Here is a 57,671-nt window from a genome sequence, read left to right on the forward strand (position 1 = left end):
ACCCCATGCCGAACTCAGAAGTGAAACGCCGTAGCGCCGATGGTAGTGTGGGGTCTCCCCATGCGAGAGTAGGGAACTGCCAGGCATCAAATAAAGCGAAGAGCCCAGTCGGAAGACTGGGCTTTTTTGCGTCTGTGCAGTGTGAAAATGGATGCAGGACGTAAGTAGGTTGTTAGATAAGGTGTTAATTTCAACCTGGTTGGCATGCGCCAGACAGCTAGATCGCCGTCTGGATTTGTTCAATCTACCATTTGCGTCCGTCAGTTATCCCGATGAGACAACCAACCCACAATAAACTCCACGATTTGATGCAGATCGTTCAGGTTCAGCACCGGTATATCAATATTTAATGCGGTATCGCTGGCCACCGCGATCGTATGCTCATCAATAGTCAGTTCACACATGCTATGTCCCGCTGCCTCACGGAACAGTAAGATCTTGGCGACGGCATCGTGCTTGAATCCTTCAACCAACACCAAATCCAATTTTGAAGCATCCATTCGGCTGACCAACCAGGCGAGATCAAGCTCCTGTTCCTCAGGAGTTTCTGTCATCAATGCCCAGCGCTGCTTGCTGGCAACCAGCGTTTGCGCAGCTCCCGCTTTACGCAGTTCGTAGCTATCTTTGCCTGGTTTATCAACATCCATATTGTGATGGGTATGCTTAATCAATCCCGGGCGAATCCCTCGCGCGCAGAGTTCAGGTATCAACTTCTTCAGCAGCGTGGTTTTTCCGGTACCGCTCCATGCCGCAATCGCTAAGAGCGGAATCATTTCGCCACCTGATTTTGCTGCAAATCTTCCAGAGTGTTCATGTTGTGAAATGCCGCCTTCATGCCGCTAAAATCTACCGAATGGCCTCCAACCTCACGCATAAAGACCATAACGCGACGTTCGCCACGAGCCAGATAGGCTTTTATTTCTGCAGCCAGACTTCGGTGTATTAGGACGATGGCGGGGTGATCGCGTTCTCCGTCATGAACCCAAACGACGGGTGCCTGAAGGCGTTTATCCTCTAAACGCTTAGCCAAATATTCGGGAATAAAAGGAGTGTCACAAGGACAAAACAGAAACCATTCGTCAGGGGTCTGCTGCATTACCGATAAAATACCGGCCAGCGGTCCTGGATAATCAGAGAGCGTATCGGCAATGACCGGTAAACCGCTTGCCTGATAAATTGGTAGGTTACGATTCGCGCTAATCACAATCCTGCTGACCTGGGGAAGCAGACGGTCGGCCACGTGTTGCCATAAAGGTTTACCGTTTAGCAGCATTAACCCCTTATCCTGACCACCCATTCTGGAGGCTTTGCCGCCCGCTAGCACCACGCCGGTTATCTGGCTCTTCGCTTTCACTACTATCGCCTCTTTTATTGTGGGGTTTACCCTGCTACCGTATCTTTATCAAGCGTAAGGAGCACGACCATGAAATGTAAACGTCTGAATGAAGTTATTGAACTCCTCCAGCCAGCCTGGCAGAAAGAGCCTGAGCTGAATCTTATGCAATTTTTGCAGAAACTGGCGAAAGAGTCAGGCTATGACGGTGAATTGGCCGATTTAACGGACGATATTCTGATCTACCATCTGAAAATGCGTGACTCGGCAAAAGACGCGGTGATCCCGGGTATTCAGAAAGATTATGAAGAAGATTTCAAAACCGCGCTGCTACGCGCTCGTGGTGTGATTAAAGAGTAAAAGGTTGTAAGCAGAGCCGATCAACCCGCCGTGAAATGATATCCTGACTCATTCGTATCGTTAGTCGGATGTCAGGATGAACGACAAGGCTTTCAGTTTCCAGACTCTCCACCCGGATACAATTATTGATGCTCTGTTTGAACAGGGCATCCGGGTGGATTCTGGTCTCACCCCTCTTAACAGCTATGAGAATCGGGTTTACCAGTTTCAGGATGAAGACCGCCGTCGCATGGTGGTGAAATTCTATCGTCCGGAGCGCTGGTCTGCCGCGCAGATTCTCGAAGAGCATCAGTATGCGCTGGAACTGGTACAGGATGATGTACCGGTTGTGGCCCCGCTCGCCTTTAATGATAAAACCCTGCTGACCCATGACGGCTTCTACTTTACCGTATTCCCAAGCGTGGGTGGCCGGCAGTTCGAGTCAGATAATCTGGACCAGATGGAGTGGGTTGGACGTTATCTTGGTCGCCTACACCAGACGGGACGCAAATCGCGTTTCACGGCTCGCCCGGATATCGGCGTCAAAGAATATCTTATTGAACCGCGTGCCGTATTTGAACACTCGGCGCTTATCCCCGCAGGGTTAAAAGACCGTTTTCTGAAAACAACCGATGACCTTATTGATGCTGTCATGGGGCTGTGGCACGGACGTTTTGATGCGCTGCGTTTACACGGCGACTGTCATGCGGGGAATATTCTCTGGCGTGATGGTCCAATGTTTGTCGATCTCGATGACGCGCGCAATGGTCCCGCGGTTCAGGATCTTTGGATGTTGCTTAACGGCTCTGTTGCTGAGAGGCGTATGCAGCTTGAAATGATCGTAGAGGCTTACGAAGAGTTCAGCAGCTTTAATTCAGATGAATTGGCGCTGATTGAGCCTTTACGCGCAATGCGGTTGGTTTATTATCTTGCCTGGATTATCCGGCGCTGGGATGACCCTGCATTTCCGAAAAATTTTCCCTGGTTAACCGGGGAAGATTTCTGGCATCGGCAGATTGCTACTTTCGTTGAGCAGGTGAAGGTTCTGCAAGAACCCCCTCTACAGCTAACGCCAATGTATTAATTCGACACAGTCAGGAGAGAGTGAGTTATGAAAAAGGTTTGGCTTGCGCTGGCAGGTATGATTCTGGCATTCAGCGCATCTGCTGCTCAGATTACCGAAGGCAAACAATATATTACCATCGATAAACCGGTTGCAGGTGAGCCGCAGGTGCTGGAGTTCTTCTCCTTCTACTGCCCGCATTGCTATCAGTTCGAGGAAGTTCTGCACGTTTCTGATAACGTGAAGAAAAAGCTTCCTGAAGGCGTCAAAATGACCAAGTACCACGTTGAGTTCCTGGGCCCACTGGGCAAAGATCTGACTCAGGCGTGGGCAGTTGCGATGGCGCTGGGTGTTGAAGACAAGGTGACTGTACCGATGTTTGAAGCCGTTCAGAAAACACAAACGGTTCAGACCGTTGCCGATATTCGTAATGTCTTTATCAACGCTGGCGTGAAAGGCGATGATTATGATGCGGCATGGAATAGCTTCGTGGTGAAATCGATGGTTGCTCAGCAAGAAAAAGCAGCCGCCGACCTTCAGCTGCAGGGTGTTCCGGCGATGTTTGTTAACGGTAAATACCAGCTGAACCCACAGGGTATGGACACCAGTAATATGGATGTCTTTGTGGCTCAGTATGCGGATGCCGTGAAACAGCTCGTTGAGATGAAATAAAATGAAAACGCCGGTCATTGACCGGCGTTTTTGTATTCTGCTTTTGTGGCAGCAATTTGCTGGTCTTTCTCTTCCCATAACGCATTCAGCCACAGCTGGAAGCGCCGCTTGAAGTTCTTATCCGCTACATAATCGCCGTGCAATTCTGGGTCGATGGAACGTAAATTAACGCGGACCACAATACGCGTCAGCTTCCCACTCAGCATATCGTAAAACGGTGTCTTATCGTTTTCCGGGTAGCACAGAGTCACGTCGAGCAGCTTATCAAACTGAGATCCCAACACATTTAATGCCATGGCGATGCCGGCTGCTTTAGGAGGCAGCAAGTTCTTATACGGCGAGCGGGTCTGTAGGCGTTTTTCTGGTGTGAAACGAGAGCCTTCCACAAAGTTAACGATAGTCGTTGGATGCGCGCGGAATTTTTCACACGAACGGCGGGTTGTTTCAACATCCTTGCCACGACGTTCAGGATGGCGAATCAGATAGCTGCGGGAATAGCGGCGCATAAAAGGCATATCCAACGCCCAGCACGCCAGCCCCATAAAGGGTACCCAGGCCAACTGCTGCTTGAGGAAATACTTATTCATCGGGATATGGTTACGGAAAATAACGCACAGCACCACGATGTCTGCCCAGCTATGGTGGTTACAGATAAGCAGATACCAGTTCTTCTTATTTAAGGTATCCAGCCCCTCAATATCCCATTTAAGCCAGGGATTAAAATGCAGCAGCGCGGCAAGCCCCGCGCACCAGCAGAACATCATAAAATTACAAAATACCGAGACTGAACGCCAGATCACCGGAACAGGAAAGATAAGCTTTATGATCCCTGCGAGGATGATAGGAATGGAGCACAATATAGTCAGTAAAATGGTGAGCGCGATACTAATAGGTAGCGTTATCGCTGCGAGCAATCTCGACATAGTTTTTTTATTCAGATAGTTAGTTATTTAACGTGTGCAGATAAAAGAACACAAGGCGCTGATTTTACCAGAAAACGCGCTAAATGATGGGTCTTAGCAGAATAGAAAAGAGGCCATCATGTCTATCCACATTGTGTGAATTATGTTCAGATCACAATTTATCGTAACGATCCACAATCAACCAATTGAAAATTAATGATTATTTTTAATTTAACTCTGGGTTACATATTGTTTGTTATAAGTAAAATAAAACTATTCACAAACTTATCCACAATTTGTTTTACGCGCGATCGCGAAGATCTCTAAATCTTTTCGCGTTATTTTGGCGAAAAATTCATGTTTTCATGCTGTCTGTGGCATCCTTTACCCATAATCTGATAAACAGGCACGGAAATTATGGTTCAGATCCCAGAAAACCCTCTTATCCTCGTTGATGGCTCCTCTTATCTCTACCGGGCATATCACGCATTCCCACCGCTAACTAACCGTGCAGGCGAGCCAACCGGCGCTATGTATGGCGTGTTGAATATGCTGCGCAGTCTGATTCTGCAATATCAGCCAACTCATGCGGTTGTGGTTTTTGATGCGAAGGGAAAAACCTTCCGTGACGAACTGTTTGAGGACTACAAATCTCACCGTCCACCGATGCCGGACGATCTGCGTGCGCAGATTGAACCGCTGCACACCATGGTGAAGGCAATGGGCTTGCCGCTGTTGGCGGTCTCCGGAGTGGAAGCCGATGATGTTATCGGTACGCTGGCACGCGAAGCCGAAAAAATCGGCCGCCCGGTGCTGATCAGCACCGGTGATAAAGATATGGCACAGCTGGTGACGCCGGGCATTACGCTTATCAACACCATGACCAATACTATTCTTGGCCCCGAGGAAGTGGTCGCGAAATACGGCGTACCTCCAGAGTTGATTATCGATTTCCTCGCGCTAATGGGTGACTCCTCAGATAACATCCCAGGTGTTCCTGGTGTGGGTGAAAAAACGGCGCAGGCGTTGCTGCAGGGCCTGGGTGGCCTTGATGCGCTGTATGGCGAACCGGAAAAAATTGCTGGCTTGACCTTCCGAGGCGCGAAGACCATGGCGGCTAAGCTGGAGCAGAATAAAGATCTGGCCTATCTCTCCTACAAACTGGCAACGATTAAAACCGATGTTGAGCTGGAGCTGGGCTGTGAACAGCTGACCGTGGTGCCACCGGCGGCAGATGAATTGCTGGAACTGTTTAAAAAATATGAATTTAAACGCTGGATAACCGACGTCGAGTCCGGTACCTGGATGCAGGCCAAAGGTGCTAAACCAGCCGCAAAACCTGCGCAAGCAGCAGCGACAGTCACTGAGCCGGAAGAAGAAGAGACGGCGACCACTCTGTCATCAGAAAATTACGTTACCATCCTTGATGAAGAAACGCTGCTGACGTGGATTGAGAAACTGAAAAAAGCGCCGCTGTTCGCCTTCGATACCGAAACGGATAGCCTGGATAATATCTCCGCCAATATGGTTGGCCTGTCATTCGCTATCGAACCCGGCGTGGCCGCGTATGTCCCAGTTGCCCATGACTATCTTGATGCGCCGGATCAAATCTCCCGCGACCGCGTGATTGAGTTACTCAAGCCCCTGCTGGAAGATGACAGCCTGCTGAAGGTTGGCCAGAATCTGAAGTTCGATCGCGGTATTCTGGCTAATTATGGCGTTGAGCTGCGCGGAATTGCCTTCGATACCATGCTGGAATCCTACACGCTGGATAGCGTTGCTGGGCGCCACGATATGGACAGCCTCTCCGACCGTTGGTTGAAGCATAAAACCATCACCTTTGAAGAGATTGCCGGTAAGGGTAAAAATCAGCTTACTTTCAACCAGATTGCGCTGGAAGAAGCGGGTCGCTATGCCGCAGAAGACGCTGATGTCACCCTGCAATTGCATCTGAAAATGTGGCCAAAACTCCAGAAGATAGAAGGGCCGCTGCGCATCTTCAATGAAATTGAAATGCCGCTGGTGCCGGTACTGTCGCGTATTGAACGCAACGGTGTAAAAATTAATCCTACGGTCTTGCATGCGCACTCGCAGGAAATTGCCAAGCGTCTGGTTGAGCTGGAGCAGAAAGCCTATGAGATAGCGGGCGAAGAATTTAACCTCTCCTCGCCAAAACAGCTGCAGACCATCCTGTTTGAAAAACAGGGCATCAAGCCGCTGAAGAAAACGCCGGGTGGAGCGCCATCTACCTCAGAAGAAGTGCTGGAAGAACTGGCTCTGGACTACCCGCTGCCAAAAGTGATTCTGGAGTACCGCGGGCTGGCGAAACTGAAGTCGACCTACACCGACAAACTGCCGCTGATGATTAACCCGAAAACCGGGCGCGTACATACCTCCTATCATCAGGCGGTGACGGCGACCGGGCGTCTCTCATCCACCGATCCAAACCTGCAAAACATTCCGGTGCGCAGCGAAGAAGGCCGCCGTATTCGTCAGGCGTTTATTGCCCCAGAAGATTACGTCATTGTGTCTGCGGACTACTCGCAAATCGAATTGCGTATTATGGCGCACCTGTCACGTGATGAAGGGCTGCTGAAGGCGTTTGCCGAAGGTAAGGATATCCACCGCGCCACGGCTGCCGAAGTGTTTGGGATGCCGCTGGAGAGTGTTACCGGTGAGCAGCGTCGCAGCGCGAAGGCGATCAACTTCGGTCTGATCTATGGCATGAGTGCCTTCGGTCTGGCGCGTCAGCTGAACATTCCGCGTAAAGAAGCGCAGAAGTATATGGATCTCTACTTCGAACGTTATCCAGGCGTCCTGGAGTATATGGAACGCACCCGTGCGCAGGCGAAAGAGCAAGGATACGTCGAAACCCTGGATGGTCGTCGCCTGTATCTGCCTGATATTGCTTCGAGCAATGGTGCGAGACGTGCTGGTGCCGAGCGTGCGGCGATTAACGCCCCAATGCAAGGGACCGCCGCTGACGTGATTAAGCGGGCGATGATTGCCGTTGATAGCTGGTTAGAAGGTGAGAAACCGCGCGTACGCATGATCATGCAGGTGCACGATGAATTGGTCTTTGAGGTCCATAAAGATGACGTGGATGCGGTGTCGAAGAAGGTTCATGAGTTAATGGAAAACAGTACTCAGCTAGATGTCCCGCTGCTGGTGGAAGTCGGCGCTGGCGAAAACTGGGATCAAGCGCATTAAGTGTTCGATGATTAACGTCGTTTTATGTAAGTAAGCAACATAACTTATCTATTTTTGTGATGAACATTAGAATTCGTTATGTAACAAGTGAAAAAAAACTACAAAAAATGCTTTCTGTGAAACGTAAAAAAGAGTAGAGTTAATCTCGTAGGGTACAGAGGTAAGATGTTCTATCTTTCAGACCTTTTACTTCACGTAATCGGATTTGGCTGAATATTTTAGCCGCCCCAGTCAGTAATGACTGGGGCGTTTTTTATTGGGCGAAAGAAAACTTTTTCGCATCAGTCATTGTGATAAGCGATGAGTTTAAACGAAGGAATAGGACGGGCCCGGAACAGGGCGCGAGGCGCCGCTATCCGGGATTATGGCGGGGATTACTCTTCTGCTGCTTCTGGTTCTTCCTGCGGTGGAATCTCGTTATACCAGCTATCCAGCTTCTGACGCAGTTTGTCGACGCCCAGTTTTTTCAGCGAAGAGAATGCTTCAACCTGCACGTCGCCGTTAAAGGCAACAACGGCTTCACGAACCTGATTGAGCTGCGCTTTACGGGCGCCACTAGCCAGTTTATCTGCCTTGGTCAGCAGTACCAGAACCTGAATTTCGCTGGCGACGGCCCACTCGATCATCTGCTGGTCGAGATCCTTCAGCGGATGGCGGATATCCATCAGAATGACTAATCCTTTCAGGCACAGGCGTTTTTCCAGGTATTCACCCAGCGCTTTCTGCCATTTGATCTTCATCTCTTCCGGAACCTGCGCATAGCCATAACCTGGCAGGTCGACAAGACGTTTACCCTCAACGACTTCAAACAAGTTAATCAGCTGCGTACGCCCTGGTGTTTTTGAGGTACGGGCCAGGCTTTTTTGATTGGTCAGCGTATTCAGGGCGCTGGATTTGCCCGCGTTGGAGCGGCCAGCAAAGGCCACTTCGATTCCGGTATCGGAAGGTAAGTGACGGATATCAGGCGCGCTTGTCACAAAGTGCGTCTGTTGATAGTTCAAGTTAGTCAAAACGGTTATCTCCGTTAAATAAGGCAATGGGGGCGATTATACCCGATCGGTAGAAAAAGGCTGGTTTTCCTCAGGCATCAACGGATGTAAGCCCATGTCCTTCCGTTTGTAAGACATTTGCCATCTGGACTATGCGAAATCTAAGAGAAAATGCAGGCTATAGAATATTCAAAGCCTTTAAAATCATATAATTAATATTGGGTAATAATCTGGATTGTTTATTTTTCGCCGTTTCGTCGCTTGTTAGTTTAACTCAACGCTGTAAAGTAGCACCCATCGGCAAGGGCGCCAGAAGGATTTAGACTCAGGATGAGGGGTCAGGAACGCCAGGAGGCGAAGACCGAAGGAATCTGTCAGGATGACAAGCGTCTGGAGACGCTACGCAGGGATAGGGAACAATAACACGGACTGTTATAAAGCTAATGGATAAACAGGGCGTGTTGTAAGCCAACATGGAATGTAGAACCCGTAATGGGTTGTGAGTCAGGAAAAAAGGCGACAGATTACTCTGTCGCCTTTTTTCTTTGTTTGCTTTCTGCTAGATTCCGGCTCAATTCTATACTGAATAAAACGGCTTAAAGACTGACATCATGAAAAAACCAACCTCTGCACCGCGCAGTAAAGCTCCGGGCAAACAGCGTCGTAAAACGCGTGAAGAATTGAACCTGGAAGCTCGCGATCGTAAAAACGACAAAAAGCACCGTGGCAACGCGGCAGGCAGCCGTGCGTCAGGCACTGACGGTGCATCCGGCTCCAATAAACAAAAGCAGCAAAAAGATCCTCGTATTGGTAGTAAAAAACCGATAGCGCTGGGCGTGACCGACGCGCCTGTCGCTAAACAGCCCAAACCGAAGAGCGAGAAACCTATGCTTTCACCGCAGGCCGAGCTGGATATGCTGGAGAGTGATGAGCGCCTGGATGCGCTGCTGGAACGTCTGGAAAATGATGAGACCCTGTCAGCTGAAGATCAGAAATGGGTTGATGCCAAACTGGACAGAATTGATGAGCTGATGCAGCAACTCGGCCTCTCTTACGACGATGATGAAGAAGAAGAGGAAGAAGAGGGCAAGGAAGACATGATGCGCCTGCTGCGAGGTGGAAACTAACGTTTGCACCCGATTGGCCTGCCAGTCCTGCTTATAACCCTTTTGGTTGTATGTTATCTGGGGTGGTTATTCGTTAAACTACGACGGTTGTCGCGGCGTCAAAGTTGGCTGCGCAACCGGCTGGGGCGCAGCAATGCGGCCACGCCGGCAAGCCGTCGTCGTTCTCGACACCATCGCAAGGAGTAAGCATGTCTGTGCAGTTAATCGACTGGGATCTGGCCCTGATCCAGAAATATAACTATTCCGGGCCGCGCTATACCTCATATCCCACCGCGCTGGAATTCTCTGATGCCTTTGGCGAAAGTGAGTTTCTTAACGCCGTTGCGCGTTATCCAGAGCGGCCGCTGTCGCTGTACGTGCACATACCGTTCTGCCATAAACTCTGCTACTTCTGCGGCTGCAATAAAATTGTTACCCGCCAGCAGCACAAAGCCGATCAATACCTCGACGTCCTGGAGCAGGAAATTCGCCAGCGCGCGCCGCTATTTTCCGGCCGACATGTCAGCCAGCTACATTGGGGTGGCGGCACACCAACCTATCTCAATAAAGCGCAAATCAGTCGCCTGATGACGTTGCTGCGTGAGAGTTTCCATTTCGATGCCGACGCCGAGATTTCGATTGAAGTCGATCCGCGTGAAATCGAACTGGATGTGATTGACCATCTGCGTAGTGAAGGCTTCAATCGCCTGAGCATGGGCGTACAGGACTTCAACAAAGAAGTGCAGCGACTGGTTAACCGCGAACAGGATGAAGATTTTATCTTCGCACTGCTTAACCGCGCTCGCGAAATCGGCTTCACTTCGACCAATATCGACCTGATTTACGGTCTGCCAAAGCAGACGCCGGAAAGCTTTGCTTTTACGCTCAAGCGCGTTGCCGAACTGAACCCCGACCGTCTGAGCGTGTTTAACTACGCGCACCTGCCGACGCTGTTCGCCGCACAGCGGAAAATCAAAGATGCCGATCTGCCGTCGGCGCAGCAGAAGCTGGATATTCTGCAGGAGACTATCGGTTCGCTGACCGAAGCGGGCTACCAGTTCATCGGGATGGATCACTTTGCTCGCCCGGATAATGAACTGGCGGTGGCGCAGCGTGAAGGCGTGCTGCATCGCAATTTCCAGGGTTATACCACCCAGGGCGATACCGATTTACTGGGCATGGGCGTCTCCGCCATCAGCATGATTGGCGACAGCTACGCGCAGAACCAGAAAGAGCTGAAGCTTTACTATCAGCAGGTCGCTGAGCAGGGGAATGCCCTGTGGCGCGGTATTGCGTTAACCCGGGATGATTGTATTCGTCGTGATGTGATTAAGGCGTTGATTTGTAATTTCAGCCTCGATTTCACGGCGGTAGAAAAACAGTGGGAGCTGAACTTCAGTGAATATTTTGCTGAGGACCTGGCGCTGTTGGCACCGCTAGCGAAAGATGGGCTGGTGGATGTGGGTGAGCAGGGGATTCAGGTGACTGCCAAAGGCCGTCTGTTAATTCGTAATATCTGCATGTGCTTTGACGCTTATCTGCGTCAAAAGGCGCGGATGCAGCAGTTCTCGCGGGTTATCTAAGGAACAGCCCGGCGGCATTGTGCCTACCGGGCCTGCACTACATTTGGCGGGATGGGCGTTAGCGCCGTCCCGCACAAAATCAGCTAAACAGCCCGACCAGCGCTGCGCAAAGTACCGCAGCCATTGCCGTTTGCGGCGAATGGCTGGCAGCGCCGCTCGACGCCAGGTTAATCAATGATTCAAGCATTTTCGTCCCCCCGTGGATTGCCGGGCAGCATGATACTTAACTCATCGGAACAGTAAAGTATAAAATTGCAGCAGTTTGCGCGAATCGAGCAATATTTACACTTCACCCTGGCCTTACTCCATCCCTAATTCTTTCAACTTACGCGTCAGGGTATTGCGACCCCAGCCGAGCAGGCGAGCCGCTTCCTGTTTATGCCCCTGGGTATGGCGCAGCGCGGTGGTCAACAGCGTGCGCTCCATTTCAGGCTGCGCTTCGGAAAGCAGATTTTGATGACCGGAACGCAGCGCGCGGTCGGCCCATTGCGCCAGCAACGTTGCCCAGCTATCAGGGAGCGAGGACGATGCGGTGCTGTCCGGCATGCTGGCTTCAAACAGCTCGCCGGGTAAATCCTGAATCAGCACTTCTTGTCCGGCGGCCATCACCGTTAGCCAGCGGCAGGTGTTCTCCAGTTGGCGAACGTTACCCGGCCAGGCGAGACGCGTTAGCGCCGCTTCCGTTTCGGGATGCAGCAGTTTGGCTTCAACCCCCAGTTCACGTGCAGCAACCTGCAGGAAATGATGCGCCAGGCGCGGAATATCTTCCCTTCTCTCGCGCAGCGGCGGGAGATGAACACGGATGACGTTCAGGCGGTGGAACAAGTCTTCACGAAATTTGCCTTCCTGCACGCGCTGCTCAAGGTTCTGGTGGGTGGCGGCAATGATGCGCACATCCACCTTCACCGGCGCATAGCCGCCGACGCGGTAGAACTGGCCATCGGCCAGCACGCGCAGCAGACGAGTCTGCACGTCCATCGGCATATCACCGATCTCATCAAGGAATAGCGTGCCGCCATCGGCCTGTTCAAAACGCCCCTGACGCACGGTGTTGGCGCCGGTAAAGGCCCCTTTCTCGTGGCCAAATAGCTCGGATTCAATCAGGTCTTTCGGGATGGCCGCCATATTCAGCGCGATAAACGGTGCTTTAACGCGCGGGCTGTGGCGGTGCAGCGCATGGGCGACGAGTTCTTTACCGGTACCGGATTCGCCATTAATCAATACGCTGATTGAGGAACGAGAAAGGCGACCAATAATGCGGAACACGTCCTGCATCGCCGGCGCTTCACCAATAATATCGGTTGTCGGGTCGTTAACCTGAACATTGCGCGGCTGCTGCTGTTCCTGGTAGTGGCTAATGGCGCGTTCAACCAGCGCGACCGCTTCGTCAATATCGAACGGTTTTGGTAGGTAATCAAACGCCCCTTGCTGATAGGCGCTAACGGCGGCATCCAGATCGGAGTGCGCCGTCATTATGATGACCGGAAGCATTGGATGACGTTGTTTGATTTGCGTTAACAGTGCCAGCCCGTCCATTCCTGGCATACGAATATCGGACATCAACACGTCAGGCGTTTTGGTCGCCAGCGCGTCCAGAACCTCTTTCCCGCCTTCAAACGTTGTACAGGTCAGCCCCGCGCCGGTGAGTGCGCGTTCAAGCACCCAACGGATGGAGCTATCGTCATCTACGACCCAGACTATCCCTCGTTGCATAAACACACCTTATTTTTTAATTGGCAGGTAAACCGAGAACTCGGTATGACCCGGCCAACTGGTAAATTCAATTTTGCCGGAGTGCTGATCGATAAGGCTGCGCGCAATCGATAGACCCAGCCCGGTGCCGCCTTCACGGCCACTGACCATCGGGTAGAACAGCGTGTCCTGTAAATGTGATGGAATGCCGGGACCGTTGTCTTCAACATCGATACGGGCGGCCAGGCGATAGCGTACGCCGTGAAGCGTGAGCTGAAATGCAGTACGGGTGCGCAGGACTATTTCACCCCCTTCCGGCCCTAAAGCTTGAAGGGCATTGCGCACGATATTAAGCAGAACTTGTTCTATCTGATCGGGATCGTGCGGAAGCTCCGGCAGGCTCGGATCATAATCACGGACCAGCTTGATGTTATCCGGTAGCTCCATTGAGACCAGCTTCACGACCCGCTCGGCCACTTTATGAATGCTCTCAGTCACATGTGTGCCGGGATGCTGTGGCCCAAGCAGACGGTCAACCAAATTACGCAGGCGGTCGGCCTGTTCGATAATGACGTTGGTGTATTCAGTCAGCGCCGGGTCAGGCAACGCTTTGCTAAGCAGCTGTGCTGCGCCGCGTAGGCCACCCAGCGGGTTTTTTATCTCATGTGCCAACCCACGCACCAGATCGCGTGCTGCGATTTGCTGAGCGTGCTGGAGCTGCTCCTGGCTCAAACGTCGTTGGTTATCCATCGGCGCCATTTCTAGCAGAATATAACCATCCGGCAGACGCTGCGCCGTGAGCGAGAGAATATGTGAACGACTGTCGATGACCAGCGTCACCTCGTTATCGGTAAATCCCTGGCCGGTTTGCAGGCTTTCCTGCATTAAGGCGATATTGAGCGAAAAATAGCTCAGGAGTTCAGGTAACGGGGTGCCAAAAAGTTTACGCGCGCTTTGCGCCAACAGCTGCTGTGCTGCGGGATTGGCGTAGTGAACGGCCAGGTCGTCATCGACTAATAGGATGCTGTTGATTAACGAATTAAGGATCTGCCCAGCATCGGGCAGTGCGCCTGTTGCCATTTAGCAGTCTCCTGAAAAGGCTTGCACTGTTTTAGTGCAGTATAGCTTTTAATTGATAAAAAGCGCGAAAGATCAGTTCGTTGGTGGAGAAAAAAGCCCATCCTGAGATGGGCTGAAAGTTTCCACGGCAACTCAATTCCAGGTGTTGCGCCAGAGCCTGTTGGCCATGGCGCGACGTCAGCTGGACAGTACAACTCAAATTTCGATTAAACGCTGTAGTACAGCTCAAACTCTACCGGGTGCGGCGTCATGCGTACGCGGTCGTTTTCTTCAATACGCAGACCGATGTAAGCGTCGATAGCTTCATCAGTGAATACGCCGCCAGCCGTCAGGAACTCACGGTCTGCGTCCAGCGCATTCAGTGCTTCTTCCAGAGAACCTGCAACCTGTGGGATCTCTTTCGCTTCTTCCGGCGGCAGGTCGTACAGGTTTTTGTCCATGGCTTCGCCAGGGTGGATTTTGTTCTTGATACCGTCGAGGCCCGCCATCAGCAGTGCTGCGAAGCACAGGTATGGGTTAGCCGCTGGGTCCGGGAAGCGCACTTCGATACGACGCGCTTTCGGAGAAGCAACCACTGGGATACGGATGGAAGCAGAACGGTTACGGGCAGAGTAAGCCAGCATAACTGGTGCTTCGTAGCCTGGGACCAGACGCTTGTAAGAGTTGGTGGTTGGGTTCGCCAGGGCGTTGATCGCTTTAGCGTGTTTGATAACACCACCGATGTAGAACAGCGCTTGCTCAGACAGGCCTGCGTATTTGTCGCCGGAGAACAGGTTTACGCCGTTCTTGGACAGAGACATGTGGCAGTGCATACCGGAACCGTTGTCGCCAAACATTGGTTTTGGCATGAAGGTTGCGGTTTTACCGAAGCGGTGAGCAACGTTGTGTACAACGTATTTGTAGATCTGAATTTCGTCCGCTTTTTTGGTCATGGTGTTAAAGCGGGTGGCGATTTCGTTCTGACCCGCAGTCGCCACTTCGTGGTGATGCGCTTCAACGACCAGGCCCATTTCTTCCATGATCAGACACATGGTAGAACGGATGTCCTGGGAAGAATCGACCGGAGGAACCGGGAAGTAACCGCCTTTCACGCCTGGACGGTGACCTTTGTTACCACCTTCGTATTTGGTGGAGGAGTTCCATGCGCCTTCGATATCATCGATAGCCACGTGGGAACCAGAGATGGACGCACCGAAACGAATGTCATCAAACAGGAAGAATTCTGGCTCTGGCCCGAACAGAACGGTGTCCGCGATGCCGGTAGCGCGCAGATATTCTTCAGCACGTTTAGCAATGGAGCGCGGGTCACGGTCGTAGCCCTGCAGCGTACCTGGTTCCAGGATGTCGCAACGAATGATCAGGGTAGACTCTTCAAAGAACGGGTCAATGAGCGCAGTAGAAGCATCTGGCATCAGAACCATGTCTGATTCGTTAATGCCTTTCCAGCCGCCGATTGAGGAGCCGTCAAACATTTTGCCTTCTTCAAAGAATTCGGCATTTACCTGATGAGCAGGAATAGTGACGTGCTGTTCTTTACCTTTGGTATCGGTGAAGCGCAAATCGACAAACTTCACTTCGTGCTCGTTCAGCATCGTCAAAACGTGTTCAGCGGACATACTTAACATCTCCCGGATTTATCATTGTCGTCGTGGTAACGAGGTCTTCAATCACTGCTTAAAGTGGCGTTGTTGCCCTAAAAAATATAAAGCGAAATCTGTGCCAACTTTTAAATTACCCCCAAAAGGCGTTATCATGCGCACCATAGTGCAAAAGGGCTGCACCACGATAGCTTGTTTGCACCATTATAGTGCTTATCTGTGATTGTTGAGCACCATATTGGTGCAAATTGCGATTAGGTGCCCTTTTTATGCTCCGTGAAAGCGATCACAAAGAAACTCTGCAATACTTGTTTGCGGAGGATCTCTGTGATCCTGTTTTGTAGTGCGATTAATCCGTGTACAATAACGCGCTATTTCTAATGCCCGAGGCAAAGTTGTGATCGAAAATTTGCGTAACATCGCCATCATCGCGCACGTTGACCATGGTAAGACTACCCTGGTTGATAAGCTGCTCCAGCAATCCGGTACGTTTGATGCGCGTGCTGAAACACAAGAGCGTGTGATGGACTCCAACGATTTGGAGAAAGAGCGTGGGATTACCATCCTCGCGAAAAACACCGCAATCAAATGGAATGATTACCGTATCAACATCGTTGATACCCCAGGGCACGCCGACTTCGGTGGTGAAGTTGAGCGCGTCATGTCTATGGTTGACTCCGTGCTGCTGGTTGTTGATGCAATGGATGGCCCGATGCCGCAGACGCGCTTCGTGACCAAAAAAGCATTTGCCCACGGTCTGAAGCCGATCGTCGTTATCAACAAAGTTGACCGTCCGGGCGCACGTCCTGATTGGGTTGTTGACCAGGTATTTGACCTGTTCGTTAACCTTGACGCGACCGACGAACAGCTCGACTTCCCTATCATTTATGCTTCCGCGCTGAATGGTATTGCGGGTGTTGATCACGAAGATATGGCGGAAGACATGACCCCGCTGTATCAGGCGATTGTTGACCACGTACCGGCTCCAGACGTAGACCTGGATGGCCCGCTGCAGATGCAAATCTCCCAGTTGGACTACAACAACTACGTTGGTGTTATCGGTATCGGCCGTATCAAACGCGGTAAAGTGAAACCAAACCAGCAGATCACTATCATTGATAGCGAAGGCAAAACCCGTAACGGTAAAGTCGGTAAAGTTCTGACCCACCTGGGTCTGGAACGTATCGACAGCGACCTGGCGGAAGCTGGCGATATCATCGCGATCACTGGTCTGGGCGAGCTGAACATCTCCGACACCATCTGCGACCCGCAGAATGTTGAAGCGCTGCCAGCGCTGTCCGTAGATGAGCCAACCGTAACCATGTTCTTCAACGTAAACACCTCTCCATTCTGTGGTAAAGAAGGTAAATACGTTACTTCTCGTCAGATTCTTGACCGTCTGAAGAAAGAACTGGTACACAACGTGGCACTGCGCGTTGAAGAAACCGAAGACGCCGATGCGTTCCGCGTTTCTGGCCGTGGTGAACTGCACCTGTCCGTTCTGATTGAAAACATGCGTCGTGAAGGTTTCGAAATGGCGGTTTCCCGCCCGAAAGTAATCTTCCGCGAAATCGATGGCCGTAAACAAGAGCCATTCGAAAACGTAACGCTGGACGTCGAAGAGCAGCACCAGGGTTCTGTCATGCAGGCACTGGGTGAGCGTAAAGGCGACCTGAAAAACATGAATCCAGACGGAAAAGGCCGCGTACGTCTCGACTACGTGATTCCTAGCCGTGGTCTGATCGGCTTCCGTTCAGAATTCATGACCATGACCTCCGGTACCGGTCTGCTGTACTCCACCTTCAGCCACTACGACGACGTTCGTCCGGGTGAAGTGGGCCAGCGTCAGAACGGCGTTCTGATCTCCAACGGCCAGGGTAAAGCAGTTGCGTTCGCACTGTTCAGCCTGCAGGACCGCGGTAAGCTGTTCCTGGGTCACGGTGCAGAAGTTTATGAAGGCCAGATCATCGGTATTCACAGCCGTTCTAACGACCTGACTGTAAACTGCCTGACCGGTAAGAAACTGACCAACATGCGTGCTTCCGGTACTGACGAAGCAACCACGCTGGTCCCAGCTCAGAAAATGACTCTGGAGCAAGCTCTGGAATTCATCGATGATGACGAACTGGTAGAAGTAACACCAACTTCTATCCGTATCCGTAAACGTCACCTGACTGAAAACGATCGCAAACGTGCGAACCGTGGTCCTAAAGAAGATTAATTTCTCTCTTTAGCGGATACAAAAACCTGCCAGCGATGGCAGGTTTTTTTTTGCCTTGTGGCTGGCACGGAGTATTTCTATTCCCATGTTTGGTTGTGGCTACTTCTTAAGAGAGGTTTGTCACAATTATCCGCAAAGTTCCGCGACGCTATTTGCGTTCTTTTTTCCCGTGAGCGTAAGATGCATCATCTGGTTTAAACCAAAAGGGTTAAACAATGACGGCGAATCAGTCAACCGTTGAAAATGCGAAAGAGAAGTTAGACCAGTGGTTAAAAGATGGCATCACCACGCCGGGCGGCAAACTCCCCTCGGAAAGAGAACTGGGAGAGCTGCTTGGCATTAAGCGTATGACGCTGCGTCAGGCGCTGCTGAACCTCGAGGCAGAGTCAAAGATATTCCGTAAGGACCGCAAAGGCTGGTTCGTAACGCAAGCGCGGTTTAACTACAGCCCGGAATTGTCTGCCAGTTTCCAGCGTGCGGCGATTGAACAAGGGAGAGAACCTTCCTGGGGATTCACGGAGAAAAGCCGTGTGAGTGACCTTCCGGAAATGGTACTCCCACTGACGTCTGCGATGCCTTCCGACGAACTCTACCGGGTGACGGGCTGGGGGGCACTGGAAGGACATAAAGTTTTCTATCATGAAACGTTTATTAATCCTGAAGTCGCACCGGGTTTTATTGATCAGCTTGAGAACTACTCTTTTTCTTCCGTCTGGGAAAAGTGCTATCAAAAAACGACGGTTGTAAAAAAACTGGTATTCAAACCCGTCAGAATGCCGGGCGATATCAGTAAATACCTTGGCGGTTCTGCCGGTATGCCCGCTATTTTGATTGAAAAGCATCGAGCTGACCAGGATGGCAATATTGTACAAATAGACATTGAATATTGGCGGTTTGAGGCAGTTGACCTCATCATTAATCTGTAGGTGTTTTATGCTCACAATAAATAATGCTAGAAAGATTTTACAACGTGTCGATGACCTTCCTCTTTATCTTCACGCTTACGCGTTTCATTTAAATATGCGCCTGGAGCGGGTATTACCTAATGATTTGCTGGATATTGCATATGCAAACAAATTACGTGGAGTGAAAATTCATGTGCTGGACGGCGAGCGTTTCGCGCTTGAGAACATGAACGACAGCGAACTTTCAGCCTTTGGGGATAAAGCGCGCAAACTCAAACTTGATGTTCATATTGAAACCAGTGCTTCAGATAAAAAATCTATCGACCAGGCTGCAACCATTGCCTTAAAAACCGGTGCTTCATCGGTCCGCTTTTACCCGCGTTATGAAGGTCATTTGCAGGAAGTGATGTCAGTGATTGCGGGTGATATTGCCTATCTTCGCGACGCTTATCAGAACAGCGGCCTAACCTTCACTATTGAGCAACACGAAGATCTGACAAGCCATGAATTGGTCTCGCTTATCAAGGAAAGTGGGATGGAATCACTCTCCTTACTGTTTGATTTTGCGAACATGATCAATGCGAACGAGCGTCCTCTGGATGCGCTGAAAACCATGTCTCCCCATATTACCCAGGTGCATATTAAAGATGCGCTGATCGTTCAGGAAGAAGGTGGGTTGGGTCATAAAGCCTGTATTTCTGGTCAGGGTGAGATGCCATTCCAGGCCCTGTTAACTGACCTTATTTGTTTGGGCGACGAGCAACCGCAGGTGATGGCTTACGGTCTGGAGGAAGAAGTAGATTATTATGCACCTGCTTTTCGTTTTGAGCACGAGGGTGACAATCCGTGGATCCCTTATCGTCAAATGAGTGAAACACCGTTACCTGAAGCCAGTGTGCTGGAAGCGCGATTGCTCAAAGAAAAAGAGGATGCCGTCAATCAGATAAAATATGTTCGTTGCGTCCTGCAACAAATAAAAAAAGAGGCGGAACATCTGCTCACTAATTAATAACATTTAAATTCACTCGCCGTTAGTAAAAACCATTCTATGTGAATGGCCGGTATCCTATTGCCTTAAATTCAGTGATTCTAAAAGATCGCTTAGGGGATGTTATGCTCACGAAAAAGAAATGGGCGTTATTTAGTCTATTAACGCTGTGTGGCGGTACAATTTATAAATTACCCTCATTGAAGGATGCATTTTATATACCGATGCAGGAATACTTCCATTTAACCAATGGTCAAATTGGTAATGCGATGTCGGTAAACTCATTTGTTACCACGGTCGGTTTTTTCCTGTCCATTTATTTTGCCGATAAGTTGCCGCGCAAATACACCATGTCTTTTTCGCTGATTGCGACCGGGTTGTTGGGTATCTATTTGACAACCATGCCGGGCTATTGGGGCATCCTCTTTGTCTGGGCATTGTTTGGTGTGACCTGCGACATGATGAACTGGCCGGTGTTGCTGAAATCGGTGAGCCGGTTGGGTAATAGTGAACAGCAAGGGCGCCTGTTCGGCTTCTTTGAAACCGGCCGGGGAATTGTTGATACCGTGGTCGCGTTTTCCGCGCTGGCCGTCTTTGCCTGGTTTGGCAGCGGTTTGTTAGGGTTCAAAGCGGGTATCTGGTTCTATTCCATCATTGTGATGGCGGTCGGTGTCATCATCTTCTTTGTGCTGAATGACAAAGAAGAAGGCCCCGCGCTTGAGGTGAAAAAGGACGACGATGAGCCTAAAAACACCAGTATGTCCTCGGTGTTGAAGGATAAAACCATCTGGCTTATCGCCTTCAACGTCTTCTTTGTCTATGCCGTTTACTGCGGTTTGACCTTCTTCATTCCGTTCCTGAAGAACATCTATATGCTGCCAGTGGCGCTGGTGGGCGCGTATGGCATCATTAACCAATATTGCCTGAAAATGATTGGCGGGCCGATTGGCGGCATGATTTCCGATAAAATTCTGAAATCACCGAGTAAATATTTGTTCTATACCTTTATGATCAGCACCGTCGCGCTGGTGCTGTTAATTATGCTGCCTCACGAAAGCATGCCGGTTTATTTAGGGATGATGTGTACGTTGGGCTTTGGCGCTATCGTTTTCACTCAGCGTGCGGTCTTCTTTGCACCAATTGGTGAGGCGAAAATTGCTGAAAACCAGACCGGTGCCGCCATGGCGCTAGGCAGTTTTATCGGCTATGCCCCGGCGATGTTCTGCTTCAGTCTTTACGGCTACATTCTGGATTTGAATCCGGGTATCGTGGGCTACAAAATCGTCTTTGGCATTATGGCCTGCTTCGCGCTTTGCGGTGCAGTAGTTTCGGTGATGCTGGTTAAGCGTATTAACCAAAGGAAGAAAATGCAGGAAGCGACACCGGCGTGATGTGATTTGGATTCAGCCTGGTAAGGAAAAGCCGCTGAATATCAGCGGCTTTCTCATCGACGTCATCTTGCTTAGAAGAAATATTTTGCCCCAATACGAATCTGGTTTTGCTCCCGGTGATAGGGCTCCACATTACGATCTAACCAGCGCAATTCAAGATAGGGTAGCCAATTTTCATTGATTCGATACTTAAAGGTATTGGTAATTTCCCAATGATGGTCTTTACCGTTACTACTATTAAAGTCATTTACTCGCATGAAGTAATGTGGTTCAAAAGTATAGAAGAACTTATCAGTAATGCTGAAGTTCCAGTAGTTGCCGATCTCATAGGTATCGTTGTTATCCTGATCGCCATTTAAATCGGTTGAGCTGTAGTTATTATGGTTATACCGGTTACGAACCGTGAGATTAAACCATTGGGTGAATTTATAATTAACATCCAGATAAACCGCACCGCCAGACCCAATGCTTTTATCATTTATTAACCCACCGGGTTGGATAGTTAATTTGTCAGTCGGTTTAAATAAAGGGTACCAGCCTTCAATTTCGTTATACCCATGCTTTAGTTCATCTTTACGTTGCATTGTATAGGTGTTAGTCAGCATGATTCCTGCACCCATATCAGAGTTATAGCCAACGCGTAGCATGAACTCCATCTGATCGGACGCCAGATTATAGGCTTCGCGGTTTTCCACGTAGGCACCGGCAAAAACAGAGGTTGAGACAATAGAGGATAAAAGAATCATTTTATTTAAATTTTTCATCGTAAATCCATTTTTTAAGCGTAGGGAGGCCGCTATCCATTTAGATAGATTAAGCGGCAATTATTTTTTATATTTCAGCAGTAGATATGCTGTTATGGTTTTTAATTTCTGGCTGTCGTTTGTTTATTTTTCTTTGTGCTATTTCCTCAATAATAAAGGCAAAGCGTGATTCATTTAATTTATAAAACAAACCCATCGTGAATGCAGCGATAATAGCTAACCCACAGGGCCAAAGGAAAATTAGCTGCCGTAAACCAAGCAACGTGGTATCGCTTTGGACAATGTTGGGAATATAGCCAATTTGCGTGAGCATAATTCCCGGTAGAAAACCCGCAAGAGCGGCAGAAATCTTGCGAGAGAAGGTATAGCCGGTGTAGACCGAACCCTCAGCGCGGATCCCCGTTTTCCATTCGCCGTAATCAACCGTATCCGGGACCAACGCCCAGTTCAGGCTGTTAACGAAAGCAGTGCCGAAAAATGCTATGCATGAGAACATCACAAATAAGAGTGACGTGCTGCCCCAGATAAAGTTCAGTACATCACCTACCGCCCACATAGCCAGGCCGCCGAGATAAACCTGTTTTTTCCCAAAGCGTTTTACCGCCGTAGGCACCAGCAATACCCCAAACAGAATGCAGCCCATACTGAAGAACCCCATCCACGATAGAAGGTGGATATCGTTAAGCACGTATTGGGTGTAGTAAACCTGAATTGCGAGCTTGATGTTAAATGCAGCCAGCGTACACAGGTTAGCAATACACAACACCAATAGCGGAGGGTTGCGGAAAATGGCACAGAATGATTTGAGAATGCTCGGTTTGTGATGGGCTGGTACCATCTCGATATAACGTTCTTTCACTCCCTTAAAGCACCACCACATACTGAATAGCCCACAGACAGAAAAGATCAGAGCCGCAATCAGATAGCCGAGAGAAGGTGAGTGAGTAAACAAGGCCTGAATCGGCATAAATCCAACGGTGCACAGCAGCAAACCGAGCGTTGCGCCTCCCTGTCGCCATGCGGCAAGTTCGGCCCGCTGGTGGGGGTTTTTGGTGATGGCGGGCACCATTGCTCCGTACGAGCAGTTCATCAAGCTATAAAACAAGCCAAACAGCATAAACAGCACCGTTGCCAGCGCGGTTTTAATCGTCAGCGTGAAATCCGTCGCTAAAAATTGCGCCGTAGCGACAAGTGTGACGGGAAATGAGGCGTACAGGATAAATGGTCTGAATTTTCCCTTTGCGCCAATGTGACGCCGTGAATCCAGCAGAACCCCTGTCAGCATATCAGTAAAGGCCGTGAAGAATTTCGCCACCAGAAAGATAACTCCGCCATAGTACGCGGGCATCCCCAGTTCATCGGTATAAAACTTCAGCAGATACAGCGTACCGATACACAGCATCAGGTTTGAACCGAAGTCACCTAACCCGTAGGCGCACTTTTCTTTCAGGCTCAGTTTCAGCGTGAGTGGATCGTGGTCAGGCATAATTGCCTCTCAAAACGCCCCGAAGGGCGTTGCTTGTTATGGTTATTAAGCTGTTTGCTTCCGGGCTTCAATTTCTTCAACGATGCGAACATACATTTTTTCATTGAGATTGTAGAAGCAGCCCATCGCCACAATGGTGGCGACCGCCAGGGCGCACGGATAAATGAAAATCAGCTGACGTAATCCCTCGACAGTTCCCGCTGACTGGACGACGTTAGGAACGTAGCCAATCTGAGTTAGCATCCAGCCGGGGAAGAACCCAGCCAATGCCTGAGAGACTTTACGAAAGAAGGTAAACCCCGTGTAGACCGTGCCTTCAGAACGCACGCCGGTTCGCCACTCGCCGTACTCGACCGTATCGGAGACCAGCGCCCAGTTCAGGCTATTGACAAATGCCGAGCCAAAGAAAGCCAGACAGGAGAAAGCGACAAAGCTGACCGACCCACCGCCAAAGAAATAGTTGAGTAAATCGCCCGCCACCCAAATCAGCAACCCACCGATATAAACTTTTTTCTTACCAAAGCGACGGACCATTCCCGGCATTAAAAACACGCCGATAAAAATACAGCCCATGCTGAAAAAGCCCATCCATGAAAGGAGAATGGGGTCGTTAAGCACGTACTGGGTGTAATAAACCTGAATGGCGAGTTTGACGTTGAACGCGCCGAGCGTGCATAGGTTCGCGATGCAAAGAATAAACAGCGGGCGGTTCCCGGCGATAGCGCGGAAGGATTGGAGTAATCCCGGTTTTTGCGTATTGTCGAGGGGCTTACTCTCAACATAACGCTCTTTAACCCCGGCATAACACAACCACATAAAAAGCAAACCGAACAGCGAAAACAGGGTGGCGGCGAAGATGTAGCTCAGCTGCGAGTTGCCTTCGATCAGGTTCATTACCGGCACAAAACCAACGGTACACAGTAATAGCCCGAGAGTTGCGCCACCTTGTCGCCAGGCCGCAAGCGAAGCGCGCTCATCCGGGTTCTTAGTGATGGCTGGGACCATCGCCCCGTAAGAGCAGTTCATCATGCTGAAGAACAGCCCGTACAGCATAAACAGTACAGTCGCCATCACCGTTTTACCGGTGACCTCAAACGGGGTACCGACAAAGTTGGCAATCGCCAGCAAAGTAACCGGAAATGCTGCATATAGAACGAACGGACGGAATTTTCCTTTCGGGCCGATTTTGCGGCGCGAATCGAGCATGATTCCGGTACCCATATCGGTAAATGCGGTAAAAAATTTGGCGATAAGGAAAATGATACCGCCATAAGTTCCCGGTAAACCAAGGACATCGGTATAAAACTTGAGTAAATAAAGCGTTCCGATGTCCAGCAGGATATTGGAACCTAAATCACCCATCCCATAGGCAAGTTTTTCTTTGAACGGCAAGCGTAGGGTTGCCGGGTTCGAGAGAGTCTGACTCATTATTATTCTCCATGTGCCCGCGAGTCTCCCCGCGGGCGAGCCGTGTTAGAGATTGCGTAACGTGCTAAACAGCGACGCCCATTCACTCTTCGCGCGATAAAACACCGGAGGCTTGCCAATCGGCGCGTCCACGGTAATTTCGCCGCCCTGATAGGTTTCTCCGGTCCATACATTGATCCAGCTATCGTCTGGCAGATACAGAGTCCACTCGTGCTTACCCTGTTCGTGAACCGGCGCCACCAGCAGATCCTTACCTAGCAGATACTGGTATTTCAGTTCATAGGTTTGCGCATCGTCTTCGTAATGCAGGAACAGCGGACGCATCACCGGTAGGCCGCATTTCGCATTCTGGGAAACGGCCTGTTTGATATAAGGTTTCAGGGTGGTAAAGACGGCAGTCATACGGGCAAAGTGAGCAATGGTTTCGGCGTCGCCATCAAATTGCCAGTTGTCGCCGGGGCGGTTGCCTTCGTGGGTGCGCATCATTGGCGTAAAGGCGCTGAAATCACACCAGCGAAGCAGCAGTTCTTTCGTACGCTTCATTTCAAACAGCGTGGTGTAACCGCCTATGTCACTATGGTGCAAGCCGTGGCCGGTCATCGCCAGCGATAGCGCGGCAGGAACGACCGAGGCCAGGCCATCATCAAGACTCCAGTCGACGTTCTGGTCACCGGCCCACATCATGGTGGAGTACTTCTGGCTGCCGGTATAACCCGCGCGCATAAAGAACAGCGTCTCGCCGAGCTTGCCGGTTTCCTCCAGTGCTTCGTAATTGCACTTTGCCCACAGCGCAGGCCAGGCGTTATGCATAATTTCGGCGCTGACGCCGTTATGCAAATAGGTATCGGTCGGCAGATACTCACCGAAATCTGCCATCCAGCCACCGCAGCCAAGGCCAATGAGGTTTTGTTTGATGACGCCTTTGTACCACTCAAACGCTTCAGGGTTTGTCAGATCAATAACACCCGCGTAAAACTCACCAAATTCAACGTGATAATCATTTCCCTGTGCGTCTTTGGTTAGATATCCGCGTTTCGCGGCTTCAACACACAAATCGCGGTCGCTTGCGACATACGGGTTGATATAGGTGAGGTACTGCACGCCTTCATGCTTCCACTGCGCGATCCGTTCATCAAGCTGCGGGTAAAGTTCCTGATTCCACTTCCAGTTCCACATTACGCGCTTGCCGAACGAGGTCATGCGGATCCCGGACCAGTCCTGTGCCCAGATGCCGTTGACCTTTACACCGCCGTCGCGCATTGCATCGAGTTTTTGCTGACACACTTCAGTGCCACCCTGAACGCCGAGCGTCACGCCGTCATACACCCAGTCCGGCAGTTCCGGCTGGCGGCCTAACAGCGCCGTGAGTTTTTCTAGCAGATCGATGTAGGTTTGCGCACATTCGAAGCGTAGCGTGGCGTTATCTTCCCAAAAAGCCAGCTCGTGAAATTCAGGATCGCTGAAATCGAAATTCATATAGCCGCTGTTATCGACGTGGCAGTAGTACTTTTGCGTACTAACGAATGTCGGCTGTGGGAAAAAGGTCCAGTAATAGTCACCGCCGGCGTTTTCTTTGCAGTCCGCAAGCCAGGTGACATGGCTTTTTTTATTGCGCCCGACACCTTGTTCGCTGGTCCACAGTGGGAACGGTTTGCCACGCAGATCGAAATACGAGAACTGCTCACCGCAGCCGTAGATATGGTCTTCGAGTTTGGCAGCGAGGCGCAGCCAGATGCGGTTATGGGTGGCGTTATCGTTATGCAGTTTCAGCTGTAGGCGGCCCGTTTCATCCTGGTCGATGTGCAGCGTTGCGGCGGTCTCGCCGCGGGAAAAGCGAATCACCCAACCTGTGCCTTGTTTCACCACGCGGGCGTCGTTCAGGGCAATCTTCTCGTTCAGTTTATCCTTGATGCTGAAATTACCGCGGAACATCTCGATATCCGCTGTGCCAGCGCCAATCCACAGACACGGTGACTGCCGGGTGTGGCGTAAAATAAGGCGGTGTTCAAACGACAGCGCAAAGCCATCGTCGAGGAGCTGTAGTTCAGGGTGTTGCGAAGCCATTACGACCTCCGTTGTAGGGTAAGGTTTAGTTATTCGCCGCCGATAGCAAACCAAAGTTGGTGCGCTTCGCCGGGTTTTAGCTGTACGACATCGATGCCGGAATTAAATGCATCCGGTGGGCAGCTCATCGGTTCCACCGCCAGCCCTCTGCGTTCCAGCTTTTCGCCGGAATAGATCTGCAGCCAGGGCTGAGTGGCGCGCAGCCAGACCGTCAGCTCTGGGTGTGCCAGCGTCACCTGCCATGGCGTGGTGCTTTTCGGCACCCTGAAGGTGTGGTCGATCCGGGTTGCTGCGATATTCCGCCGAGTCAGGAAATCGAGCGCTTTGGTGGTGATTAGCGCCGAAGTTGTGACATCGAACTGCTCGTTTGTGGGGAGCTGTAATTCGCACTCGTCAACGCTTTGCAGGTTGCAGGTCAGATAGGGATGCACGCCTGCGCCATAGGGTGCAGCCACATCACCTATGTTATGCGTGAGGATCCGGGCGCTCAGGCCAGTCTCCTCGCTTAGTCGGTACGTCACTTCACTGGAAAGCATAAAAGGGTAGCTATAGGACGGCGGTAAAAAGGCCGATAGCGTGACGCTGGTGGCGGACTGTTCAACAATCTGCCAGTTAACCCACGCCAGTAGCCCATGAATAGCCGTATTTCCGGTACGATCGTTAATCGCTGGCTGGAGCGTTTTTCCATCGTGCTGATAACATCCACCGTTAATACGATTGGGCCATGGGATCAGCACTTTCCCCAGATGCGCCAGCGGCATTTCCTCAGGATGATGTGGAATCACCATGTGGCGCCCGCGATGCGTCAGAGAAGCTATTCCCGCGCCTACGGTGACAATTTTCGCCTGATAAACCCCGGCGCTAAGCGCAATAGTGCTACCGCTTTTATGCATGAGTGTTTCCCTCGACGTTATTTCGCCAGGCTGTCCAGTAATCCGGCTGCAACCGCAGGGGCCAGCCCCGGCGCGAGCGGTAGACGTGGGATCACCAGGCAGTGCAGCAGGTGATAAATGTCCTGCTTGCCGTCCCAGACTTTGGTGGTGACTTCGTTATTGGTGTCGAGCTCCTGCAACCACGAGCCGTTTTCATAGTCCATCAGGTATTTGATGCAGTATTCCCACCACGTCTGATACCAGGTTTCATACTGCTTCTCGCCCGTCACCGTCCATAGCGCATAAGCGGTACCCATTGCTTCCACAATCGGCCAGCGTACGCGTTCACGGACAATCGGCTTGCCGTTCCAGTCGACGGTGTAAACGATCCCGTCCGCACCATCGGGTGCCCACGCATCACGAATCGTCGCGTGGAACAGGCCTTTAGCATCTTCCAGCAGCCATTCCGGAGGCGTTTCAAAGCGGGCTTCTAGCGCCGCACGTAAATGCAGCATCAGACGGCCCCACTCGATCCAGTGGCCAGGCGTGCCGCCGTAAGCGCGGAAGCGGTGAGCCGGGTTATCTTTGTTGTAATCGCGAATCGGATTCCAGTGGGTGTCGAAATGTTCGTTAACGCGATATTCCCCTTTGCGGGCGACGTCGTGAATGATCACCGAAGCCACGCGCAGCGCGCGGTCGAGCCATTTACGGTCATGAGTTACGTCATACACAATCAGGAAGGCTTCGACGGCGTGCATGTTGGCGTTGCCGCCGCGATAGTCCTCAGTTTTACTGAAGGCTTCGTCCCAGGATTCCAGGCACATGCGTTCTTCTGCGCTCCAGAAGTACTTCTCAATGATCTCGATGGCATCATCCAGAAGCTTGCGCGCGCCGGGATGCCCTGTTGTCACAGCGCTGGCAGCCCCCAATAAAACGAAGAAGTGTTGATAACCCTGCTTGGAGGCGTCAATTACCCCTTCGTCATTTACACAGGCGTACCAGCCACCGTATTTTTTATCGCGCAGTGGGCCGTTAAGGGCGTTAATTCCATGCTCAACCAGCGCGTAAGCGCCTGGTCGCCCCATGTTGGCGGCAACGGAATAGGTGTGCAGCATACGGGCGGTGATCCACAGGTGTGTGCCCTGATCGGTTTTGATCTGCCCTTTATTGCCGAGCCAGCCGAAACCTGTCGGCACGGCGGCGTTTTTCCCAAACTCAAAAATCCTGTCCGTTTCCTGCTCAAGCCAACGATTGTGGCTCAGGGTGTTAAACCATTTCATCGGAATGTCCTTTTATTAGCGGCGGGCCATCATTTCGTCGACGATATCGCTTAAACGCTGCAATTTTGGCGCAGAGACATCGCTCAGCATCAGTTCGGTATCCGGCAGGCCGACTACCGTCGACCAGACGGCTCGCCCGGCAAGGAAGCCGGAAGCACCCGCCTGCATGGCAATACGAACGGCGCGCGGGAACAGTTTTTCGTCAACGCCCGAGGAGAGAATGACCCACGGCATGCTTATCTGATCATTCAGTTTCTGCGCGGCGGCCAGCAGCTCCGACTGGGTACCTTTGCCATATAGAGGCATCTCGACTTTGTAGAGGTCCGCACCGCTGTCGCCGAGTTCTTTCGCCGCATCCAGAATGGCTTGCTCGCGGTCAAACTTATCGCCACGGCGCGGTGGGCGAACCACGGGTTCGATAATGCTCAGTAGCCCTTGGCTATGGCAGAGCTGGTTAAATTCATGGACCATCTGCAAGCGCTGCTGCGAGTCTTCATCGCTGCGCCACAGCACCAGTAGCTTCAACGCTTTTGCGCCATCTCGTTTTAGCGCTTGGGGATCGATGTTTTTGTCTATCCTCACGCTGTCGACGGGAATGCCGTTGCCGGGGATGAAATCATCGGCGGCAACAATCGTCGCGCAGCTTTTGGCGACAGCCTGCTGTTCTAAAATCTGGCGATAGCAGAACTGCTGATCGACAAGGATGGCCGAGGCAAAAGGCGACAGAATTTTAGCGGCGTTCACTTTGAAATCGGTGAGGTGCTGGTCGGTTACTGGCCCTTTCACGCCCGCCGCCGAAAACATGGTGCGCATCGCCTCACGCTGATCAACCGCCAGCATTGCAAAACCGCCGGAAGGGCGGGCTATCTCTTTTAGGGTGTACTGCGTCATAACTAAAGTCCTTGTAGATACGTAAAAAATTAGTTGGTGATCCCGGCGCTGGCGCGGACTTGCTCCAGAATGGCAGACCAGTCTTCGCGGCCTCGCCCTGCGGCTCGAGCCTGGTTGTAAACTTCGCGAGAGGCGGCACCGAGCGGCATCGGTACGTGCAGCTGATTGGCAACGTCCAGCGCAATGCCCAGATCTTTGTGGGCCAGATCAATCATGAAAGCTGGGGAGAGGTCGCCTTTGAGGACTTTGTTCGGCCAGGTGGTGGTGAAATGGCCTTTTCCGGCGGCGGTGCCGCTCATCACCTTCAGCGCGACGTTCAGATCCAGGCCCAGCGCCTCGCAAAGCGTGGCGGCTTCTGCGGAAAGTGCATTCAGTGCAATGCTCATGTAGTTGTTGATGAGCTTTACGCGGATGCCCATGCCGGGGCCGCCCGCGTTAATCAGTTCATTACCCATCGCCATTAATATCGGCGTTGCGTGCTGTACCTGCTCTTGCGTACCGCCAGCCAGCAGCAGCAGAGTGCCGGAAATAGCGTTATCAGAGGTGCGCCCAACCGGAACATCCATCATGCTAAAACCGCGTTGGTGCATGTCAGCAATGAGTTTGTCCGTTTGCAGTGGGTGGATGGTGGACATGTCGATAACCAATGCTTCTGGCGATAAGCCTTCGCATACACCTTGTTCGCCAAACAGTACCGAACGCACCAGATCGCCATTCGGCAGCATCGTTATCACGAACTCTGCATCCTTGGCAGCTTGCGCTGGCGTTTTGGCCGCCTGTGCGCCTTTGATTTTCAGCGCGGCAACGGCCTGTGGATTCACGTCGTAAACCTGGAGCGAGTGGCCCTGCTGAAGCAAGTTGCTCGCCATGGGGGCACCCATTTGTCCGAGTCCGATAAAAGCGATGACTGACATAATTTTTCTCCCGATGGATGTCATGTTTTGTCAAAAATGTGCGTTTATGATGTCTGTTTTTGATCGTATTTGTAATTTATGGTCGAAAAATTGACAGCCGTCACTTTTTAAACAATTGGTGAAATTAAAATAGCGGCAGGTTTTAACGCTGAAGGAATAACCATGATTCGCATTGCTTGTGTCGGCATTACCGTGATGGACAGACTCTATTACGTTGGAGATCTCCCTACTGAAGGGGGAAAATATGTGGCTAATAACTATCGTGAAGTGGGCGGTGGCCCTGCCGCCACGGCCGCTGTTGCGGCGGCAAAGTTGGGCGCGAAGGTTGATTTCATCGGGCGGGTGGGCGATGACGACACCGGCACCAGCCTGTTGCAGGAACTGGAGTCGTTTGGCGTCAACACTCGCTACACAAAGCGATTTACGAATGCCCGTTCGTCGCAGTCGGCAATTGTGGTCGATGCTCGTGGTGAACGCATTATTGTCAATTACCCTAGTCCGGATTTACTGGCTGAGGCCAGCTGGCTAAACAGTATTGATTTCAGCCAGTGGGATGTGGTGCTCGCCGATGTTCGCTGGCATGAAGGTACCAAAAACGCGTTCACTCAGGCGCGGGCCGCAGGCGTAACCACCGTTCTGGACGGTGATACCACGCCGCAGGACATTTCCGATCTGGTGGCGCTGAGCGATCACGCCGTTTTTTCGGCTCCGGGTTTACGGCGATTGACGGGTGAGCAGGATCTGCTGGCGGGTTTGAAAAAATCACAAACGCTCACAAATGGTCATGTATATGTCACCAATGGTTCGGAAGGCTGTTTCTGGCTGGAAAATCAGCAGATTGCGCATCAGACCGGCTTTTCAGTCGAGGTGGTTGACACGACAGGTGCGGGGGATGTTTTCCACGGTGCATTCGCTTACAGCCTGGCGTTAGGCGAGGCTGGCGTTAAGGGTATTCGTTTTGCCAGCGCCGTGGCTGCGCTGAAATGTACCCGTCCTGGAGGGCGTGCCGGGATCCCTGACTGTGAACAAACCCGCTCTTTTTTGTCTCTTTATGTATAAAATGCGGGATGAGATGGTTTTCAGAGGACAACCCATGAGCCTTACCGAGCTGACCGGTAATCCGCGGCACGACCAGTTACTAACGCTGATTGCCGATCGCGGCTACATGAACATTGATGAACTGGCGCAGCTGCTGGATGTCTCCACTCAGACGGTTCGGCGCGATATTCGCAAGCTCAGCGAGCAGGGTTTGATCACTCGTCATCACGGTGGAGCCGGGCGTGCTTCCAGTGTGGTCAACACGGCATTCGAGCAGCGCGAAGTCTCCTGGACCGAGGAGAAAAAGGCGATTGCAGAAGCGATTGCCGATTATATTCCGGACGGCTCGACTATCTTTATCACCATCGGAACCACGGTTGAGCATGTCGCTAGAGCGCTACTCAACCATAATCATCTGCGCATTATCACTAATAGCCTGCGGGTGGCGCATATTCTCTACAAAAATCCACGCTTTGAAGTGATGGTGCCAGGCGGCACGCTGCGGGCGCACAACGGTGGGATTATTGGCCCTGCGGCGAATGCGTTCGTGTCTGGTTTCCGCGCAGATTATCTGGTGACAAGCGTTGGCGCGATTGAAAATGACGGCACCTTGCTGGAGTTTGACGTCAATGAGGCCAGCGTAGTGCAGGCGATGATGACGCATTCTCGGCATCTGCTACTGGCCGCCGATCACACCAAATATCACGCTTCGGCTGCGGTAGAAATTGGTAACGTTGCGCAGATGACCGCACTGTTTACTGATGAAGTGCCGGGAAGTGCATTACAGGGCATTCTTAAGGCTAATCAGATTGAAATCGTGCACGTCGCTGCTGGCGGAGAGGACGTCATAGAAGCCTGAAGGCTCAGAATAGACGGGTCAGTACCGTATGGCTGACTCGTGTTTTCTTCATGGGCATTTATCCTGGTAGTCAAACTCCGGCTTTCCCGCTACAGTAAAATTTCCACGGCGTGAACGGAGGCAAAAATGCTCTATATCTTTGATTTAGGTAATGTGATTGTCGACATTGATTTCAACCGTGTTCTGGGAACGTGGAGCGATCTTGCCCGCGTGCCGCTGGCCCGGCTAAAGCAGAGTTTTACCATGGGTGAGGTGTTTCATCAGCATGAGCGCGGTGAGATATCTGACGAAGAATTTGCAAAAGCCATGTGTCATGACATGGAACTCCCGCTCAGCTATGAGCAGTTTGCCCACGGCTGGCAGGCGATATTTGTCGGCCTGCGTCCCGAAGTTATCGACATCATGAACAACCTGCGTGAGCAGGGGCATCGTGTAGTTGTTCTCTCCAATACTAATGCGCTGCACACCACCTTCTGGCCGAATGAATATCCGCAAATCTACGCTGCCGCCGACCACGTTTATCTGTCTCAGGAGATGGGGATGCGTAAACCGGAAGCGAGGATTTACCAGCGGGTGCTTGAGTCTGAAGGTTTTTCTGCCGCCGATGCGGTCTTTTTTGACGATAACGCCGATAATATAGAAGGAGCTAACCAGTTGGGGATCACCAGCGTGCTGGTGACCGGGAGAGAAACCCTACCCGACTATTTTATGAAGTCGTTATGTTAAAAACCGTTCATCAAAAATGTATTCATCATACCCGGCCGCTGGTGGCGTGGAGTAAATTCCTCTGGCGGCGCATCGAAGAAGATAATATGACGACACTGGCCGGAAACCTGGCCTATGTGTCGTTACTGTCACTTGTGCCGCTGGTGGCGGTGATTTTCGCGCTATTCGCGGCATTCCCGATGTTTTCGGAAGTTAGCCTGCAGATCCGTCACTTCGTGTTTGCCAATTTTCTACCGGCGACCGGTGACGTCATTCAGCGCTATATCGAGCAGTTCGTTGCCAACTCTAGCAGGATGACCGCATTTGGCGCCTGCGGTTTGATTATTACCGCACTGCTGTTGATGTACTCTATCGACAGCGCGCTGAATACCATCTGGCGCAGCAAACGCGCGCGGCCGAAGATTTACTCGTTCGCGGTCTACTGGATGATCTTGACCCTCGGGCCATTGTTGGCCGGGGTTAGCCTGGCCATCAGTTCCTATTTACTTTCATTACGCTGGGCCAGTGAGCTACATGGCGTTATCGATAACGTATTGCGCGTCTTTCCGCTCCTGCTCTCCTGGCTGTCGTTCTGGCTGCTGTACAGCATTGTGCCCACCACGCAGGTGCCGAATCGTGATGCGGTGATTGGCGCATTGGTCGCCGCGCTGCTGCATGAATTAGGCAAAAAAGTTTTCTCCCTCTATATCACCGCTTTTCCCTCCTACCAGCTGATTTACGGCGTGCTGGCAGTGATCCCCATTTTGTTTGTCTGGGTCTACTGGACGTGGTGTATCGTCTTGCTTGGCGCAGAAATAACTGTCACTCTCGGTGAATACCGAAAATTGAAAACAGAACAACAAGAAGCAGAGTAACCATGATTGCATTAATTCAGCGCGTAACCCGTGCCAGCGTTAGCGTGGCGGATGAGGTTACTGGGGAAATCGGCCTTGGGCTGCTGGTGCTGCTGGGCGTAGAGAGAGACGACGACGAACAAAAGGCCAACCGCCTCTGCGAGCGCGTGTTGGGATACCGAATCTTCAGTGATGCTGACGGCAAAATGAACCTCAACGTGAAGCAGGCGGGGGGCAGCGTGCTGGTGGTATCGCAATTTACGCTGGCAGCCGATACCGAACGCGGTATGCGCCCTGGTTTCTCGAAAGGTGCCGCGCCCGACAGAGCTGAAGCGCTATATGAATATTTTGTTGAGCGTTGCCGCCAACAGGAAATGAACACCCAAACAGGACGATTTGCTGCAGATATGCAGGTGTCGCTGGTCAACGATGGCCCGGTCACGTTCTGGTTGCAGGTATGAGCCCACTTCCCGGTAGAACGCGGGGGACAAAAGAGAGTGCCATTATGTACCATCTCCGAGTACCGCAAACGGCAGAAGAGTTAGATCAGTATTACCAGTTCCGCTGGGAAATGCTGCGTAAACCACTACATCAACCCAAAGGTTCCGAGCGCGATGCCTGGGATGCGCTGGCACACCACCAGATGGTAGTGGACGAAGAAGGAAGGCTGGTGGCCGTTGGGCGCCTGTACATTAACGCCGACAGCGAAGCCTCTATCCGCTTTATGGCAGTGCATCCTGATGTGCAGGATAAAGGCCTGGGAACGCTGATTGCGATGACCCTGGAGTCCGTTGCACGCCAGGAAGGGGTTAAGCGTGTGACCTGTAGCGCCCGCGAAGATGCGGTGCCGTTTTTCGCCAAGCTGGGTTTTGTGAATCAGGGCGAAATTACCACGCCGCAAACCACCCCGGTTCGCCACTTTTTGATGATTAAACCGGTTGCTTCGCTTGATGATATTTTGCATCGCGGTGACTGGTGCGCCCAGCTACAGCAGGCCTGGTACGATCATATCCCGCTGAGCGAAAAGATGGGCGTGCGCATTCAGCAGTACACCGGACAGAAATTTATTACCACCATGCCGGAAACCGGCAACCAGAATCCACACCATACGCTGTTCGCCGGCAGCCTGTTCTCATTGGCCACCTTGACCGGCTGGGGGCTGATTTGGTTGATGCTACGCGAGCGTCATCTGGGCGGTACGATTATTCTCGCCGATGCCCATATTCGCTATCGTAGACCCATCACCGGCAGACCAACGGCTATCGCTGACCTGGGGTCGCTGAGTGGCGATCTGGACCGTCTGGCAAGAGGCCGTAAAGCGCGCGTCCAGATGCAGGTTGAGCTGTTTGGCGACGACGCGCCGGGCGTGATATTCGAAGGCACTTATATTGTATTGCCCGCTAAACCCTTTGGCGCCTACGAAGAGGGCGGTAACGAAGAAGAGTAAAGTAAGACTCTACTCTTCCTGACGTTATCAGGTACCGAGCCTGGCGCTTCGCCAGGCTACGTCCCGCATAGCATCCCGAGCCGCCTGGCTTATACCTCCTAGCTGGAAAAATCCGTGGATCACCCCGAGGTATCGCTGGCTGGTGCAGGATACGCCTTGCTCTGTCAGCCGTTGATACAGCGCTTCGCCTTCATCACGCAGCGGGTCGTATTCCGCGGTGATGATATGCACCGGCGGCAAGCCGCTGAAATCATCTCGCCAGAGCGGGCTGGCTTCTGGATGCTGTGTATCGGTGTCGGAAAGATACAGTTCATAACCAGAAAGCAGCGTATCTCGCGTAATGATGTAGTCTTCGCCGTTACTGACGTAGCTCGCGCAACGGGCGGTGGCATCGAGCATAGGGTAAATCAGCAGCAATTGTGCCGGAGACCATTGCCCTGCGGCTTTCAGTCGTAGAGCCGTAATGAGCGCCAGATGCCCACCCGCGCTATCCCCAGCAAGGGTGATTTTGTCAGCCATAACGCCAAGCCGTTGGGCATATTGATGGATGAGATTGGCTCCTCGCTCCGCATCGTCATGAGCGGCAGGGAAAATATGTTCGGGGGCGAGACGATACTGTACGGCGATAATCCGACAGCCGCTGTAAAAAGCCAGCTGCCGCAGCTGATTATCGTGGGTGGCAAAGCCGCCGCTAATAAAGCAGCCGCCATGATAGTAAATCACGCAGGGGAGTGAGTGCGTCGAATTGAGCGGCGATATTACTCGAAATGTCATGCCTTCCAGCACGATATCTTCTGAACTCACCCGTATCTCTTTCTCACCGGCCAGCGAAGTACTGGCGATGTAGCCAGCTCGCCGGTCATCAATATTCTGCTGTCGTGAAGAGGGGCGGCCTGCCGCAATAAACTCAGCAACCAGCCCCGCAATGCCATTTTCCAGTGCCACCACCATCTCCTTTTATCTGTATATTTATACAGTTTATATCCTGGATTTTCGGCGATGGAAATGAGGAGTTTGGGGTAATTGCAGATTTCGGAAAGCGGATCGCAAAAGGAAGTGAGAGTGGCTGAAAGGAGGGGGCTAGCTTGTTTTATGGCGTGGTGATTAGCCGGGCGAGGTTCGCCCGGCTAATTATGCGACTTACTCGCCTTCACCCGGGAACAGGAACGGGTTGATAGAGCTGCGGGCGAACCCTTCCTGCTCCATTCGCGCGTCCAGTACCAATGAGGCGAGATCGTCAGCCACCGCTTCGACTTTCGGGTCTTTTTCCTGATACAGAATCTTCAGATAAGTCCCGCAGTCACCGCAGCTTTCGGCTTTGACGGAGGCCTGCTCGTTGTCCAGCGACCAGTAGTGTAAATCACGACTCTGCTCGCAGTTGCTGCACTTCACACGCACTACGTGCCATTCGGTTTCGCACAGGTTGCAGTGCAGGTAGCGAAGCCCCTGCGTGGTACCAATCTGCACCATGCTGGAAACCGGCATTGAACCGCAAACCGGGCAGAACTGACGCTGTTCACCATATTCCGCGCGGGCTTTGCCTGGAATGAGGCTCGCCATCTGCGCCCAGTAGAGCGACAGCGCAGCCCAGATGAACGGGGCTTTGTCGCTGCTGACTGAGGAGAAGTCGGACTCAAACAGCGCGCTGGCCATATTCTCCAGCTCTTGCTCAGAGGCTTTTTCCAGGTTTTCAATCACGGCCAGTGCCGGGCCGCTCATTTCCGGCTTCAGCTCGGCAATCATCGATTGCAGCAGGGTATGCCAGTGCTTGTCGCGCGGCAGAACGTGAATGTCCAACGGCGGCTTGCCCTGGTCATTCGCTTCTTTTAGACGCGCAGTCAGATCCATCCGCAGCGGATGGTCATACAGCACCACTTCCTGTGCGTGGGCGATAAGCGCGGCAAAGCGCAGGTAATCACCTAGCGGATTGTTCTCTGCCAGCTCGCGCAGACGTTCAGCGCGGCGGTTGTAGAGGTTCTTGAGTCTGGGGAATAGTAACGGCGGAATCACTTCCGCCGTGCGTTTCTCGCTCGAACCCAGCTCATCTTGCGGGATTATGCGGATACTCATTCAGATGACTTTTCCTGTTTCTGGCGGACTTCACGGTACCAGCGCGGGTGATGTTTCTTCGCCCATGAACTGGTTACCCATCCTTCCACCATCGCGGTAATGGTGCCTTTCACCCAAAGGGCGGCGTAAATATGCACCATGATAACCACAATTAACGCCACTGCGGCAAATGAATGCAGCATTAACGCAAATCGGATCACCGGGATTGAGAAAGCAGGCGCAAAGTACGGACGCCAGATAATCACACCGCTCACCAGCAGCAGCACCAGGAAGATAATCGCCGCCCAGAATACGCATTTCTGGCCGAAGTTATAACGCCCGGTATCACCTACTTCCTCGTTGACGACGATCTTACGAATATTCTTCGCCCAAAAGATATCATCCCGATTGATTAGATTGTGGTGCCAGTAGCGGAAAAACATGATGATAAACGAAGCAAACATGATAACGCCGACAAACGGGTGCAGAATTCGCGCCAGCTGCGGAGTGCCCATGATTTGCATTAACCAGTTGAAGGATGGGAAGAAAAATCCCAACCCGCTCACCGCCGCCAGAATAAAGCAGAAGGCGGTGACCCAGTGGTTGATACGTTCCGGCGCCGAGTAGCGCACGATGGTGTCACGTTTTTTCATTTGCGCACCTCATCGTTGTCTTCATGCAGATTGTCTTCTTCCTCTTCAGCACGGTTTGGACCGACACCGACGTAGTGGAAGATACTTGCTGCAAACGTTGCGGCAAAGCCGATAGCCGCCAGCGGTTTCCAGACGCCCTTCCAGAACTTCACGGTGGCGCTGATTTCCGGGTTCTCCGGCAGCCCGTGATACAGATTTGGCTTGTCGGCATGATGGAGCACGTACATGACGTGCGTACCGCCCACGCCAGCCGGGTCGTATAGGCCGGCATTGTCATAGCCACGGGTTTTCAGTTCAGCGACGCGTTCGCCCGCCAGCACCTTCATATCCTCTTTGGAACCAAAGTGGATAGCGCCGGTTGGGCAGGTTTTCACGCAGGCCGGTTCCTGGCCTACCGTCACGCGGTCGACGCACAGCGTACATTTGTAGACGCGGTTGTCTTCCGGGTTGAGGCGCGGCACGTTGAACGGGCAGCCCGCGATGCAGTAACCACAGCCAATGCACTGCTCGGACTGGAAGTCGACGATGCCGTTGGCATACTGAATGATAGCGCCTTCAGCTGGACATGCCTTCAGGCAGCCCGGATCGGCACAGTGCATGCAGCCATCCTTACGGATAAGCCACTCCAGTTTGTCGTTCTGCTCCACTTCCGAGAACCGCATCACCGTCCAGGATTTGGCGGTTAAATCGGCGGGGTTATCGTACACCCCGACGTTGCTACCGATTTCATCACGGATGTCGTTCCACTCAGAACAGGCCACCTGACAGGCTTTACAGCCGATACAGGTGGTGACGTCGATGAGCTTCGCCACCTCTTCCTGGTGATCCCGCGCCTGAGGCGCGGGGGTGAAACCGTTAGTGGCGGAACGACGGATAATGTCTTGCGATTGATAAGCCATAGGTCGTCTCCGTTACACCTTTTCCACGTTCACGAGGAAGGACTTAAACTCCGGCGTTTGCGTGTTCGCATCGCCGACGAATGGCGTCAATGTGTTGGCAATAAAGCCTTTTTTCGCCACACCTTCATAGCCCCAGTGGATTGGAATACCGATGGTATCGATATCCTTACCGTCTACTTTCAGCGTGCGAATACGCTTGGTCACCACCGCCTTGGCCTTAATGTAGCCACGGTTGGAGGAGACTCTGACGGTATCGCCATGAGCGATGCCGAGCTTGTTCGCCAGCTTCTCACCGATCTCGACAAACTGTTCCGGCTGAGCAATAGCGTTCAGCAGCGCATGCTTGGTCCAGTAGTGGAAGTGCTCGGTTAAACGATAGGTGGTACCGACGTACGGGAACTTGTCCGCTGTACCCAACGCTTCCTTATCGCCTTTAAAGATACGGGCGGCAGGGTTAGAGATAACGTTCGGGTGCAGTGGGTTGGTGCCCAGCGGCGTTTCAAACGGCTCGTAGTGTTCCGGGAACGGACCTTCAGCCATCTTATCGAGGGCAAACAGGCGTCCCATCCCTTCCGGCTGCATGATAAACGGCCCGACGTTGCTGCCTGGTGCGGCGGCACTGTAGTCCGGAATATCCACGCCGCCCCACTTCGCGCCGTCCCATTTCAGGAGCTGACGTTTCGGATCCCACGGTTTACCCTGCGGGTCCGCAGAAGCACGGTTATACAGAATGCGGCGGTTCAGCGGCCAAGCCCAGGCCCAGCCCAGCGTATTGCCAAGGCCGGATGGATCGGCGTTGTCGCGGCGTGCCATTTGGTTGCCATCAGGCGTCCAGCTACCGGCGAAAATCCAGCAGCCGCTGGCGGTACTACCGTCATCGCGCAGTTGGGCAAACGAACTCAGTAGCTGACCTTTCTTCACGATAACCGCACCGGTGGCCGGGTCGATTACATCGGCCAGCGCTTTGCCGTTGCTCTCCATCGCCACTTCCTCGGACGCAGGTTCTTCCGGCGTCGAGTAGTTCCAGCTCATGTTCAGTACCTGTTCCGGAACCGGACCGCCCTCTTCGGCGTACATCTTACGCAGACGCAAGAAGATACCGGCCAGGATCTCGCCGTCGGTTCTGGCAATCCCCGGGGCATCCGCGCCTTTCCAGTGCCACTGCAACCAGCGGCCGGAGTTGACGATAGAACCGTTCTCTTCGGCGAAGCAGGTCGATGGCAGACGGAAGACTTCGGTCTGAATTTTCGATGGGTCGACATCGTTCGACTCACCGTGGTTCTGCCAGAAGGTTGACGTCTCGGTATTGAGCGGATCGATAGTCACCAGGAACTTCAGTTTTGACAGTGACGCGACAATCTTATTCTTGTTCGGGAACGATGCGACCGGGTTAAAGCCCTGGCAGATATAGCCGTTGACCTTGCCCTGGTTCATCATTTCGAAGTACTGCAGGACGTCATACCCTTTGTCCCACTTCGGCAGCCAGTCAAAGCCCCAGCTGTTTTCCGCCGTTGCCTTATCGCCGTAGAAGGTCTTCATCATTGAGACGAAGAATTTCGGGTAGTTGCCCCAATAGTTAACCTGGCCGTCCAGCAGCGGTTTTGGCGTGTTGGCGGCGAGATAAGTTTGCAGGTCAGCCTGCTTCTCGTTTGGCAGCGTCATATAGCCCGGCAGGCTTTGTGACAGCAGACCGAGATCGGTGAGCCCCTGGATGTTGGAGTGACCGCGCAGGGCGTTCACACCGCCGCCTGCCATCCCCATGTTACCCAGCAGCAACTGGATCATCGCCATGGTGCGGATGTTCTGCGCGCCGATGGAGTGCTGAGTCCAGCCCAGTGCGTACAGGAACGACGCGGTTTTATCGTGGGCGCTGGTTTCTGCGATGTACTCACAGACCTTCAGGAAGTCCGCTTTCGGCGTACCGCAAATCTGCTCAACCACTTCCGGCGTATAGCGGGAAATGTGCTGCTTCAGCAGATTCCAGACGCAGCGTGGATGGCTGAGGGTGGTATCGCGTTTGGCGTGACCGTTCTCATCCAGCTCGTAGTTCCAGGAAGTCTTATCGTATTTACGGGCTTGTGGGTCATAACCGCTGAACAGACCGTCGTCGAAGCTAAAGTCTTCGCGCACGATAAGGCTGGCGTTGGTGTAGGCCTCGGTGTACTCGCGGTTGAATTTTTCGTTATTCAACAGGTACAGCATGACGCCTGACAGGAAGGTAATGTCAGTACCGGAGCGAATAGGGGCGTAGAAATCCGCCACCGACGCGGTACGCGTAAAGCGGGGATCGATAACAATCAGCTTCGCGCCATTGTGGATCTTGGCTTCCATCGCCCAGCGGAATCCCACCGGATGCGCTTCTGCCGCGTTCCCACCCATCACGACGATGAGGTTGGCGTTCTTCATGTCGACCCAGTGGTTGGTCATCGCACCGCGACCAAATGTTGGAGCAAGACTTGCTACCGTTGGTCCGTGTCAGACACGCGCTTGGTTGTCGACCGCGAGCATACCCAGCGCGCGAGTGAATTTCTGTGTTAAAAAGCCGGTTTCGTTACTGGATGCAGACGCGCACAACATACCGGTGGAGAGCCAGCGGTTGACGGTGGTTCCGGCATCATTTTTTTCAATAAAGTTGGCGTCACGGTCGGCTTTCATCAGTTTAGAGATGCGGTCAAAAGCCTCATCCCAACTGATTTGCTGCCATTTATCGGAGCCTGGTGCGCGATATTCTGGATACTTCAGACGGCTTTCAGAGTGGATAAAGTCCACCAGACCTGCACCTTTCGGGCACAGTGCGCCACGGTTTACCGGGTGATCCGGGTCCCCTTCGATATGGAAAATCGAGGCTTTCGCGTTTTTTGCGCCGTCGCCGAGGCTATACATTAAAAGCCCACAACCGACAGAGCAGTAAGTGCAGGTGTTACGGGTTTCGCGGGTGCGCAGCAATTTGTACTGCCGTGTTTCCGCGAGTGCGATGCCTGGGGCAAAGCCCAGCGCCGCTGCCGTGGTTCCTGCCATACCGCCAGCGCAGATCTTAAAGAACTGCCTTCTGCTGACCTGCATGGTTAGCTCCTTGTTTCGACATTGTCATTGCTTGTAGTTGTTCTTCGCCGGGGTGTGGCAAAGGCACTGAATCCTGCTATGCCCTCAATTCCAGGAGGGCTTTGATTCAGAATACCACATTATCGGTAGGCTTGTTCCAATGGGGTTAATGGCAGGTGAACAGATTTTGCTCGCATTAACATTGAACTGCGATGTTGATCGCAATTTAGTCTGGTTTTCAGTGTTTTTTGATACCCCAGTAATGGCTTTAACCATAAAGAGTTACTTATGATTCGTCGGGTATTCATCACCGCACAGCATCAAAAAATCGCAATTGAGCGTTATTGCACCACAAACTTGATCCATAATAAGCCTCAATTCCCTCATGTTGTGATGGAATAGATGCCCCGTATTTCCCGACGTTGTTCAGAGTGTTTGCCGTGTTTAATTTTAAAGATGAAGTCGAAGCGAAACCTACGTTGCAGTTGATTGGCGCGGTCGAGCGTTCCGTCTTCAGAAGGCCACAGATTATGCAACCTACTCAGGATATTCTTGCAGAAGAAGTTCCCGTTGCGTTGGTCTACAACGGCATCTCTCACGTCGTGATGATGGCGACGCCGAAAGATCTGCAAGCTTTTGCCATCGGTTTCTCGTTGTCGGAAGGGATTATTGAACATCCGCGAGAAATTTTCGGCATGGAAGTGGTTCCGGCCTGTAATGGCATGGAAGTGCGTATTGAGCTGTCCAGCCGCCGCTTTATGGGGCTTAAAGAGCGCCGCCGTGCGCTTGCCGGTCGGACGGGCTGTGGCGTATGCGGCGTTGAACAGCTCAACGATATTGGCAAACCGATCAAGCCGCTGCCGTTTAGCCAGACCTTCGATCTGGCTCATCTCGACCATGCGCTCAGACATTTAAACGATGTTCAGCCGGTTGGCCGTGAAACGGGCTGCACCCACGCTGCGGCCTGGATTATGCCATCGGGTGAGCTGGTGGGCGGGCATGAAGATGTCGGCCGCCATGTGGCGCTCGATAAACTGCTGGGGCACCGGGCAAAAGAAGGTGATCTGTGGCAGGCGGGGGCCGCGCTGGTTTCCAGTCGCGCCAGCTATGAAATGGTGCAGAAGTCGGCAATGTGCGGCGTGGAAATCCTGTTTGCCGTCTCCGCTGCTACCACGCTGGCGGTGGAAGTTGCCGAGCGCTGTAACCTGACGCTGGTTGGTTTCTGTAAGCCGGGAAGGGCGACGATTTATACCCATCCGCAGCGATTGATCGGCGGTTAATTTTAATTCAATTATTTTGACTGATAACAGCAAATCCTTCCGCTTTTAGTTGATGAAGATGTGGCCTAATATTTATCACATCAAGGCGAGACGCCTTATCCAAACAACTAAGTTAAAGGGTTTATATCATGAAAAGCATCAAAACTTTCGTTGCAGTTATCGCTCTGGCCACTTCTTTCGGTTCTTTCGCCGCACAAACCGTGACCGCAACCGCCTCTACCATTGATGGCGCAGAAGCGAAAATTGCCGCTCAGGCTGAACAAGCAGGCGCAAGCTCTTACAAAATTACCCAGGCATACTCCGGTAATCGCGTGCACATGACCGCTGAACTGAACAAATAAGCCAAAAGCTACTGTCGAAAGAGCGCCTACGGGCGCTTTTTTTGTTTTTGTCCTCGCCAGCTAAAAGTCAGCATAAAAGAAAAAAATCGGTGATGATTATTAATCAAATTAATTGACTGATAACAACAAATAACTCCACTTTTAGTTGGTGAAGATGTGGCCTATTATTTATCACATCAAGGCGAGACGCCTTATTCAAACAACTAAGTTAAAAGGTTTACATCATGAAAAGCATCAAAACTTTTGTCGCAGTTATCGCTCTGGCCACTTCTTTCGGTTCTTTCGCCGCACAAACCGTGACTGCAACCGCCTCTACTATTGATGGCGCAGAAGCGAAAATTGCCGCTCAGGCTGAACAGGCAGGTGCAAGCTCTTACAAAATTACCCAGGCCTATGCTGGTAATCGCGTGCACATGACCGCTGAACTGAACAAATAAGCTAAAAGTTACTGTCGAAAGAGCGCCTACGGGCGCTTTTTTCGTTTCCTGCACTTACTGCTTTAGCAGTGCAATAAATTCGTCATAGCTGGCCAGGCCTGAAATGGTTTCGCTGGGGTGGCGGCACAGAATGCTCGCTAAGTAGCTAAAGATTCTTAATTCATGGCGCGCATCAGCGGCGGTGCAGGCGATCAGCAGGTGGCTGACCGGCTCGTTATTGACCTGGATGGGACGCGCGAGGGTGATAAAAAATCCGCGAAAGCGGCGTTCCTGCTCGCTCCAGCAATGGGGGATCGCCAGACGATTCACAATCAAGTTTTCACCTTCATGTTCCCGGGCGCAAATACGCAGCGCTTCGTCTTCCGTGATATGGCCCTGTATCACCAGCTGCCCGCAGGTTTTCCCAATAATACCCTGCCAGGTTTCGCCCGCCGTATTGGCGTAATGAAAGCTGCCTTGTTGTGAAAAGAAACGCTCTGGCTGTTGGCGGATAAACGCCGTGGCGAGAAAGTTTTTAATCTGTTCGGTTCCTGCAGCAGTGATAATATTTTTGATGGTAATGACATTTTTCACCGCATTATCAATCAGGTAGTGGCTGTTATTGATGATTAACAGTGGTGCGATTTCCTCACCGATAGCGGTCACTTCATTCAGGCTTCGCGCGATGATAACCCGGCAATTCAGCACGTCTCGCTCAATCGCCTGCTGGTTAATGGTGGCGATAGCGTTTTGGTCGGAGAGTAAAATAATCGGCTGGCGTTCATTTTGATGTCTCTCGAGCGCACAGGCAAAGTACAGCCCGATCAGGTCGCTGTCGAACAACGGAATATCCAATTGCTCACGCAGCCTGGCGATAAAGAGCAGGCTCATGTCAAATGCGGCGGGCCAAGTGGCCTTCAGGTTGTTCATGCTGCCTTGCCGGTGTTCTGGGATCCATACCGGTGCGGCGATGCAGCGCATGAGATGGCCAGTAATATTATCAACCAGCTGCGCGTCGATAATATTCAGTTGGGTGATTCCGGGCAGCGATTTTAGCAGCGACACGATACCCTCCCTGGATACTCCGGCGGTATGTCGTTGCTGAATTTCCAGGAGACCCATTAGCGCCCTGAACGCCCGGTCCCCCAGATAAATCCCCGCCTGATCCACTGCATTTTTAAGCGCAACATGCTGGCACTCAGGCCAGGTGACGGAGAGTTGATTGCGCAGAGCGTAAATGGCCAGCACTACACTGACGAGATACTCCCCGGCGACCAGCGCAAAAGTGTGCATATTTTCACAGGCCCGCTGAAGCTGCTCGATGTTCTCACGTGTAATGCCCGGCAGGGGAATCAACAACGGGTCTCTTCTGAGCAGATTCGCCAGCAAGAAAATGCGCTTTTCTTCAGGTACATCAACAAAATGCCCGACGCCAGGACGGCTGGTCACGCAGAATGCGCGCTCGTAGCGCTGCTTTAACCGCGACAATCTTTCAGCGACCCAGGTTTCAGGTAAATTCAGCGTTGAAGCGAGCTGCACGCGGGTCGTAAACGGGTTGAGCAATAATACCGCCAGCAGCCGGTCATCATTATCATGGCGCTGCAAAAGCTGGAAGTAGCCGCGTCTGTCAACAATCTCCAGTTGATAACCCATATTTATCGAAGGAGTAATGCGAGCCTTACCGCTGAAAGTAAAGTTGAGGTAATCAATATCGCGTAAAACGGTACGACTCGAAACGCCAGTTTGTCGCGCCAGCTCCCCCAGTATGCAGGGTTGCTGTTCGAGAATTTCCGCGATTGTTAACTGGCGTTCGTTCAACATTATCTCACCTGGCGAAAGTCGGTGAAGGTTTTGACCTTATCCGCTGTTAGCGAGGCCAGTAGCTCGCGGACCAGGGTGAACAGCGCGTTATAGTCCGTTGCCGAAATCATGCCGCTATTGGCATGCAGATAGCGAGTCGGCAGGCACAGCGCCACTACGGGACGACCGCCACCCATCACATTGTAGCGTCCGCCGTCCGTTGCACCGGTTTTCATGGTGCAAAACTGTAGGGGCGCGTGGCTGCTTTTGGCGCTCTCTTTTAGCGCGGCTACCAGCTGCTGATTGGGAAAATAGCGTTTATCAAACAGCATCAGTCCAGGCCCATTGCCCAGCTTCAGCGGGTATTTGATGTTGTCGATTCCGGGCACATCGCCAGCGACAGCGGTATCCAGTACGATAACCACATCGGGTTTGATGTGCTCCGCCGAGGTTTGTGCCCCACGTAAGCCGACTTCTTCCTCAACGCTGCCCACGCCATACAGCGTAATCTCAGGATTGTTCACAGTCTGTAGCAGCTCGGCCATCAGGGCGCAGCCGACGCGGTTATCCAGCGCTTTGCCGACGATTTTATCTTCGCCCCAGCGGGCAAAGTTTGCTTCCGGACTAATAAAATCGCCTACCGCAATACCGCGTTTTTCCACTTCTTCTCGGCTATTCGCCCCAATATCAATGAACATCTCATCAAATGACAGCGGCTGTTGTTTTTGCTTTTCCGTCAGGGCATGCGGTGCAACGGACCCGATCACGCCGGGGATTTTTGCTCCTGTGCGGCTACGAATGGTCACTCGATGGTTGAGCATCGACTGGTTCCACCAACCGCCAATGGTGGTGAAGCGGATGAAACCGCAGTCGTCGATATGCGTCACCATAAAGCCCACTTCATCCATATGGCCGACGATGGCGACTTTCGGCCCGCGAGTGCCTTTGCGGGCAACGAAACTGCCGAGGCCATCGAAGGTAATTTCGTCCACGCACGGTTCTAGTGCGCCGATCAAAATCGAGCGAACTTCCTGTTCATCACCGCTGACGGCGCTGGCTTCGCATAACTGCTGTAGTAACTCAATGTTCATGGACAAGCTCCTGTTGCGCGGCTTTACGTCTGAGCCACAATCCTTTCAGGATGATGATGAGTGAAATGTTCAGCGCCAGGCCAATCGCCAGCACCAGATAGAATGATCCTACTGGAGACATCAGGCCGATTAGCGGGTCAAAGATACCTAAACCCGGTGCCAGTCGTTTGATTCCGAAAGCGATAACCAGCATGCCGGTAATGCCGCCGGAGAGGGTATTGGCGGTTATCATCGGCAGCGGGGCAGCCAGCGCGTAGGGAATGGCTGGTTCGGTCGCTACGGTCGCGCCAACCACAATCGCGCTACTGGCGGCGGCTTTCTCTTGCTGAGTAAACAGTTTTGGCGCGATATAGGTGGCGATACCCGCGGCGACGGGCGGCATCAGCGCCACGACGCCGACGATGGCGTACCAGTCATAGATGTGTTTTTCCAGCAGTGAGAAGCAGAAGAACCACGCGGTTTTGTTGATTGGCCCACCCATGTCGAACGCCAGCATCGCGCCGACGAGGAACGCCGCGCCCAATTTCATGGATGGCGGAATGGTGTTCAGGAAATGCAGCAGGCCACCCATGATGTCTGACATTACCGGGCCGACGACGTAATAGGTCAGCACGCCAAAGACCAGTAAGGTGACGAATGGGATTAGCATTGAGCCAAGCAGCGGCTGAAGCGCTTTGCCGAGGCGTACTTTACGAAACCACAGCACGAAATAGCCGATCGCCAGTCCGAGAACGACTGCGCCGAGAAAACCGGCACCGGACTGCGTCCCGAGCAGACCTTTATCGTTCGCCAGGTAGCAGACCAGAAACGCCGGAGCGAAGGCCGGTTTATCGGCAATCGACCATGCGATGTACGCCCCCATAATCGGGATCATAAAGGTGAAGCCAAGATAGCCGATGGACTCGACAATCCAGGTGAACGATGGCGCGCCTTTCGACATATCGGTATACGGTAGCCCGAACTGCACCAGCATATTGGCGATAGCCACCAGAATACCGCCACCGATAACAAACGGCAGTGCGGCGGAGACGCCTGCCATCAGATGGCTCATCACGCTGCCTTGCAGCACATCTTGCTTACCCAGCTTCACGCTACTATCCGCGGCAAACAGCTGTGAATGTGAAGGTAGCTGCGTGAATATCTGGTCGATATTTTTTAGCGCCTGGGAAATCGCAATCTCATAGACTTTCTTCCCGGCAAAGCGTGCGCGGTCATCAGCGCTTAACCCTCGCCCGGTCGCCAGAATAACGTAATCAGCGGCGGCAATTTCTTCATGAGTCAGACGGTTTTCGACGCCGCTGGAACCTTGTGTTTCGACTTTAATCGTATGGCCGAGGGCGCGCGCTTTTTGCTCTAGCGCTTCTGCGACCATGTAGGTGTGAGCAATTCCCGCAGGACAGTTGGTGATTGCCACTAAACGTAAGGATGACTCCATAGCCGTTTCCCTATGAGGTTAAGGTCTGATTTAACAACGCAAGTACCTGGTCGGCATCGCCCTGTTTCAGCTGGTTGATAAAATCCTGGTGGATAATTTTGCGGCACAGGGTGCCAATGATTTGGACCTGGGCATCTTCGCCGGTTTGCGGTACACCGAGACAGATCCAGCAGTTGACGTCTTCGCCATCGTTGGCTTTCCAGTCCACGTATGTGGATTTACGTGCGAACAGAACGAAGGGCTGCTTTACACAGGCGCTCTTGCCATGAGGAACGGAGATACCCGAACCAAAGCCGGTGGAGTGCAGTTTTTCCCGCTGGAGCAGGGTTTGCAAAAACTGATTACGATCGCTGACGTAGCCGTTTTGAAAGGCCATATCTGCCAGTTGTTTGAGGATGGAGTAAACGCTATTACCCTGAATATTCAGGTCAATACAGTTTGCTGTAAGGGTTGCCATGGTGAGACTCCGTTAAAGCCGAATTGCTCTGATTTTAACGGGGTGGTGATGAAGAGATGAGCGGCAATATGTCAGTGGGCTGCGACATATCGCGTGGTAAGCGCGAGTGAGCTTTGTGCACAAGCACACACTTTAGGCTAGGTTAGCCAATAGAAAAATGAATACGGTATGAGCGCCCAAAGGCGCTCTTTTAGTGTATACCCGCCAGACGCAGCAGTGCTGTAACGATAGCAGCGGCAAAAATCACCACAATTAACGGTGCTTTGCGCCAGGCCAGGAACACCGCAAAGCTTACCCCTAGCACGCGCGCCATTCCGGAAAAGTGCTCACCTTCATAAAAGGTGGTGGCCAGTGCGACGGAAAAAAGCAGTACCGTTGCGGCATCGGAGAGCAGCGCCTGCGAGCGTTCCGAAAAGGCTAAGCGATTTCCCAGCTTCGCGCCGCCAAGACGCATTAAATAGGTGCCAACCGACAAAATGGCGATACCGACGATAAACAGCGTCATGTTTTCCATTATTTTTTCCTCGCCAGCAGACCAAACAGTGAAAGCAGCACCGGTAGCCCAACGGGTGCAAAAGGCACGCTAACCAGTGATAACGCAGCACCGCTACAGGCTCGAATTAGCGTCGTACGATTCTTAAATGCGGGAACCACGAGGGCGAGCAAAATCGCGGGGAAAACCGCATCCAGGCCGATGGTTTCCGGTGCGGGTAAGAGTTTGCCCACCGCGGCGCCAAAAAGTGTACCCAGCGGCCAGAAAAGCGCCACGCCAACCCCGCAGAGCCAGAATGCTGCTTTGCGTTGCTCAGGAGTCGGTTGCGACAGCCCAAAAACCACGCTCTCATCATTCATGATATGGCAGCCAATAAAGCTGGCGGCGCGGCGGCCAACGAGATCCCTTACCGTGACGCCAAACGGGATGTGTCGGGCGTTGACCAACAGCCCTGCGGCAGCGGCGGCCAGCGGATTACCGCCGCTGGCGACGATACCGATAAACATAAATTCCGACGCGCCCGCGAGCACAGAGATTGAAAGCAGCAGCGGTACCCAAAGTGGAAATCCATACGCCATCGCCAGTGAACCGTAGGAGACCCCTACGACGCCTACCGCCAGACAGACGAGGAAAATGGCTTTAATCGTGCCGCCTTTCAGGCAGGAGAACATTTTCAGAGACATCTAAGTTTACCATATCGAACGAAATCTCCATTATAATGAACGAATCAGTGTGGTAGTTCAAGGCGAACGAATTGTTCGATATATAAAACGACGGAGTTGTGTATGACACAGCCAATCAGCGTGATTGCAAAAAGTCTGGTTCGTGAACGCGCGAGGACGGGGTTGTCTCTGGCCGAAATTGCCCGCCGTGCCGGGATCGCGAAATCGACGCTTTCTCAACTTGAGGCCGGGAATGGCAACCCTAGCCTGGAAACCCTCTGGGCGCTTTGTGTGGCGTTGGACATTCCGTTCGCCCGCCTGCTTGAACCGCAGCCGAATAAAACACAGGTGATTCGCCGGGGTGAAGGTACGAAAGTGTTGGCTGAGCAGGCCAACTATCAGGCCACGCTGCTCGCCGCCTGCCCGCCAGGCGCGCGTCGTGATATCTATTTGCTGACCACGCAGCCGGGCGCCGACAGGATTTCTCATCCGCATCCCCCGGGGTCAGTTGAACATATCATTGTTACGCAGGGGCGAGCGCTGGTTGGCTTAACCAGCGGGCCGGAGGAGCTGAACGCGGGAGATTACATTTGCTATCCTGCCGATGAAGAACATCTGTTTAAAGCGCTGGAGCCGGATACGATGGCGCTGTTGGTCGCGGAACAAAATTGAACATGAGCGGATACGGTAATATATATAATACCGTATCTGTTTATAATAATTATGTCGTTAAAATAATATTATAAATCTATTGTTTTGTTTCTAAAGTATTCCTTATTAATAGTTAACGTCGACATTCTTCTTTTCTTCACTTTCAATGTTATCTCGCTCACGATCTTTAAACTGCCGTTGTTTACGCGCTAAACTTTATTAGCTAATGTTTCTATGCCGATTGAAACTGTGTTTGTTTGCAACTTAACATTTTGTTTTATGGCTAAATAATAAAAACATTCATCGCTATTATATAAATGCACACGAGATCTCTCTTGAGATTTCTGGGGTATTCTTTATTTCAAGGAAAGTGAATAATGAATAAATCGACCTTAGCTATCGCTATTGGATTATTATTAGTGGCCAATACCGGTTTCGCTAAAACAACGAAAATGACGTTGGAGCAGCGACTGGAGCAGTTAGAATCCCGTCTGGAAGCAGCAGAAGGCCGTGCCGATCAGGCCGAGCAGAAGGTACAGGATCTGCAGGTACAGCAGGCCAATGAAATTAAAGAAATTAAGGCTGCACAAGGTAATACGCCGGTGAATGCTCAGACGCCAGCGGAAGAAACCAAGAAAAATACCACTACACCGAATCTGGTGCTCTCAGGCTATGGCGATCTGAAAATCTACGGCGACGTGGAATTCAACATGGATGCGGCAAGTAATAAGGGTGTACTTGCGATGATGAATCCGGACTCTAATAGCGACTCGACTAATGAAAAATGGGACATAAATGGTCGTATTCTGCTCGGTTTTGACGGGATGCGTAAATTAGATAACGGCTATTATGCCGGGTTCTCGGCGCAGCCGCTGGGCGATTTGTCCGGTTCGGTCAATATCGATGACTCGGTCTTCTTCTTTGGTAAAGAGGATGACTGGAAAATTAAAGTTGGCCGTTTCGAAGCCTACGATATGTTCCCGTTAAACCAGGATACCTTTGTTGAACATTCAGGAAATACCGCGAACGATCTCTATGATGACGGCAGCGGCTATATTTATATGATGAAAGAAGGTCGCGGTCGTTCGGATTCCGGCGGCAACTTCCTGATGAGTAAACAGCTTGATAACTGGTACTTTGAATTAAACACCCTGATGGAAGACGGTACTTCGCTGTATCAGGATGATCAATATCACGGTCGCGATATTGATCAGCAGAAAAACGTTATCTACCTGCGTCCCGTGGTGGCGTGGTCGCCAACGGATGAATTCACCGTTTCGGCCGGTATGGAAAGCAACGTTATCAATAACGCTTACGGCTATACCAATAACCAGGGACAGTTTATCGATCAGTCCGGCCGTACGGGCTATGGCTTGACCATGACATGGAACGGGTTGAAGAACGATCCGGATAATGGTGTCGTAATTAACGCGAATACTGCCTATCTCGATGCGGATAATGAACAAGACTTCACCGCAGGAGCTAACGTACTGTGGAAACGCTTCGAGTTGGGTTATATCTACGCCCATAATAAGATTGATGACTATGCGGGCGTGGTGTGCGACAACGACTGCTGGATTGACGATGAAGGGACGTATGATATTCATACCTTCCACGCGTCGTATCAGTTCGCGAATGTTATGAATATGCAGAACTTTAATATCTATCTCGGCGCTTATTACTCCATCCTGGACAGCGATGGTGACGATAACAATGGCACGGGTTCTGACGATCGCTACGGTGCACGCGTTCGTTTCAAATACTATTTCTAATTGCAGCAGTCAGGAAAACGCCCATCACGGGCGTTTTCTATTTTCCGACCCAGCTATTTTTAACCTTGAATTTATCCGCCCGGTTGTAGCTACAGGAGTAGTTGAACGGCGTGCCGTCTTCAAGTTTTGTTACCCCAGTCACTTTTAACATTGGCTTTCCGGCCGGAATATTCAGCAATGAAGCCAATGTGTCATCAAAAATGTCAGCCTCAATCACTGAGTTATAGAATTTTATTTTCTTACCCGTTTTGATTTCGATATATTCGTACAGCGATCCCTTTTCCAGTACCGAATTCTCAATAACATCGATAATGGCGCAATCTATCCATGAGTCTTCAACCAGTGCAGGCTCGCCATCAATCATGCGCACGCGACGGATATAATGAACGGGCTGTTTGCCGGTAAGGCCAAGATGCTGGGCAACGAAAGCGGGAGCGGGGATAATTTGCGCTACGATGAGCTGGCTGGTGACTTTTGCCTGCTGCTGAAATTCACGTGAGAAACCCAGAATAGAACTGCTGCTACCGTTATTGAGCATAAAGACGTTGTCCTGCAGGACGCGGGAAACAAACATCCCTTTACCGTGTACTCGCTCAATAAAACCTTCCTGCTCAAGGATATGCATCGCTTTCTGTAATGTCACTCGCGTGACATTGTACTGGGCCGCTAGCTCGCGCTCAGACGGGATTTTATCCCCAATGGCGTACTTTTTTTCCAGAATAGCGTCTTTTATGCTGTTTTTTATCTCGATATATCGAGCTGTCATTTTCGTTTCTTCCGTGGGCATCCAGAGAGCGGGGAACTACTTCACGATTGATTTCACGGCCAAGGGTGAAGTAGCGTCCAGTGTAGCATGGCTCTCTAAATGACCATGGTCATTATGCGTTAACCTCTTTCAATCGGGCGTCTTCTATTGCCTCTGTCGCCAACTGGTTTTTTTCCATCATTTTGAAGAAGGGGAAATAGATAACCGTTGAGATGATAACCATGCAGCCCGACCATATGGCTGCGGGAATGTTACCGGCCGTGGCGAAGTAGGCATTCAAAATCGGCGGCATCGTCCAGGGGATCTGAAAGACGGGCCGCGCAATAATATTAAAATCCATCAGCAGATACGAGCAGGTACACAGCACCATCGGTGTGATGATCAAGGGCAGCATCATTAATGGGTTGAATACCATTGGAACACCGAAAATGACGGGCTCATTAATACAGAATATGGCAGGCCCGATAGACATCCTTCCCAGCGATTTATAATACCGGCTTTTTGAGACAATCATGGCCAGGACCAGTCCCATGGTGGCTCCTGAGCCGCCCGAGCAGATAAAAAAGTTATAGAAACCTTCTGCTGTGATATGCGGAACCGGCTGATGCGCAAGGAACGCTTCTGTATTTTCGGCGATGAATTTTAAAAAAATAGGGCTGGTTATCCCGGAAAGAACATTGGTGCCATGAATACCGCAGCACCATAACAGCGAGATTAAAAAGACCAGTAGCAGCATCCCCGGGAGGGTATCAAGCCCCATAACTAACGGACTGAGGATGAGGGTAAAAAAAGCATTGATATCAAAATTCAGAATCACCCGGATAAACCATACCAGCACCAGGCATACGACAGCGGGAGTGAGGCTAATAAATGATTGCAGCACCGCAGGAGGAACGCTGTCAGGCAATTTGATATAGATATGGTGGGTAATAAAAAAGCGGACGATATACACGGTGAGAATGGAGAGAATAATGGCTGAGAACAGCCCAGATGCGCCAAAATTATCGACGTTGATTTTCCAGTGACTGTCCAGTTGTGCCATTAAAAAAACGGCAACGGTGATACAGCTGCAGCTCATTCCATCCAGTGAGAGCTGTTTGGCCAGGTTGTAGCTGATACCAATGGCCGCGATCAGGCCAATTGCGCCAAAGGTCACACTGACCGGGACGCTAAGTGTATCGCTGAAGCTGCCTAATAGCTCACGCCATCCGGGAATGGGCAGATTAGCGACAATCAAAAAAATACTGCCCGCGATAATAAAAGGTAATGTGTAGGTAATTCCATTACGCACGGCGACCAGTACCGTATTTTCACCAATCTTCACTAAAACAGGTACCACACGACTCTCTAAGAACTTGATCATGGGACTATCCTTAGTAAGGTATTCCGTTTACTGATATTGCGGTAAATAATCGCGATTAGCGGTTAGGTAATCGGCAAGAATCTTTTCTGCAATATCGACCGATGGCACCAGTGGATGCGCCGAGAGCGCCAATAATGCTGTCTGCCTATTTCCAGTGATGGCGGCTTCGACGGTTAACTCTTCAAAGGCTTTTACGCTTTGGATTAACCCTCTGACGGATGTGGGCAGCCGACCATATGCCAGTGGATGAGCACCAAGGCTGTCAATCATTGCATTGGTTTCTATCACGGCATCGTCGGGGAGGTCTGGCGTTGTCCCTTGGTTTGGCACGTTGACGACATGTATTTCTCGTTTGTTGTTGTAAATTGAGCTAATGATCGAACATGCGGTATCGGAGTAGAGTGCGCCGCCGCGCGCGGAAAGTGCCGCCGGTTTTTCACAGAGATTCGGGTCGCGATAGAGTTCAAAGAGCGACTTTTCAATGACCAGAGACTGCTCGCCGCGCGTCCCGCCATGCTGAAGTTCATTTATTTCATGTTCCACCATTTCCCGATTCATGTAGAAGTACTTCAGATAGGAGAGGGGATACAGTTTCAGCGAGCGGATAAACTCGGCGGGCAAGCCGAGGTCGGGGATATTTTTCAACGTATTAGAACCGACACTTTGAGCAAGTTTTTCAATAAAATCGGCGGTGAAATCCTGCCCTGTAACCGCAATTCGATCGGCGAAAATTAAATGATTTAGCCCGATAATTCGTGCGTAAACATCTTCGCGCTCAACACCGTATGCGCCAGCAATATCGCGCATCATACTGTTAGCGCCGCTGCAGATACCTAACGACTTAATCGGGCTGTATTTTGCGATAGCTTCGGTAACGATGCCGGCCGGATTGGTGAAGTTAATGAGCCAGGCGTCCGGGCAAAGCGTTTCCATGTTTTGGCATAAATCCAGCAGCACGGGGATGGTTCGCTGGGCTTTCATAAAACCGCCTGGCCCAGTGGTTTCCTGGCCTAACACGCCATACCGTAACGGGATTTTCTCATCCTGAATGCGTGCGGCAAGCTGCCCAACGCGAATCTGCGTGGTGACGAAATCTGCACCGGCGAGCGCCTCCTGCAGGTTGGTCGTCAGGTGGACGGTCATATCGATACCCGCCTTTTTAACCATTCGTTGCGCCAGCGCCCCGACAACTGCCAGCTTTTCTTCACCTGCTTCGATATCGACTAGCCAGTATTCGCTGACGGGCAACTCGTCATGACGACGAATGAATCCATCAATCAGTTCTGGGGTATAGCCTGAACCCCCGCCAACGGTGACAACTTTTAGTTTTTTCATGTTAACCACACTCCGTTATTATAACTGGCGTATGCCAGTTTGAAGAGAAGTTAACACAACGCAATCGGGTTTCAATGGCAGGAAGTGGGGCTGCGATAGGTTTTTTTAAAAGTGGGAGAAAGATCGAAAAATGAGCGAAGTGAAAAAAAGCCTTCCCGGACGGGAAGGCTTGATGTTAAGCCAGGTAAAACACTTCTTTTAGCTCTGCGCTCACAGGACTGTTGTCCGGATTAGCGGGCATCACGTCGGTCATGTATTTCCACCAACGCCGACATACTTCGGTATTAGCAACCGCGTCCCAGCGCTCTTCGGACTCAATCTCAACGGTGGCAAACAGCAAGTTACGCACTTCATCAAGATAAATAGCGTAGTGGTGCGCACCGTGCGCTTTAAGCACAGACTCGAGTTCAGGCCAGATTGGGCTGTGGCGTCGTTGATATTCCTCGTGTGCGTTGGCGTTAACCTGCATCACAAAGGCTTTGCGGATCATAATGCCTCCAGGTATAGCTCGCGAACTTCATCGCGACTGGCGGTGCGAGGGTTACACGGCGCACACGGGTCAGCCAGCGCTTTATCCAGCCAGCCTTCGATATCTGCTTTAGTGACACCCAGTTTGCTGAAACCCTCCGGAATACCCACGCGAGTGCTTAGCTGACGGATAGCGTTGATGGCTTCCATGCTGGCCGTTTCATCGCTCATATTGCGGGTATCCACGCCCATCGCCTGTGCGACGCGGGCAAAACGCGGCACGGCATTAGGGCGGTTAAAGTTTTCAATAACCGGCAGCAGAATAGCATTGCAGACACCGTGCGGTAGGTTGTGGGTTGCGCCCGGTTGATGAGCCAGCGCATGAACTAAACCCAGACCGGCGCTGTTAAACGCCATTCCCGCCAGGTACTGACCAAATGCCATCTGCTCACGCGCTTCCAGGTTATGACCGTCATCCACGGCTTTTGGCAGCCACAGGGTGATCAGGCGAATTGCTTCCAGCGCGTTGGCGTCGGTTAATGGGTGCGCCCCGACGGAAACGTACGCTTCCACCGCGTGGGTTAATGCATCCATACCGGTGGCGGCGGTCACGGAGGCCGGGATATCCAGCATAACGCTGGCATCATCTACTGCGATATCCGGGATGATGTTGGCGTCGATAATGACTTCTTTAACCTGACGTGCAGTATCGATGATCACCGCGTTGCTGGTCATTTCTGCGGCGGTACCGGCGGTGGTGTTGATAGCCACCAGATGCACCCCGGCGTTGACCACTTTTCCTACGCCGGAATAGGCGGTGGATGGGCCCGGGTTAGCGGTAAGAATCTTAACCGCTTTCGCGGTATCAATTGGGCTGCCGCCGCCGAAGGCGATGATATAGTCGCAAGATTCAGCCTGATAGGCCGCATAGCCTTTCTGCACCAGCTCTTCCGTTGGGTTTGGGAAAACCTCGTCGAATAGATGGTATGACATGTTATGCGCGTCCAGGGCGGTAAACAGGCTA

At 51.9% G+C, this 57,671-nt stretch carries 54 protein-coding genes and 1 rRNA gene (1 of these 55 running past the window's edge); 23 read left to right on the forward strand and 32 right to left on the reverse strand.

The window, feature by feature from the left end; genetic code table 11:
* A 5S ribosomal RNA gene (rrf, locus tag ABOC97_RS24065) occupies positions 1-85 on the forward strand; the annotation flags it as partial.
* Positions 86-260: 175 nt separating this feature from the next.
* Here the strand turns inward: rrf and mobB are convergent.
* Positions 261-773 (reverse strand): molybdopterin-guanine dinucleotide biosynthesis protein MobB, encoded by a 513-nt coding sequence (gene mobB / locus ABOC97_RS16200; RefSeq protein WP_349599653.1) that lies wholly within the window; start codon positions 771-773, stop codon positions 261-263.
* A complete protein-coding gene (mobA, locus tag ABOC97_RS16205; protein ID WP_349599655.1) occupies positions 770-1,354 on the reverse strand; it encodes a molybdenum cofactor guanylyltransferase MobA in 585 nt (194 codons plus the stop codon). Before mobA ends, mobB begins: the two co-directional genes overlap by 4 nt.
* A gap of 69 nt (positions 1,355-1,423) precedes the next feature.
* On the opposite strand from mobA, the gene ABOC97_RS16210 reads away from it, so the two are divergent.
* The 3 genes from ABOC97_RS16210 to dsbA all read left to right on the forward strand — a co-directional run bounded on the left by ABOC97_RS16210 (position 1,424) and on the right by dsbA (position 3,407).
* Positions 1,424-1,693, forward strand: coding sequence for a YihD family protein (locus ABOC97_RS16210; protein WP_052284157.1), 270 nt, complete (start codon positions 1,424-1,426; stop codon positions 1,691-1,693).
* Positions 1,694-1,769: 76 nt separating this feature from the next.
* Positions 1,770-2,756: a serine/threonine protein kinase gene (locus ABOC97_RS16215; RefSeq protein ID WP_349599659.1), complete on the forward strand. Its 987-nt coding sequence runs from the start codon at positions 1,770-1,772 to the stop codon at positions 2,754-2,756.
* A 27-nt stretch (positions 2,757-2,783) separates the two neighbouring features.
* Positions 2,784-3,407, forward strand: coding sequence for a thiol:disulfide interchange protein DsbA (gene dsbA, locus ABOC97_RS16220; RefSeq protein ID WP_061284800.1), 624 nt, complete (start codon positions 2,784-2,786; stop codon positions 3,405-3,407).
* A gap of 14 nt (positions 3,408-3,421) precedes the next feature.
* Here the strand turns inward: dsbA and ABOC97_RS16225 are convergent, their stop codons facing one another.
* Positions 3,422-4,330, reverse strand: coding sequence for an acyltransferase (locus tag ABOC97_RS16225; RefSeq protein WP_349599662.1), 909 nt, complete (start codon positions 4,328-4,330; stop codon positions 3,422-3,424).
* A gap of 396 nt (positions 4,331-4,726) precedes the next feature.
* On the opposite strand from ABOC97_RS16225, the gene polA reads away from it, so the two are divergent.
* Positions 4,727-7,519 carry a DNA polymerase I gene (gene polA / locus ABOC97_RS16230; RefSeq protein ID WP_349599665.1) on the forward strand — a complete coding sequence of 931 codons (2,793 nt, stop codon included), beginning with the start codon at positions 4,727-4,729 and terminating at the stop codon, positions 7,517-7,519.
* Positions 7,520-7,684: 165 nt separating this feature from the next.
* The gene (locus ABOC97_RS24070) at positions 7,685-7,732 is read left to right on the forward strand and encodes a spot 42 RNA, inhibition of DNA synthesis (RefSeq protein ID WP_071892919.1); all 48 of its coding nucleotides are present in this window, start codon (positions 7,685-7,687) and stop codon (positions 7,730-7,732) included.
* Positions 7,733-7,893: 161 nt separating this feature from the next.
* Here the strand turns inward: ABOC97_RS24070 and yihA are convergent, their stop codons facing one another.
* Entirely contained in the window at positions 7,894-8,529 is a 636-nt protein-coding gene (gene yihA, locus ABOC97_RS16235) for a ribosome biogenesis GTP-binding protein YihA/YsxC (protein ID WP_349599668.1), read from the reverse strand.
* A 590-nt stretch (positions 8,530-9,119) separates the two neighbouring features.
* Here yihA and yihI point away from each other — a divergent pair.
* The gene (yihI, locus tag ABOC97_RS16240) at positions 9,120-9,635 is read left to right on the forward strand and encodes a Der GTPase-activating protein YihI (RefSeq protein WP_234507102.1); all 516 of its coding nucleotides are present in this window, start codon (positions 9,120-9,122) and stop codon (positions 9,633-9,635) included.
* A gap of 188 nt (positions 9,636-9,823) precedes the next feature.
* Positions 9,824-11,197: an oxygen-independent coproporphyrinogen III oxidase gene (gene hemN, locus ABOC97_RS16245; RefSeq protein ID WP_349599671.1), complete on the forward strand. Its 1,374-nt coding sequence runs from the start codon at positions 9,824-9,826 to the stop codon at positions 11,195-11,197.
* Between the two features lie 79 nt (positions 11,198-11,276).
* Here hemN and ABOC97_RS16250 read toward each other — a convergent pair whose 3' ends face one another.
* The 4 genes from ABOC97_RS16250 to glnA all read right to left on the reverse strand — a co-directional run bounded on the left by ABOC97_RS16250 (position 11,277) and on the right by glnA (position 15,585).
* The gene (locus tag ABOC97_RS16250) at positions 11,277-11,384 is read right to left on the reverse strand and encodes a YshB family small membrane protein (RefSeq protein ID WP_157093498.1); all 108 of its coding nucleotides are present in this window, start codon (positions 11,382-11,384) and stop codon (positions 11,277-11,279) included.
* Between the two features lie 113 nt (positions 11,385-11,497).
* The gene (gene glnG / locus ABOC97_RS16255; protein ID WP_349599675.1) at positions 11,498-12,910 is read right to left on the reverse strand and encodes a nitrogen regulation protein NR(I); all 1,413 of its coding nucleotides are present in this window, start codon (positions 12,908-12,910) and stop codon (positions 11,498-11,500) included.
* A gap of 9 nt (positions 12,911-12,919) precedes the next feature.
* Positions 12,920-13,969 carry a nitrogen regulation protein NR(II) gene (glnL, locus tag ABOC97_RS16260; protein ID WP_349599678.1) on the reverse strand — a complete coding sequence of 350 codons (1,050 nt, stop codon included), beginning with the start codon at positions 13,967-13,969 and terminating at the stop codon, positions 12,920-12,922.
* Between the two features lie 206 nt (positions 13,970-14,175).
* Positions 14,176-15,585 carry a glutamate--ammonia ligase gene (glnA, locus tag ABOC97_RS16265; protein ID WP_349599681.1) on the reverse strand — a complete coding sequence of 470 codons (1,410 nt, stop codon included), beginning with the start codon at positions 15,583-15,585 and terminating at the stop codon, positions 14,176-14,178.
* 379 nt (positions 15,586-15,964) lie between these two features.
* On the opposite strand from glnA, the gene typA reads away from it, so the two are divergent.
* The 4 genes from typA (at position 15,965) to ABOC97_RS16285 (ending at position 21,072) form a co-directional block, all read left to right on the forward strand.
* Complete coding sequence (gene typA / locus ABOC97_RS16270) at positions 15,965-17,788, forward strand: ribosome-dependent GTPase TypA (protein WP_061284807.1); 1,824 nt, start codon at positions 15,965-15,967, stop codon at positions 17,786-17,788.
* A 215-nt stretch (positions 17,789-18,003) separates the two neighbouring features.
* The gene (locus ABOC97_RS16275) at positions 18,004-18,714 is read left to right on the forward strand and encodes a GntR family transcriptional regulator (protein WP_349599684.1); all 711 of its coding nucleotides are present in this window, start codon (positions 18,004-18,006) and stop codon (positions 18,712-18,714) included.
* Between the two features lie 7 nt (positions 18,715-18,721).
* Positions 18,722-19,702, forward strand: coding sequence for a sugar phosphate isomerase/epimerase family protein (locus tag ABOC97_RS16280; RefSeq protein ID WP_349599687.1), 981 nt, complete (start codon positions 18,722-18,724; stop codon positions 19,700-19,702).
* 104 nt (positions 19,703-19,806) lie between these two features.
* A complete protein-coding gene (locus ABOC97_RS16285; RefSeq protein WP_349599689.1) occupies positions 19,807-21,072 on the forward strand; it encodes an MFS transporter in 1,266 nt (421 codons plus the stop codon).
* A gap of 71 nt (positions 21,073-21,143) precedes the next feature.
* Here ABOC97_RS16285 and ompL read toward each other — a convergent pair whose 3' ends face one another.
* The 8 genes from ompL to yihU all read right to left on the reverse strand — a co-directional run bounded on the left by ompL (position 21,144) and on the right by yihU (position 30,771).
* A complete protein-coding gene (ompL, locus tag ABOC97_RS16290; RefSeq protein ID WP_349599692.1) occupies positions 21,144-21,836 on the reverse strand; it encodes a porin OmpL in 693 nt (230 codons plus the stop codon).
* A gap of 67 nt (positions 21,837-21,903) precedes the next feature.
* On the reverse strand, positions 21,904-23,322 hold the full coding sequence (locus tag ABOC97_RS16295; protein WP_349599695.1) for an MFS transporter: 1,419 nt from the start codon (positions 23,320-23,322) through the stop codon (positions 21,904-21,906).
* Between the two features lie 45 nt (positions 23,323-23,367).
* On the reverse strand, positions 23,368-24,750 hold the full coding sequence (locus ABOC97_RS16300) for an MFS transporter (RefSeq protein ID WP_349599698.1): 1,383 nt from the start codon (positions 24,748-24,750) through the stop codon (positions 23,368-23,370).
* A gap of 45 nt (positions 24,751-24,795) precedes the next feature.
* Positions 24,796-26,814: an alpha-glucosidase gene (locus tag ABOC97_RS16305; protein ID WP_349599700.1), complete on the reverse strand. Its 2,019-nt coding sequence runs from the start codon at positions 26,812-26,814 to the stop codon at positions 24,796-24,798.
* A gap of 29 nt (positions 26,815-26,843) precedes the next feature.
* The gene (locus tag ABOC97_RS16310) at positions 26,844-27,707 is read right to left on the reverse strand and encodes an aldose-1-epimerase (RefSeq protein ID WP_349599702.1); all 864 of its coding nucleotides are present in this window, start codon (positions 27,705-27,707) and stop codon (positions 26,844-26,846) included.
* Positions 27,708-27,724: 17 nt separating this feature from the next.
* Positions 27,725-28,966, reverse strand: a complete 1,242-nt coding sequence (gene yihS, locus ABOC97_RS16315) for a sulfoquinovose isomerase (RefSeq protein ID WP_349599705.1) — start codon at positions 28,964-28,966, stop codon at positions 27,725-27,727.
* Positions 28,967-28,981: 15 nt separating this feature from the next.
* A complete protein-coding gene (gene yihT / locus ABOC97_RS16320) occupies positions 28,982-29,857 on the reverse strand; it encodes a sulfofructosephosphate aldolase (protein WP_349599708.1) in 876 nt (291 codons plus the stop codon).
* Between the two features lie 29 nt (positions 29,858-29,886).
* Positions 29,887-30,771 (reverse strand): sulfolactaldehyde 3-reductase, encoded by an 885-nt coding sequence (gene yihU, locus ABOC97_RS16325; RefSeq protein ID WP_349599711.1) that lies wholly within the window; start codon positions 30,769-30,771, stop codon positions 29,887-29,889.
* Positions 30,772-30,933: 162 nt separating this feature from the next.
* Here yihU and ABOC97_RS16330 point away from each other — a divergent pair, with 162 nt between their 5' ends.
* From ABOC97_RS16330 to fabY, 6 genes are all read left to right on the forward strand, one after another.
* Positions 30,934-31,830, forward strand: a complete 897-nt coding sequence (locus tag ABOC97_RS16330; protein ID WP_349599714.1) for a sugar kinase — start codon at positions 30,934-30,936, stop codon at positions 31,828-31,830.
* Positions 31,831-31,864: 34 nt separating this feature from the next.
* Positions 31,865-32,668, forward strand: a complete 804-nt coding sequence (locus ABOC97_RS16335; protein WP_349599716.1) for a DeoR/GlpR family DNA-binding transcription regulator — start codon at positions 31,865-31,867, stop codon at positions 32,666-32,668.
* Positions 32,669-32,794: 126 nt separating this feature from the next.
* Positions 32,795-33,394, forward strand: a complete 600-nt coding sequence (gene yihX / locus ABOC97_RS16340) for a glucose-1-phosphatase (RefSeq protein ID WP_349599719.1) — start codon at positions 32,795-32,797, stop codon at positions 33,392-33,394.
* The gene (locus ABOC97_RS16345; RefSeq protein WP_349599722.1) at positions 33,388-34,248 is read left to right on the forward strand and encodes a virulence factor BrkB family protein; all 861 of its coding nucleotides are present in this window, start codon (positions 33,388-33,390) and stop codon (positions 34,246-34,248) included. Before yihX ends, ABOC97_RS16345 begins: the two co-directional genes overlap by 7 nt.
* Positions 34,249-34,250: 2 nt before the next feature.
* The gene (dtd, locus tag ABOC97_RS16350; protein WP_061284810.1) at positions 34,251-34,688 is read left to right on the forward strand and encodes a D-aminoacyl-tRNA deacylase; all 438 of its coding nucleotides are present in this window, start codon (positions 34,251-34,253) and stop codon (positions 34,686-34,688) included.
* A 44-nt stretch (positions 34,689-34,732) separates the two neighbouring features.
* Entirely contained in the window at positions 34,733-35,674 is a 942-nt protein-coding gene (gene fabY / locus ABOC97_RS16355) for a fatty acid biosynthesis protein FabY (protein ID WP_349599725.1), read from the forward strand.
* A 27-nt stretch (positions 35,675-35,701) separates the two neighbouring features.
* Here fabY and ABOC97_RS16360 read toward each other — a convergent pair whose 3' ends face one another.
* The 5 genes from ABOC97_RS16360 to fdnG all read right to left on the reverse strand — a co-directional run bounded on the left by ABOC97_RS16360 (position 35,702) and on the right by fdnG (position 42,338).
* The gene (locus ABOC97_RS16360; RefSeq protein WP_349599728.1) at positions 35,702-36,619 is read right to left on the reverse strand and encodes an alpha/beta hydrolase; all 918 of its coding nucleotides are present in this window, start codon (positions 36,617-36,619) and stop codon (positions 35,702-35,704) included.
* A 195-nt stretch (positions 36,620-36,814) separates the two neighbouring features.
* Positions 36,815-37,744, reverse strand: a complete 930-nt coding sequence (gene fdhE, locus ABOC97_RS16365) for a formate dehydrogenase accessory protein FdhE (protein WP_349599730.1) — start codon at positions 37,742-37,744, stop codon at positions 36,815-36,817.
* On the reverse strand, positions 37,741-38,376 hold the full coding sequence (gene fdoI, locus ABOC97_RS16370; RefSeq protein WP_349599733.1) for a formate dehydrogenase cytochrome b556 subunit: 636 nt from the start codon (positions 38,374-38,376) through the stop codon (positions 37,741-37,743). The genes fdhE and fdoI overlap by 4 nt, the downstream gene beginning before the upstream one ends.
* Positions 38,373-39,275: a formate dehydrogenase subunit beta gene (gene fdxH, locus ABOC97_RS16375; protein WP_349599735.1), complete on the reverse strand. Its 903-nt coding sequence runs from the start codon at positions 39,273-39,275 to the stop codon at positions 38,373-38,375. The genes fdoI and fdxH overlap by 4 nt, the downstream gene beginning before the upstream one ends.
* A gap of 12 nt (positions 39,276-39,287) precedes the next feature.
* The gene (gene fdnG, locus ABOC97_RS16380) at positions 39,288-42,338 is read right to left on the reverse strand and encodes a formate dehydrogenase-N subunit alpha (RefSeq protein ID WP_349599738.1); all 3,051 of its coding nucleotides are present in this window, start codon (positions 42,336-42,338) and stop codon (positions 39,288-39,290) included.
* Between the two features lie 509 nt (positions 42,339-42,847).
* Here fdnG and fdhD point away from each other — a divergent pair.
* The 3 genes from fdhD (at position 42,848) to ABOC97_RS16395 (ending at position 44,375) form a co-directional block, all read left to right on the forward strand.
* Positions 42,848-43,597: a formate dehydrogenase accessory sulfurtransferase FdhD gene (gene fdhD, locus ABOC97_RS16385; RefSeq protein ID WP_349599884.1), complete on the forward strand. Its 750-nt coding sequence runs from the start codon at positions 42,848-42,850 to the stop codon at positions 43,595-43,597.
* Positions 43,598-43,725: 128 nt separating this feature from the next.
* Entirely contained in the window at positions 43,726-43,938 is a 213-nt protein-coding gene (locus tag ABOC97_RS16390) for a YdgH/BhsA/McbA family protein (RefSeq protein ID WP_349599741.1), read from the forward strand.
* 224 nt (positions 43,939-44,162) lie between these two features.
* Complete coding sequence (locus ABOC97_RS16395; RefSeq protein WP_234507120.1) at positions 44,163-44,375, forward strand: YdgH/BhsA/McbA family protein; 213 nt, start codon at positions 44,163-44,165, stop codon at positions 44,373-44,375.
* Between the two features lie 54 nt (positions 44,376-44,429).
* On the opposite strand, the gene ABOC97_RS16400 is transcribed toward ABOC97_RS16395, so the two are convergent.
* The 6 genes from ABOC97_RS16400 to ABOC97_RS16425 all read right to left on the reverse strand — a co-directional run bounded on the left by ABOC97_RS16400 (position 44,430) and on the right by ABOC97_RS16425 (position 50,301).
* A complete protein-coding gene (locus ABOC97_RS16400) occupies positions 44,430-46,175 on the reverse strand; it encodes a putative frv operon regulatory protein (protein WP_349599744.1) in 1,746 nt (581 codons plus the stop codon).
* A complete protein-coding gene (locus ABOC97_RS16405) occupies positions 46,175-47,245 on the reverse strand; it encodes an aminopeptidase (protein WP_349599747.1) in 1,071 nt (356 codons plus the stop codon). The genes ABOC97_RS16400 and ABOC97_RS16405 overlap by 1 nt, the downstream gene beginning before the upstream one ends.
* Positions 47,235-48,680: a PTS fructose-like transporter subunit IIBC gene (locus tag ABOC97_RS16410; protein WP_349599750.1), complete on the reverse strand. Its 1,446-nt coding sequence runs from the start codon at positions 48,678-48,680 to the stop codon at positions 47,235-47,237. The genes ABOC97_RS16405 and ABOC97_RS16410 overlap by 11 nt, the downstream gene beginning before the upstream one ends.
* Positions 48,681-48,690: 10 nt before the next feature.
* Complete coding sequence (locus ABOC97_RS16415; protein ID WP_349599753.1) at positions 48,691-49,137, reverse strand: PTS fructose transporter subunit IIA; 447 nt, start codon at positions 49,135-49,137, stop codon at positions 48,691-48,693.
* 190 nt (positions 49,138-49,327) lie between these two features.
* A complete protein-coding gene (locus ABOC97_RS16420) occupies positions 49,328-49,651 on the reverse strand; it encodes an AzlD domain-containing protein (RefSeq protein WP_349599755.1) in 324 nt (107 codons plus the stop codon).
* Positions 49,651-50,301 carry an AzlC family ABC transporter permease gene (locus ABOC97_RS16425; protein ID WP_349599887.1) on the reverse strand — a complete coding sequence of 217 codons (651 nt, stop codon included), beginning with the start codon at positions 50,299-50,301 and terminating at the stop codon, positions 49,651-49,653. Before ABOC97_RS16425 ends, ABOC97_RS16420 begins: the two co-directional genes overlap by 1 nt.
* Positions 50,302-50,415: 114 nt before the next feature.
* On the opposite strand from ABOC97_RS16425, the gene ABOC97_RS16430 reads away from it, so the two are divergent.
* Together ABOC97_RS16430 and ABOC97_RS16435 are read left to right on the forward strand one after the other, a co-directional pair.
* Complete coding sequence (locus tag ABOC97_RS16430) at positions 50,416-50,964, forward strand: helix-turn-helix domain-containing protein (protein ID WP_349599758.1); 549 nt, start codon at positions 50,416-50,418, stop codon at positions 50,962-50,964.
* A gap of 356 nt (positions 50,965-51,320) precedes the next feature.
* The gene (locus tag ABOC97_RS16435; protein WP_349599760.1) at positions 51,321-52,715 is read left to right on the forward strand and encodes a carbohydrate porin; all 1,395 of its coding nucleotides are present in this window, start codon (positions 51,321-51,323) and stop codon (positions 52,713-52,715) included.
* 37 nt (positions 52,716-52,752) lie between these two features.
* On the opposite strand, the gene ABOC97_RS16440 is transcribed toward ABOC97_RS16435, so the two are convergent.
* From ABOC97_RS16440 to fucO, 5 genes are all read right to left on the reverse strand, one after another.
* On the reverse strand, positions 52,753-53,481 hold the full coding sequence (locus ABOC97_RS16440; RefSeq protein WP_234507991.1) for a GntR family transcriptional regulator: 729 nt from the start codon (positions 53,479-53,481) through the stop codon (positions 52,753-52,755).
* Between the two features lie 112 nt (positions 53,482-53,593).
* The gene (locus tag ABOC97_RS16445; protein ID WP_349599763.1) at positions 53,594-54,844 is read right to left on the reverse strand and encodes a PTS sugar transporter subunit IIC; all 1,251 of its coding nucleotides are present in this window, start codon (positions 54,842-54,844) and stop codon (positions 53,594-53,596) included.
* 27 nt (positions 54,845-54,871) lie between these two features.
* Positions 54,872-56,179, reverse strand: coding sequence for a 6-phospho-beta-glucosidase (locus ABOC97_RS16450; RefSeq protein ID WP_349599766.1), 1,308 nt, complete (start codon positions 56,177-56,179; stop codon positions 54,872-54,874).
* Positions 56,180-56,354: 175 nt separating this feature from the next.
* Positions 56,355-56,669: an L-rhamnose mutarotase gene (rhaM, locus tag ABOC97_RS16455; protein ID WP_349599769.1), complete on the reverse strand. Its 315-nt coding sequence runs from the start codon at positions 56,667-56,669 to the stop codon at positions 56,355-56,357.
* Positions 56,666-57,671 carry the 3' portion of a lactaldehyde reductase gene (gene fucO, locus ABOC97_RS16460; RefSeq protein ID WP_349599772.1) on the reverse strand. 143 nt of this gene lie beyond the right edge of the window, so 1,006 of the gene's 1,149 nt are visible here — the last part of the coding sequence; the start codon falls outside the window, past its right edge; its stop codon occupies positions 56,666-56,668. Before fucO ends, rhaM begins: the two co-directional genes overlap by 4 nt.

Origin of the sequence: Kluyvera huaxiensis (assembly GCF_040149365.1) — a bacterium.
Taxonomy (GTDB): domain Bacteria; phylum Pseudomonadota; class Gammaproteobacteria; order Enterobacterales; family Enterobacteriaceae; genus Kluyvera; species Kluyvera intermedia_A.

Excerpts from the sequence above, each read along its gene's own strand:
- mobB (WP_349599653.1), bottom strand. The coding sequence starts at position 773 with ATGATTCCGCTCTTAGCGATTGCGGCATGGAGCGGTACCGGAAAAACC.
- ABOC97_RS16210 (WP_052284157.1), top strand. The coding sequence starts at position 1,424 with ATGAAATGTAAACGTCTGAATGAAGTTATTGAACTCCTCCAGCCAGCC.
- ABOC97_RS16215 (WP_349599659.1), top strand. The coding sequence starts at position 1,770 with ATGAACGACAAGGCTTTCAGTTTCCAGACTCTCCACCCGGATACAATT.
- dsbA (WP_061284800.1), top strand. The coding sequence starts at position 2,784 with ATGAAAAAGGTTTGGCTTGCGCTGGCAGGTATGATTCTGGCATTCAGC.
- ABOC97_RS16225 (WP_349599662.1), bottom strand. The coding sequence starts at position 4,330 with ATGTCGAGATTGCTCGCAGCGATAACGCTACCTATTAGTATCGCGCTC.
- polA (WP_349599665.1), top strand. The coding sequence starts at position 4,727 with ATGGTTCAGATCCCAGAAAACCCTCTTATCCTCGTTGATGGCTCCTCT.
- yihI (WP_234507102.1), top strand. The coding sequence starts at position 9,120 with ATGAAAAAACCAACCTCTGCACCGCGCAGTAAAGCTCCGGGCAAACAG.
- hemN (WP_349599671.1), top strand. The coding sequence starts at position 9,824 with ATGTCTGTGCAGTTAATCGACTGGGATCTGGCCCTGATCCAGAAATAT.
- ABOC97_RS16250 (WP_157093498.1), bottom strand. The coding sequence starts at position 11,384 with ATGCTTGAATCATTGATTAACCTGGCGTCGAGCGGCGCTGCCAGCCAT.
- glnG (WP_349599675.1), bottom strand. The coding sequence starts at position 12,910 with ATGCAACGAGGGATAGTCTGGGTCGTAGATGACGATAGCTCCATCCGT.
- glnL (WP_349599678.1), bottom strand. The coding sequence starts at position 13,969 with ATGGCAACAGGCGCACTGCCCGATGCTGGGCAGATCCTTAATTCGTTA.
- glnA (WP_349599681.1), bottom strand. The coding sequence starts at position 15,585 with ATGTCCGCTGAACACGTTTTGACGATGCTGAACGAGCACGAAGTGAAG.
- ABOC97_RS16275 (WP_349599684.1), top strand. The coding sequence starts at position 18,004 with ATGACGGCGAATCAGTCAACCGTTGAAAATGCGAAAGAGAAGTTAGAC.
- ABOC97_RS16280 (WP_349599687.1), top strand. The coding sequence starts at position 18,722 with ATGCTCACAATAAATAATGCTAGAAAGATTTTACAACGTGTCGATGAC.
- ABOC97_RS16285 (WP_349599689.1), top strand. The coding sequence starts at position 19,807 with ATGCTCACGAAAAAGAAATGGGCGTTATTTAGTCTATTAACGCTGTGT.
- ompL (WP_349599692.1), bottom strand. The coding sequence starts at position 21,836 with ATGAAAAATTTAAATAAAATGATTCTTTTATCCTCTATTGTCTCAACC.
- ABOC97_RS16295 (WP_349599695.1), bottom strand. The coding sequence starts at position 23,322 with ATGCCTGACCACGATCCACTCACGCTGAAACTGAGCCTGAAAGAAAAG.
- ABOC97_RS16300 (WP_349599698.1), bottom strand. The coding sequence starts at position 24,750 with ATGAGTCAGACTCTCTCGAACCCGGCAACCCTACGCTTGCCGTTCAAA.
- ABOC97_RS16305 (WP_349599700.1), bottom strand. The coding sequence starts at position 26,814 with ATGGCTTCGCAACACCCTGAACTACAGCTCCTCGACGATGGCTTTGCG.
- ABOC97_RS16310 (WP_349599702.1), bottom strand. The coding sequence starts at position 27,707 with ATGCATAAAAGCGGTAGCACTATTGCGCTTAGCGCCGGGGTTTATCAG.
- yihS (WP_349599705.1), bottom strand. The coding sequence starts at position 28,966 with ATGAAATGGTTTAACACCCTGAGCCACAATCGTTGGCTTGAGCAGGAA.
- yihT (WP_349599708.1), bottom strand. The coding sequence starts at position 29,857 with ATGACGCAGTACACCCTAAAAGAGATAGCCCGCCCTTCCGGCGGTTTT.
- yihU (WP_349599711.1), bottom strand. The coding sequence starts at position 30,771 with ATGTCAGTCATCGCTTTTATCGGACTCGGACAAATGGGTGCCCCCATG.
- ABOC97_RS16330 (WP_349599714.1), top strand. The coding sequence starts at position 30,934 with ATGATTCGCATTGCTTGTGTCGGCATTACCGTGATGGACAGACTCTAT.
- ABOC97_RS16335 (WP_349599716.1), top strand. The coding sequence starts at position 31,865 with ATGAGCCTTACCGAGCTGACCGGTAATCCGCGGCACGACCAGTTACTA.
- yihX (WP_349599719.1), top strand. The coding sequence starts at position 32,795 with ATGCTCTATATCTTTGATTTAGGTAATGTGATTGTCGACATTGATTTC.
- ABOC97_RS16345 (WP_349599722.1), top strand. The coding sequence starts at position 33,388 with ATGTTAAAAACCGTTCATCAAAAATGTATTCATCATACCCGGCCGCTG.
- dtd (WP_061284810.1), top strand. The coding sequence starts at position 34,251 with ATGATTGCATTAATTCAGCGCGTAACCCGTGCCAGCGTTAGCGTGGCG.
- fabY (WP_349599725.1), top strand. The coding sequence starts at position 34,733 with ATGTACCATCTCCGAGTACCGCAAACGGCAGAAGAGTTAGATCAGTAT.
- fdhE (WP_349599730.1), bottom strand. The coding sequence starts at position 37,744 with ATGAGTATCCGCATAATCCCGCAAGATGAGCTGGGTTCGAGCGAGAAA.
- fdoI (WP_349599733.1), bottom strand. The coding sequence starts at position 38,376 with ATGAAAAAACGTGACACCATCGTGCGCTACTCGGCGCCGGAACGTATC.
- fdxH (WP_349599735.1), bottom strand. The coding sequence starts at position 39,275 with ATGGCTTATCAATCGCAAGACATTATCCGTCGTTCCGCCACTAACGGT.
- fdhD (WP_349599884.1), top strand. The coding sequence starts at position 42,848 with ATGCAACCTACTCAGGATATTCTTGCAGAAGAAGTTCCCGTTGCGTTG.
- ABOC97_RS16390 (WP_349599741.1), top strand. The coding sequence starts at position 43,726 with ATGAAAAGCATCAAAACTTTCGTTGCAGTTATCGCTCTGGCCACTTCT.
- ABOC97_RS16395 (WP_234507120.1), top strand. The coding sequence starts at position 44,163 with ATGAAAAGCATCAAAACTTTTGTCGCAGTTATCGCTCTGGCCACTTCT.
- ABOC97_RS16400 (WP_349599744.1), bottom strand. The coding sequence starts at position 46,175 with ATGTTGAACGAACGCCAGTTAACAATCGCGGAAATTCTCGAACAGCAA.
- ABOC97_RS16405 (WP_349599747.1), bottom strand. The coding sequence starts at position 47,245 with ATGAACATTGAGTTACTACAGCAGTTATGCGAAGCCAGCGCCGTCAGC.
- ABOC97_RS16410 (WP_349599750.1), bottom strand. The coding sequence starts at position 48,680 with ATGGAGTCATCCTTACGTTTAGTGGCAATCACCAACTGTCCTGCGGGA.
- ABOC97_RS16415 (WP_349599753.1), bottom strand. The coding sequence starts at position 49,137 with ATGGCAACCCTTACAGCAAACTGTATTGACCTGAATATTCAGGGTAAT.
- ABOC97_RS16420 (WP_349599755.1), bottom strand. The coding sequence starts at position 49,651 with ATGGAAAACATGACGCTGTTTATCGTCGGTATCGCCATTTTGTCGGTT.
- ABOC97_RS16425 (WP_349599887.1), bottom strand. The coding sequence starts at position 50,301 with ATGTTCTCCTGCCTGAAAGGCGGCACGATTAAAGCCATTTTCCTCGTC.
- ABOC97_RS16430 (WP_349599758.1), top strand. The coding sequence starts at position 50,416 with ATGACACAGCCAATCAGCGTGATTGCAAAAAGTCTGGTTCGTGAACGC.
- ABOC97_RS16435 (WP_349599760.1), top strand. The coding sequence starts at position 51,321 with ATGAATAAATCGACCTTAGCTATCGCTATTGGATTATTATTAGTGGCC.
- ABOC97_RS16440 (WP_234507991.1), bottom strand. The coding sequence starts at position 53,481 with ATGACAGCTCGATATATCGAGATAAAAAACAGCATAAAAGACGCTATT.
- ABOC97_RS16445 (WP_349599763.1), bottom strand. The coding sequence starts at position 54,844 with ATGATCAAGTTCTTAGAGAGTCGTGTGGTACCTGTTTTAGTGAAGATT.
- ABOC97_RS16450 (WP_349599766.1), bottom strand. The coding sequence starts at position 56,179 with ATGAAAAAACTAAAAGTTGTCACCGTTGGCGGGGGTTCAGGCTATACC.
- rhaM (WP_349599769.1), bottom strand. The coding sequence starts at position 56,669 with ATGATCCGCAAAGCCTTTGTGATGCAGGTTAACGCCAACGCACACGAG.